Source organism: Fictibacillus nanhaiensis, assembly GCF_036213205.1.
Lineage (GTDB): Bacteria > Bacillota > Bacilli > Bacillales > Fictibacillaceae > Fictibacillus > Fictibacillus nanhaiensis_E.
Map to the genome: position 1 here is coordinate 1 of NZ_JARMFC010000006.1, position 57,536 is coordinate 57,536.

Sequence of the window (57,536 nt, forward strand, 5' to 3'; positions counted from 1 at the left end):
TTTGTGTTTTAAACGGCATCATTGGCAAGTTGATTGGAGTGTAAGGGGTGAGACTCCTGGGGGATCAGCGGGACAGGTGAGACTCTTAATAGCGCTACGCGCTAAGAGGCTCACCGCCTGCCCCGCGGAAAGCGAGCACCTGAAACGTAAATCAAACCCTTTCAATAGCAACAAAGATTTAGGGAGAAGACTTTAATTTTAACGAACAACCAAAAAACGGGAGGATGAAAGAAAATGAGTATTAACATTCCAAGGGGAACGAAAGATATACTCCCAGGAGAAGTAGAAAAATGGCAGCTGATCGAACAAAAAGCAAAAGAAGTATCGGCGCGATTTAATTATAAAGAGATTCGAACGCCGATCTTCGAGCACACTGATCTGTTTCAACGCGGTGTAGGTGACTCAACAGATATCGTTCAAAAAGAGATGTATACGTTCAATGATCGAGGCGACCGTAGCTTAACGCTTCGACCAGAAGGGACAGCGCCCGTAACTCGCTCTTATGTTGAAAACAAAATGTTTGGTTTACCTGGTCAGCCTGTAAAACTATTTTACATCCAACCTATGTTTCGATACGAAAGACCTCAAGCTGGTCGATATCGTCAGTTTGTACAGTTTGGTATTGAGGCGATGGGGTCTGCCGATCCTGCTATCGATGCAGAAGTAATCTCGCTTGCGATGACGGTATACAAAGAGCTTGGCTTAACAAAGCTCCGTCTAGTGTTGAATACGCTAGGTGATGCAGAGAGCCGTAAATCTCATAAGGAAGCATTGATCGCACACTTTGAACCTAGAATCGATGAGTTCTGTTCCGATTGCCAAAATCGTTTATTGAAGAATCCTTTAAGAATTCTAGATTGCAAAAAAGACCGAGATCATGAGCTTATGAAAAGCGCTCCATCGATTCTTGAACACTTAAACGAAGAATCAAAAATTTATTTTGAAGAAGTGAAAACGAGCTTAGATGCGATGAACATCGAGTATGTGATCGATCCTACACTTGTACGTGGACTGGATTATTACAACCACACGGCTTTTGAGATCATGAGTGAAGCTGAAGGTTTTGGTGCCATCACAACGCTTAGTGGAGGCGGTAGATACAACGGTCTTGTTGAAGATCTTGGTGGACCAGCTACACCAAGCATCGGATTTGCGATGAGCTTAGAACGCTTGTTATTAGCACTTGAAGCAGAAGGTGTCACACTTGAAACAGAAGAAGAATTAGATTGTTACGTTGTTGCACTAGGTGATGAAGCAAAACAAAAATCAGTAGCGATCTTAAGTCAGCTTCGTCAGGCTGGTATTAAGAGTGACAAAGATTATTTAGATAAAAAGATGAAAGCACAATTTAAAGCAGCAGACCGCTTAAAAGCGAAGTTTGTAGCGATCCTAGGTGAAGAAGAACTGTCAAAAGGAATCATCAACGTGAAGAATATGGATTCTGGAGAACAGTCAGAAGTAGCGATTGAAGAGTTGAGCACATTTTTGAAGCAAGGTAAATAAGGAGGACACATCTCATGGAATATCGCACACATCAATGCGGAAAGATTACGGAACAATATATCGGTGAAAAAGTAACAATAACAGGTTGGGTACAAAAAAGACGTGACTTAGGTGGTTTGATCTTTATCGACCTGCGTGACCGTTCTGGAGTTGTACAGATCGTCTTTTCACCAGAAGTATCGCCTGATGCGTTAGAAACGGCTGAAAAAGTTAGAAGTGAATATGTTCTTACAATCACAGGAAAAGTGCTTGAGCGCGATCCTAGCACGGTAAACCCAGCTATGAACACGGGTAAGATTGAAATCTCTGGAGAAGAAGTTAAAATTTTAAACAGTGCAAAAACACCACCTTTTTCTATCAGTGAAGATATGGACATTACAGAAGACATTCGATTGAAGTATCGCTATCTTGATCTTCGACGTCCGATCATGCAGGAAACGTTAAAGATGAGACATGAAGTAACTCGCTATATCCGTAACTTCCTAGAGAACGATGAATTTATGGAGATGGAAACACCGATGCTTACGAAGAGCACACCTGAAGGAGCGCGTGACTATTTAGTACCAAGCCGTGTGCACCCAGGCGAATTCTATGCTTTGCCGCAATCTCCGCAATTATTTAAGCAGTTGCTTATGGTTTCAGGTTTTGAAAAATACTATCAGATCGTTCGTTGTTTCAGAGACGAAGATCTGCGCGCAGACCGTCAGCCAGAATTTACACAAGTAGATATCGAAACTTCTTTCATGGGCCAAGAACCACTTTTAGCTATGATGGAAGAGATGATGACTGGGCTTGTGAAAAAAGTAAAAGGAGTAGAAATTCCAAAGCCTTTCCCAAGAATGACTTATAAAGAAGCGATGGATCGTTATGGTTCAGATAAACCGGATACGCGTTTCGGCCTAGAACTTAACAACGTATCAGAAATCGTAAAGAATTCTGGATTTAAAGTATTTGCAGCAGCGGTTGAGAACGGTGGTCAAGTTAAAGCGATCAACGTGAAAGGTAAAGCAGCAAATTATTCTAGAAAAGATATTGATGGTCTTACTGAATTCACTGCTCGATATGGAGCAAAAGGCCTTGCATGGATGAAAGTAGAAGCTGAAGGGTTAAAAGGTCCTATTTCCAAGTTCTTTAACGAAGAAGATGCTGCTGACTTAGCGAACGCACTACAAGCAGAAGAAGGCGATCTGTTGTTGTTTGTAGCAGATAAGCCGTCTGTGGTAGCAGACAGCTTAGGCGCTTTAAGACAAAAGCTAGCAAAAGATTTAGATCTGATCGATCAATCAAAATACAATTTCTTGTGGGTCGTTGATTTCCCGCTTGTTGAATACGATGAGGATGCAGATCGTTTTGTGGCGCTGCACCATCCATTCACGATGCCGAAGACAGAAGATCTTCATTTAATGGATTCCAATCCTGCTGAAGTAAGGGCTCAAGCGTACGATTTAGTTCTTAACGGTTATGAGCTCGGCGGAGGGTCTCAGCGTATCTACCAACGTGACATCCAAGAGAAAATGTTCAAAACATTAGGATTCACTGAGGAAGCAGCGCGTGAAGAGTTCGGATTCTTATTAGAGGCTTTTGAATATGGAACACCTCCACATGGTGGAATTGCGTTAGGGCTTGATCGTATGGTGATGTTATTAGCTGGAAGAAGTAATTTAAGAGACACCATTGCTTTCCCTAAAACAGCTTCTGCATCATGTTTACTTACGAATGCACCATCTGCTGTAAATGAAAAACAGCTCGATGAACTACACCTGTCTGTTAAAGTGAAGCAAGAAACCAAGTAAGTGAATATTTAGAAAAATACGAATCGTCTTAAAAAGAGACACATTTTGTCTTGTATTTGATTTATTCGTATGATAGTATGAATTTAAGCGATGGGTCCTATGGTGACCGTTAACAACCCGAAAGTTTTGAGCCAACATTAAGTATTAGGGAGTTTGTGTTTTCACACAGCGTCCATGCCCTGAAAGCTAGGGGACGGACAAAATGCGAAACAGGGCACCCACCTGCGAGAGCAGGTTCAAAACTAAGGGTATACGGCATTTTTGGGGCTCATTTTTTTGTGCGAAAAAACCAAGTAAGCATATTGATTTTGTTTTCAAAAGTGGATATGCTGATAAAGATGCATTTTCTTTATTTTATGTGCACGTCTGAAAGGAGATTTCGCTAAATATGCTTTATCAGTTCTCAAGAAATGAACTTGCCATTGGAAAAGATGGAATAGAGGTCTTAAAAAACTCAACAGTTGCTGTGCTTGGAATCGGGGGAGTAGGCTCTTTTTCAGCCGAAGCACTAGCTCGCTCAGGAGTTGGACGTTTGATCCTTATCGATAAAGATGACGTCGATATCACGAACGTGAATCGTCAAATACATGCACTTGTGAATACCGTTGGACAACCAAAGGTAGATCTTATGAAAGAAAGAATCGCGCTTATTAATCCAGAGTGTGAAGTTATCGCTCTTAAGATGTTCTATACAGAAGAAACATATGAACAAATCTTTGAATATGGACTTGATTTTGTAGTAGATGCATCTGATACGATCTCCTATAAAATCCACCTCATGAAAGAATGTTTGAAGCGCAAAATTCCAATCATCTCAAGCATGGGAGTTGCGAACAAACTGGATCCAACACGTCTTCAGATCGTTGATATCTCTAAGACGAGCTATGACCCGATCGCTAAGGTCATTCGCCAACGTCTAAGAAAAGAAGGAATTACAAAAGGGATACCAGTTGTATTCTCAGATGAAAAGCCAATTCAGATTCGCGAAGAAATTCGAAAAGAGATCGTACCTGAAAACGCTCCTGGCATTCGAAAAGCGAAGATGCCACCATCTTCAAATGCATTTGTACCTTCTGTTTCAGGTCTTTATATGGCAGGTTATGTAATCAACAAAATTATTGAAGATAACAATATAAAGATTGAAAGAATACGATAAATTTATGAAGAAGAGTTCTGACCGATCTAAAGTCAGGACTTTTTTTGTAATTTCATCGAATTCTTACAACTTTTAGATGTAGGGGAGGGATTATGTACTTCCGAGTGAGACGGTGCGTGTAAAATGTTTCCCTGAAATGCACACCGGAAACTTATACGAGGTAATCTTCATTAATTTCAGGGTAATTTAAAATATATCCAGGTATAACCCGAATATATCCACAGATAAAATAATTTATCCGATTTTCGACAAAAATCAGCATAAAAATGACTCACAGTAGTTAGAGCCTAACCCTATGAGTCATCTACTATTATTTTGCTAGTTTTTCTAGGTTTCCGTTCTTGTCCATGCGGAAGGTAACGTTAGGATTAGTATCTTCGTCTTGGAACAATACCATTTTTCTTGCGCGATCCATGATCTGAATCAATGCTTGATAATCTTCCTGAACCGTCTGGTGCTCTTTCTCAAGAACAGCTAGTTGTTCTTTCATCACTTTGTTCTGTTGCATCAACTCGTTCATCTGAAGACGAAGTTCCATGTTTTCTTGAACAAGCTTGCCGCTCGAAGTGCCGTTACGCTTTAACCCACTTAAGAAATCTATGACTTCATCAAGTGTAAGACTACTTTCATTACTAGCTTGTGGCTGACGATAGGCGATTGGTGATGAATGTTGTTGTGATCCTTGTAAGCTTGTAACTTCTGTTGCCTCAGATTCAGGTTGCTGAACAAAACTCTGTTGTTCTTGAACTGGAGCTGATGCAGCAGTAGGTGTTGAAGCTATTGTGTTTCTGTCATACGTAAATGGTGTTTTAAAGAACTCTTCAGGATGATAGGTTTCATCATCATGCATCTGTGGAGCATTTATAGATTGTACAGGCTTCGCTACAGGTTTCGGCTGTTGTTGCTGCTGTGACCTTGCTAGTGCACGCTGACGTTCTTTTCTTTGTTTTTTAGCGATCTTTAATGCTTGCTCGTATTTTTTCCTCACGATTGCATTCCATCTGAAACCAACTGCTGCACTCGTACGTTCTAATTTATCTCCAACCTCTTCAAAAGCATGCAACTGTGTGCTTCCTTCACGGACATGGCGTAAGACCGTTTCGGCAAGCAATAGATCGTCTTCTTCTGACCAGGCGTCCTGTCTGATTTTTGACACGGTAATCCTCTCCTTAGCTACAAAAATATTCATTTGATATTTTCATGTTTACCAATCAGAGAGAATCCTATACACACTTCTGAAGAACTTTTGCTAGTTTGCTATTTTATAAAGTCTCATAGATTTAGTTTCCTTTTTTCTTACGCTCATTAAAATAGTCAAGACGCTTCTTTATATTTTTTTCAAAGCCACGTTCAGTAGGCTCATAAAAAGTCTTACCTTGCAGATGTATCGGTAAATATTCTTGAGGTACGTATCCGTCTTCAAAATTATGTGGATATTTATAGTCTTCACCATGTTGAAGCTGTTTCGCTCCTTTATAGTGAGCATCACGAAGATGAATCGGAACGAGTCCTGTTTTTTCTTTTTTCACTGCATCAAGCGCTTTATCGATTCCTGTTATCACTTTATTGCTTTTAGGAGCAGTAGCTAAGTATAATGTTGCTTCAGCAAGCGGAATACGGGCTTCAGGCATACCAATAAAATCAGCAGCATAACTAGCAGCATGAGCAACTAGCAGAGCATTAGGGTCAGCGAGACCGACGTCTTCTGCGGCATGAACGAGCAATCGCCGAGCAATAAAGCGTGGATCTTCGCCAGCATAAATCATTTTTGCAAGCCAATACAGAGCTGCGTCAGGATCTGATCCGCGTATGCTTTTGATAAAAGCAGAGACCGTATCATAATGGTTGTCCCCTTTTTTATCATATTGAAGTACTCTTTGTTGAATAGATTCTTCAGCAATTTCTAATGTTATTGTGATGTTGCCGTCTTTATCTGGTTTCGTTGTTAACACAGCAAGCTCAACCGCATTAAGTGCTGTTCTTGCATCGCCGTTTGAAATAGATACGATATGATTTATCGCATCTTTTTCCATTGTGACCGGATGCTTGCCATATCCTCTTTCTTTATCAGAAAGAGCTTGCTCAATTACTTTAGCAATGTGTTCATCTGTTAGTGGTTCAAAACGAAATAAGCGAGATCTAGATAAGAGCGCGGGGTTGATTTCAAACATTGGACTTTCTGTTGTTGCACCAATTAAGATAACCGATCCGTCTTCCACATAGGGAAGTAGCGCGTCTTGCTGACTTTTATTAAAACGGTGGATCTCGTCAATAAAGAGCACTGTCTTTTTTTCTTCAAGTAATAGACGTTCTCTAGCAGCTCCCATGATGACCTTTAGATCAGCCACTCCAGATGTAACAGCATTTAGTTGTTCAAACCATGCAGATGTGGAATTCGCAATTATTTTAGCTAAAGTCGTTTTGCCTGTTCCGGGAGGTCCAAAAAAGATCATCGGTGTGAGCTGATCGGCTTCGATCGCTCGTCTTAATAGCTTACCTTCTCCTGCGATATGCTCCTGACCGATAAATTCCGTTATTTTTCTTGGGCGCATGCGGTTAGCGAGAGGTCTTTTTAAAGAATGAGAGCTTTCATCTCTATAAGAAAACAAGTCCATTACAATCATCCTTCCGTACACTTGTTCTAATCGTCATATGACAATACTATACAATAGTACATCATGCAAGTTGAAATGATTTCATGCTATAATAAGCTTTAGATTTATGGAATCAAACAAAATGAGACAACTTAATAGGGAAGGATTTTGCACAGTGAAAGACCAAAAGCATTCAAGATGGAACAAATTTTTGTTTCAATGGTCTGTTTTTTTTATTGGATTATTTATTATGGCCTTTGGAATCGCGCTTATGATCAAGGCAGACCTCGGAAGTGCTCCTTGGGACGTTCTTCATATCGGATTGTTTGCACAGTTCGGACTATCGATCGGAACATGGTCGATCATAATGGGATTCTTCGTCATCTTAGCTACATCCTTATTAACAAAAAAGAAACCTCAATCAGGCGCATTTTTAAATATGGTGTCTGTTGGTTTGTTTATTGACTTTTATTTATGGCTTCCTTTTTTTCATGATCCTGTAACTGATTTTGGGAAATGGATGTTCTTAATCATCGGAATCTTAATCTTAGGTTTTGGGATCGGGCTATATATTTCATCAGACTGCGGTGCAGGACCAAGGGATAGTCTGATGCTCGCTCTTACAGAAAAATCAGGAATGAAAGTTTCAAATATCCGACTTTTAATGGAATTTGTTGTTCTGTTTTTTGGATGGATGTTAAAAGGACCCGTTTCTTTTGGAACGATCCTTTTTTGTGTAACGATAGGAGCAATCGTGGGCAGGACCCTTCCGTATTGCCAAAAATTAGTGAAGTTTGTTTTAGAACGGAGTGAACAATATGAAGATATCAACAAAAGGTCGGTACGGATTAACCATCATGATGGCATTAGCAAAGAGATCAGGTGAAGGTCCGATCGCTTTGAAGTTAATCGCAAAAGAATATAGCTTATCAGAACATTATTTAGAGCAGCTTATAGCTCCGCTTAGAAATGCAGGACTAGTTAAGAGCATTCGCGGTGCATATGGTGGGTATATGCTGGCAAAAGAAGCTTCCACGATTACTGCTGGAGATATTATTCGTGTGCTTGAAGGACCTATCTCTCCCGTCGAAGTTTTGGATGATGAAGAGCCTGCGAAAAGAAATCTTTGGATCAAAATACGAGATGCTGTAAAAGATGTATTAGATTCTACAACACTTGAAGATTTGGCAAACTATGAAGATGAGGGCGCACAGGACGCTTACATGTTTTATATATAGGAAGGAAATGAGCAATGAAAAACGTTTATTTAGATCACGCTGCAACCTCTCCTGTTCATCCTGAAGTTATAGAAGAGATGATTCCGTTTTTAACTGAACACTTTGGGAATCCTTCTAGCATCCATCAATACGGAAGACAGACTCGTAAAGCTCTTGATGATGCGAGAACCATGATTGCCGCTTCTATAGGTGCTTCACGTAATGAGATCATTTTCACAAGCGGCGGTACCGAAAGTGATAACCTTGCTATTCTTGGTACAGTTTCTCTTCTTGAGAAAAAAGGAAAGCATGTTATTACAACTGAAGTGGAACATCATGCTGTACTTCATACATTTCGTGAGCTTGAAAAGAGAGGTTTTGATGTAACTTACTTGTCCGTTGATGAGGAAGGCAGGGTTTCACTAGAAGAACTAAAAAGATCTTTAAGAGAAGATACGATTCTCGTTTCGATCATGTATTGCAACAATGAAACAGGGACAACACAAGACATAAAAGAGATCGGTAGCCTTTTGGAGGACAAAGAGATCTTGTTTCATACTGATGCCGTGCAAGCCTATGGATTAATTTCGATTGATGTTAAAGAACTGAACATTGATCTGTTAAGTGCTTCTGGTCATAAGATTAACAGCCCTAAAGGAACAGGCTTTCTATATGTGAGGGAAGGGGTTCCTTTTCTTCCTCAAGGCTTCGGCGGTGAGCAAGAACGAAAGCGGCGTGCTGGAACAGAAAATGTTGCAGGAATCGCTGCATTGCAGAAAGCTGCATCTATCGCTGAGAAAGAAAGAGAAGAGCGTTTCAGCCAATACTCAACGTTTAGAGAATCGATGAAAAGAATTTGGCAAGAGGAAGAAGTAACGTTCATAGAGAATGGAAGTCTTGAGCATTTTCTGCCGCACATTCTGAATGTAAGTTTTCCTGGTGTGAAGACTGAAGTACTCTTAGTCAATCTAGATTTGGCTGGTATCGCAGCTTCTAGCGGATCGGCTTGTACGGCTGGCTCACACGAACCTTCACACGTTCTAAAAGCGATGTTTGGTGATGATGAACGCACAAAATCATCTGTTCGTTTTAGCTTCGGCCTAGGTAATACATTGGAAGATATTGAATATGCAGCTTATGAGACAGCAAAAATCGTGAAACGTTTAGCAAAATAAGTTACAATGTTTGTCATATGAAAGAAATGAGGTGGACACGATGCAAACAGAATTAAACAAAAAGGCACCTCAAGATACACGAGTAGTTATTGGAATGAGCGGCGGTGTCGATTCTTCCGTTGCCGCACTTTTACTGAAGAAGCAAGGCTATGATGTAATCGGGATCTTTATGAAGAACTGGGATGATACCGATGAGAATGGCGTATGCACAGCAACAGAAGATTACAACGATGTGATTGCGGTCTGCAACCAGATCGGCATTCCATATTACGCGGTGAATTTTGAAAAAGAATACTGGGACAAAGTATTCACGTACTTTTTGGAAGAATATAAAGCAGGACGAACACCTAATCCAGATGTGATGTGCAACAAGGAGATCAAATTCAAAGCGTTCCTTGAGCATGCCATGAACCTAGGTGCTGATTATGTAGCAACGGGCCATTATGCACGTGTTGCTGAAATAGATGGAGAAGTTAAAATGCTTCGAGGCGTTGATGAGAATAAGGACCAAACTTATTTTCTTAACCAGCTTTCTCAAGAACAATTACGTCGCGTATTGTTCCCAATTGGTGAGTTGAAAAAGCCTGAGATCCGTAAGATTGCAGAGGCAGAAGGACTTGCTACTGCAAAGAAAAAAGACTCTACGGGTATTTGCTTTATTGGAGAGAGAGACTTCAAAGAATTTTTAAGTCAGTATCTGCCTGCAAAGCCTGGTGAGATGCAAACGTTCGAAGGCGAAGTTAAGGGCAAGCATGATGGATTGATGTACCATACGATTGGGCAGCGTCATGGTCTTGGAATCGGTGGAAGCGGAGAACCTTGGTTTGTTGTCGGTAAGAACTTAAAAGACAACGTATTGTATGTCGAACAAGGCTTTCACAATGAAAAGCTTTATTCTGACAGCTTAAAAGCGGTAAAGGCAGGATTTGTTTCTGATAAACCGATGCCTGCTACATTTAAGTGTACGGCGAAGTTCAGATATCGTCAGCCTGACATGGGGGTAACCGTCCATGTGATGGAGGACGAAACGCTACATGTGGTCTTTGATGAAGCGCAACGTGCGATCACACCAGGACAAGCAGTCGTGTTTTACGACGGAGATGTATGCTTAGGTGGCGCAACAATCGACACGGTCTACAAAAACGACGAAGAGATCACTTATTTATAATAGAATGTGGAAAAACTGGCTTGCGCAGATTACAAAACTGTATGAGCCAGTTTTTTACGTTAATAAAGGTTCTCCGGGGCATTTGGTTTTATATATCCATGCTAAGTGTTAGTGGTGCTTGTGCAGCGGCATATCTATGCTCGCTGCACGAGCGATTCCAGAGATTTATGAGCGATTCCAAAAATCTTGAAATATCTATCCCGCTGTAAGCATCCAGAAAAAATTATGCGCCAGCTACCTTCATTTGTTATACTTTTGAAGGAAATTAAAAGTGGGGGTAATGAAGATGGAACCTTCAAAAGGTCTTGAATATTTACAAAAAGGTAAATTTGAAGAAGCTGCAAAAAGTCTGGAATCCATGATCGAGGCAGATCCAGAAAATCCAGTGCATTATATAAACTTCGGAAATTTGCTTTCTGCTGTTCATGAACACGAAAAAGCAATTCAATTTTTTGATAAGGCGCTATCGCTAGACGAAAATGCCGTAGCCGCATTTTATGGTGCGGGTATTGCCTGCTACCATCTCGAAGAATTCTCTAAAAGTGCAAAACTCTTCCAAGAAGCGATCAAAGGCGGTCTGCAAGATAGTGATACTCATTTTATGACAGGAATGTCGTTCGTTTCACTCGGTGAACATAAGCTTGCATTTCCATACTTAATGAGAGCAATTGAGCTCAATGAGCAAGATCATGAAGCACTATTTCAATTTGGTCTCTGTCAAGCGAGAACAGGTGATATTGAATCGTCATCAACAACATTTGAAAAAGTAGTGAAACGCTTTGAGACACATGCCGATGCTTGGTACAACTTAGGTGTGACGTATAGTTATTTTGACAAAAACAGAGAAGCTCTTAAAGCCTTTCAAAAAGCGTTGGACATTCAGCCAGATCATTATTTAGCAGGGAATGGAAAACGAAATATAGAAAGTAAAAACACAAACCATTAAAGGGGGTGCTTTATGGCACAGCAGCCTTCTTTTCATTTAGAAGATGAGACGTTAGAAATAACAAAGTATATAAAAGGTACTTTGATCTCTACTGTATATCATCAAACAGAGAGTCTCTATACAGTAGCGAGAATAAGGGTTAAAGAGACGAACGAAAATTACAATGAAAAAGAAGTTATGATCACTGGTATCCTTCCCCCGTTACGAGAAGATGAACTTTATGTGTTTTATGGGAAATTTAAAGATCATCCGAAATATGGTAAACAATACGAAGTTGAACTGTTTCAAAAAGAGATGCCTCAATCAAAAGAGGCCATGATTCAATATCTTTCAAGTGACCTGTTTAAAGGGATCGGAAAGAAAACAGCTGAGCATATCGTAGAAGTTATGGGCAATGATGCGATCACAAAGCTTTTAGAATCACCTGAATACATTAGTCAGATTCCGAAGCTGACAGAAGATCAAGCTGAAAGCCTGCAGAAATCCCTATTGCAGAATAGAGGATTAGATCAAGTGATGATGGCCGTTCAGCCATATGGAATCGGACCACAGCTCGCGATGAAGATTTTTCAAACATATCAGGATGAAGCGGTAAAAATCATTAAGGAAGAGCCGTATCGACTGATCGAGGATGTTTCCGGAATTGGATTTCACCGGGCTGATGAGATCGCAAAAGGAAATGGCATGCAAGTCAACCACCCAAAACGAATTCAAGCTGCCTGTCAGTTCGTGCTTCGTGATCAAGGTACAGACCTTGGGCACTCCTATCTACCGATGGACGAACTGTTAGAAGGCGTTAGAAAGCTTTTAGCCGATGGAAAGAATACAGTTGATGAGATGAGTATTTTTCGAGAGATTCAAGATATGGAGACAGAGCAGCGATTGATCATAAAAGAGAACGTTGTATACTTGCCGTCTCTCTATTTCGCAGAGCGTGGATTTGCTCAAAAGATGAATCATTTATTACATAGTCAAGAAAATGATTATCACATAGAGGATTCAAAATTGGAATCTGAGCTGTCAGCGCTTGAAAAAAGGCTCAGCATGAAATATGCGAACAGTCAAAAAGAGGCTATTAAAAAGGCTTTAACGTCTTCTTTAATGGTCTTAACAGGAGGACCTGGAACAGGGAAAACGACCGTAATAAAAGGTATCGTCGAACTGTATAGTGAAATTCATGGGGTGAGCTTGAATCCTGATGATTACCGTGGAAAGAAAGAGTCGTTTCCTGTTTTACTCGTTGCTCCAACAGGTCGAGCAGCAAAGCGAATGACAGAGTCAACAGGGATACCGGCTCACACGATCCATCGCTTGTTAGGATGGAAGGGTGGTGGGACATTCGAAAAAAATGAAGATGAACAGATCGATGGAAAACTTTTGATCGTCGATGAAATGTCGATGGTCGATCTATGGCTTGCACATTCTTTAGCAAAAGCACTGCCACCTCACATCCAGATCATTTTTGTGGGGGATGAAGATCAGTTGCCGTCCGTAGGTCCTGGCCAAGTATTAAAAGATCTTCTACAGACTCAGCATGTTCCACAATCTCGGTTAGTGGATATCTATAGACAAGCAGAAGGTTCTTCCATCATTCGGTTAGCTCATGAGATGAAGAATGGAAAAGTCCCGCAAGATTTGCTCGTTCCTCAGAATGACAGACGATTCTTTGCATGTTCAGGTGAACAAGTGTTTCAGGCTATCCTTCAGGTTTGTGAAAATGCCATAAAAAAAGGATACAGCTCTAGAGATATTCAAGTTTTAGCTCCAATGTACAAAGGGCCAGTTGGAATTGATCGATTAAATATGGAACTTCAGCGTCTGTTTAACCCAGAGAAACAAAAACAGCGTCAGCTACAAGTTGCCAATGTTTTTTACAGAAAAGGGGACAAGGTGCTTCAGCTCGTCAATCAACCCGAAGATCAGGTTTTCAACGGTGATATCGGTGAGATCGTTGCAGTAATCTATGCAAGAGAAAACACGGATAAGGAAGATCAGATCGTCATCAGTTTTGATGAGATAGAGGTTACGTATAAAAGAAGTGAATTTCATCATTTTACTCACGCTTTTTGCTGTTCAATCCATAAGTCCCAAGGCAGTGAGTATCCGATCGTCGTTCTACCTGTCTTAAAAAGCTACTACCGAATGCTAAAACGAAACTTATTATATACGGCAATAACGAGAAGTAAAGAATATCTAATCCTGTGTGGAGAACAAGAAGCATTTACTTGGGCTGTTGAACGATCAGATGAGACCGAACGTTACTCTGGTCTAGCATTGCGTCTTCAAGAGACCATATTGGAAAAAGATATAATGAATGATACCCTTCTAAACGAAACAAACTAGAAATGTTCGAGAGATGTAAGATGTCATCTTGTCGGACATTTCTTTTTTGCTTTTTTAGAAGTCGCGATTCTTCAAATATTGTTTTCTGTATATTTTCTACAAATTCAGGACACCCTTGTAAAAGTAAATTTAAAGGAGAGAGAGCAAGTGGAATGTCCGAACTGCAGTAGAAAAGATATTGGGAAAATCGGTGTGAACCAGTACTATTGCTGGAACTGTTTTATAGAGCTTTCCATTGTTAAAGGAAGACTGTCCCTTCATCAGGTGGAAGAAGACGGCTCTCTAACATCACTCGATGATTTATTTGAAGATCAAGATCTGACTTATAGAGAAAGCACATCATAAAAGAAAACAATTTCTGATGTCGAGGTGATCTAGCATGAGCAGGACGATGAGTTCTCTTTTCGCACTTGGTATTGGAGCGGCAACATATGCGATGAGAAATAAGAGGATGTCAAGAATGTCTAAGATGAACTATAACCTTTCAGATATAAGTGATCTTTGGACATCACGACGTGTTAAGAAAATCCGTAAAAAAGTCGCAAGAGCCATTTATTAAAGAAAGCATACCCCGTCGCATATAAAGACGGGGTTTTTTAAGAAAAGGGTGAAGAGATGACAAAAGACATTCGAATGAAGTGGGTTTATAGGCTTGCCCTTTCTTTATTATTGTTTTTATGTTTGTTTCTCTTAATGAAACTTTACCCTCTTTATGAGCCATTATGGAGTGCAATCAAAGGAATCTTTCTGCCCTTTTTTCTTGCTGCTCTCATTACATATCTACTCCATCCTGTCGTGGAATACGTCCATGAAAAAGGATTACCACGTTTCGTTGCGATCTTAAGTATATACATCCTTTTCTTTGGTGGTCTAGGATTTGCGGCAGTAAAAGGGTTTCCTTATTTCGTCGTACAGATGAAGCAGCTGTTAGTTAACGTACCTGTACTTGCTGAGGATTATAAGGAACTATTGTACAAAGTGGATCGTGGAACATCAGCACTTCCGTATTCGGTTCATTCTAAAATAGAAAATTATATCGTTAAAATGGAAAATAACGCGCAGGATGTGTTGACTAATGCCATTTTTTCATTAAGAAAAATTGTAGACTATTTCTTTGTTATCATCGTTGTACCTTTTTTAGTGTTTTATTTTTTAAACGATTTTGAAAAGCTGAAAAAAGCTCTTTGGTACATGACACCAAGAAAATATCGTTATGAAGGAAAACACTTAATAAAAGATATTGATCAATCGCTTGGAGGCTATATTCGAGGACAATTATTTGTAGGTGCTATACTAGGAGCTGCAGCAATGATTGCTTTGTGGATAGTGGGAATGCCGTATCCGATTCTTTTAGGACTGGTGATTGCGATAACAGATATCATCCCTTACTTTGGTCCGATCTTAGGAGCGATTCCCGTCATTTTGATTGCATTAACGATCTCTTGGAAGATGGTATGGATCACTGTTGGCATTATGCTTGTTTTACAATTTATTGAAGGAAACATCCTTGGTCCATTTATCGTCGGCAAGAATCTGCACATCCATCCTGTGTTTATCATTTTTTCATTATTACTTGGGGGAGAACTGGCTGGTGTACCAGGTATGATCCTGGCTGTTCCGATTTTCAGTGTGATTAAGGTAATCATCATTCATATCAGGGAACATCGACTTCAAGTATCCGATTGACAAGTAAGATTGAATAAACGTATACTTACGCTAGAAGATCAAAAATCGCTGAAAGAGAAAAGTACGTTTCAGTCCTTCCAAAAGAGAGAAACATCCATCGGCTGAAAGATGTTTTAGGAAGAAGCGAAGCAGAAAGCTACTCTGGAGTGCAGAAGGAAAATCTGCCGTTATGCCGCGTTAAGGCTTTAATCAAGGTGATATGCTTAAAGATAAGCATATAACCAGGGTGGTACCGCGTGAATTCAAACTCTCGTCCCTGTATTTTATATAGGGATGGGAGTTTTTTATTTTGCCACTCGACATAAGTTTGTAGGTTTAGAATTGATTTTGTACCTACTTAGCAATCATTTTTTTAACTAGGCTCTTTCTAAAAGATTGTTGCTTTGTATCTTTTCTCTTCTTATGCAAGTTGATTGCAGCGGAAGGTGGCTCACCGCATGCCCCATGGAAAGCGAGCGACCTGGAGCGGAAATCAACTACCTTCCATAGCAACATGAATACGAATTCAGTCTTTATATTTATCTAAAAAAGGAGAATGAAAACGATGAAAAATTTGACTTCAGCTCAAGTTAGACAGATGTTCCTTGATTTTTTCCAAGAAAAAGGCCATGGTGTAGAACCTAGTGCTCCCTTAGTTCCGCATGAAGATCCTACACTTCTATGGATCAACAGTGGTGTTGCAACATTGAAGAAATATTTTGATGGACGAGTGATTCCTGAGAACCCTCGTATCACAAATGCACAAAAATCGATTCGTACGAACGATATCGAGAATGTTGGTGTTACAGCAAGACACCATACGTTCTTTGAAATGTTAGGAAACTTTTCGATTGGTGATTATTTTAAAGTGGAAGCTATCCTTTGGGCATGGGAGTTCTTAACGAGTGAAAAATGGATCGGCTTTGATCCGGAAAAACTTTCTGTGACGATCCACCCGGAAGACGATGAAGCATTTGATATTTGGACGAAACAAGTAGGATTACCAGAAGAGCGTATCATTCGTTTAGAAGGAAACTTCTGGGATATCGGTGAAGGGCCGAGCGGACCTAACACAGAGATCTTCTATGACCGCGGTGAATCTTACGGCAACGATCTATCTGATCCTGAACTCTACCCAGGTGGGGAGAACGACAGATATCTTGAAGTATGGAACCTGGTGTTCTCACAGTTCAACCATAATCCGGACGGCACGTATACGCCACTTCCTAAGAAGAATATCGATACAGGTATGGGACTTGAGAGAATGGTTTGTGTGATCCAAGATACGAAGACGAACTTTGAAACAGATTTATTCATGCCGATCATCAAAGAAACAGAAAAGCTTTCTGACACGTCTTATGGCTTAAGCACTGAAACAGACACTGCATTTAAAGTGATCGCTGACCATGTACGTACAGTAAGTTTTGCGATTGGTGATAGTGCTCTACCATCAAATGAGGGAAGAGGATATATCCTTCGACGATTGATTAGAAGAGCGATTCGTTTTGCAAAAAAAATCAATATCAACAAACCGTTCATGTATGAACTAGTACCAACTGTTGCAGACATCATGGTAGACTTTTACCCAGAAGTAAAAGAAAAAGTTCCTTTCATCCAAAAAGTCATCAAGACGGAAGAAGAGCGTTTCCATGAAACGATCAACGAAGGTCTTGCTATCTTAGAAGATGTTATGGCAAAAGAAAAAGAAGAAGGAAGAAACGTCATCTCTGGAAAAGACGCGTTCAAGCTTTACGATACATTTGGATTCCCATTCGAGCTTACACAAGAGTATGCGGCTGAAAACGGAATGGATGTAGATTTAGAAGGCTTTGAAAACGAGATGAAAGCTCAACGTGAACGTGCACGTGCAGCAAGACAAGATGTAGACAGCATGCAAGTTCAAGGTGGAGTTCTTTCTGATATAACCGTAAAGAGTGAATTTAGAGGTTATGAAAGCTTAACTGGAGAAGCGAAAATTTTAGAAGTACTACAAAACGGTGAACGAGTGGCGATGGTCGCTTCAGGAGAAGAAGCACAAGTCATCCTAGATGTAACACCATTTTACGCTGAGAGCGGTGGTCAGATCGCTGACCAAGGAACGATAAAAGGTAAAGAGCTTTTACTTAGAGTAAAAGATGTTCAAAAAGCACCTAACGGTCAAAACCTTCATACCGTTCTTGTTGAAAAAGGGGTTCTCGAGAACAATATTGATGTTTCTGTTGAGGTTGACCCTGAGATTCGTGCGAAAGTAGTGAAGAATCATACAGCTACTCACCTTCTTCACCAAGCTTTAAAAGATGTGCTTGGAACGCACGTAAATCAAGCAGGTTCTCTTGTACAAGAAGGTCGTTTGCGTTTTGACTTCACTCATTTCGGAAGCATCTCTTCAGAAGAGCTTGAGAAGATCGAAGAGATCGTTAACGAAAAAGTATGGGGCAACATTCCTGTCGAAAAGATGGTTAAGAACATTAACGAAGCAAAAGCGATGGGAGCAATGGCACTGTTCGGTGAGAAATACGGTGAAACGGTACGCGTTGTAAAAGTAGGAGACTATAGTCTTGAGCTTTGCGGTGGGTGTCATGTAAATAACACTTCCGAGATCGGTTTGTTTAAGATCGTTTCAGAATCTGGTATCGGTGCAGGAACACGTCGTATTGAAGCTGTAACAGGTGAAAACGCGTACCGCCTGATGAACGGCCACGTCCAGCTATTAAAAGACACGGCAGCTAAGTTGAAAACAAATCTTAAGGACGTGCCACAGCGTATAGACGCACTAAACGAACAAATTCGTGAGTTGCAAAAAGAAAAAGAATCTCTTGCAGCTAAGATCGGAAACATGGAAGCAGGGAGTCTTGTTGATGAAGTTCAAACGATCAACGGAGTTTCTGTTATCGCGAAAAAAGTAAACGGGATGGATATGAACGGTTTGCGTTCGGTCGTAGATGATTTAAAGAATAAACTTCAAAGTGGAGTTGTGATTCTTGGTGCGGAAAACGGTGGAAAAGTAAATATTGTCGCTGGAGTAACAAAAGATTTAGTGACAAAAGGTTATCATGCGGGTAACCTAGTAAAAGAAGTGGCTGTCCGTTGCGGCGGAGGCGGTGGTGGCCGTCCTGATATGGCCCAAGCTGGAGGTAAAGATCCCGAAAAGCTGCAAGAAGGAATAGATTCTGCAGTTGAATTGATCAAAACCGTTTCCTAAGCTTTCATCTTTCATGTACAATAGAGACAAGAACTAATTTGTCCCATAAGGGAGATCTTCAGAAAGAGGTGTTCGCCAGTGAGTTCAATGGACAAAACGATGAAGTTTAACTTCAACGAAGAAGATGCTTATAAGACGAATGTAGAAACTGTCCTGTTTTCTGTTTATGATGCCCTACAGGATAAAGGATACAATCCTATCAATCAGATTGTAGGTTATTTGCTTTCAGGGGATCCGGCTTATATTCCTCGTCACAATGATGCGAGAAGCATGATTAGAAAATTGGAGCGAGATGAGCTTATTGAGGAGCTTGTAAAATCATATCTATCCACTCAAAAAGAAGGAAGTCGTTAATTTGACAAAAACACTCGGACTGGATGTTGGAACGAAGACAATAGGTGTTGCCGTCTCAGATGCATTGGGATGGACAGCACAAGGAGTCGAAACGATCCGACGCCGTCCTAACAAGCCAGAAGAAGACTATGCAAGGATTCAAGAGCTGATTCAGTTGCATGATATTAGTAAAATCGTAGTAGGTCTTCCAAAGAACATGAATGGTACGATCGGTCCCAGCGGAGAAGCTTGTCAAAACTTTGCAAGTGATATTGAAAGTCTGACAGGTCTTTCGGTTATCCTATGGGATGAGAGGCTGACCACCATGGCAGCTGAAAGGACGTTGATTTCAGCTGACGTGAGCCGTAAGAAGCGAAAACAGGTGATCGATAAGCTAGCAGCGTCGATTATTCTGCAAGGTTATTTGGACAGCCAACAATAATAAAAAGTAGAGGTGAGCCAATTATGGCAAAAGAAGAACGCGAACGCATTGTTATTCCAGACGAGAATGGTGACGAAAACCTATTTGAAGTTTTATTCAAATTTGATGTTGACCAAACTGGAAAATCATACATGGTAACTATTCCTGTAGCTGATTCAGAAGATGATGATACAGATGAAGTAGAAGTTTTCCCTTTCCGTTATGAAGAAAATGGAGAAGAAGACGATCTTGCTCTTTTCCCACTCGAGACAGATGAAGAATGGGACATGATTGAAGAAATGTTAAACACATTTCAAGATGACGAGTTTGAAACAGAACAATAAATAAAACGAAAAGGAAGTTGGTATTCTGACCAGCTTCTTTTTTTATTCCATTTTACGGCCAATCTCGACAATTTCTGCTAGTAAACGTATAATTAAACAGGTGGGAAGGGGGAATATCATGTTGAATCTCCAGTCATCTGGGAATTACATAAATGAAAATAAAAGTAAAAAACGTACCAAAACGATAGTTCTATCTATTTTGTTTCTAATTCTTGCTCTAATCGTTGCCGCCGCGATTGGTGGGTATTATTATTACAATAAAAATATCGGACCTATAGACTCAGCTAATAACGAAAAAATTACGGTGGAAATTCCAATTGGTTCTTCCACATCAAAAATAGGACAAGAGCTTGAGAATAAAGGGTTGATCAACAATGGTGATTTCTTCAGACTCTACACAAGAGTTAAAGGAGAAGGCAACTTTCAAGCGGGCATTTACGAATTGACTCCTTCCATGAACCTAACTGAGATAATTTCAGCACTTAAAGACGGAAAGATGTTTAAGAAGCCAGCTCTAACATTAACGATTCCTGAAGGGTATAATGTCCCACAGATCGCAAAATTAATCAGTCAGAAAACGGGTTATAGTGAAGCGGATGTTATCAAAAAAATGACTGATAAATCTTATTTGAAACAGCTTCAAGAAAAGTATCCGATCTTACCTGATGATTTGATGAAGGATGGACTTTATTACCCTCTAGAAGGATTTTTGTTTCCTGCCACTTATGAATTTGATGTGAAAAAGCCGGAGTTAACAGATGTGATTGATAAAATGGTCGAACAATCTTCTGTTGTTTTAGCTAAACACGAAAAAGATATACGGAATAGCGGTTATACCCTCTTTCAAATTATAACTTTGTCATCTCTTATAGAAGAAGAATCTCAGCGTGAAGAAGATCGGAAAAAAATTGCAGGTGTTTTTTATAATCGCTTAAGTAAAGATATGAAGCTAGACTCTGATCCAACGGTTAAATACGCTAGAAAGAATTTCGATGTGCAAGTCTTATATGAACATTTAAAGTATGATTCAAAGTACAATACGTACCTTTATAAAGGAATTCCGATTGGACCAATCACTTCACCAGGTGAAAAAGCGATCGAAGCTGCACTGCAACCAGTTAAGATGGAGGAGCTGTTCTTTTATGCCAGACCAAACGGCGAAGTCATCTACACAAAAACATTAAGCGAACATAATGCTGTATATAAAAAATACAGAGACGAATGGAAGGTTTGGCAAGAAAAAGACAATAAGTAAGTATTTTTATGAGGATACTAGAGGTATTCTCTTTTTTTATGCTGTACGATCAATTGAATAGGTAACAATCTGTGAATACATAGAAAACAGCCATAAAGAAATAGGACTCTCGCCTTCAAATAAAGATTATGTTACAATATACCGGTTAGTGTGAAGGAGGCGTGTTACTTTGGTCTCAAAAGAATTGAACCAATATATCGAAAAAATTATTCCAACGCGCTCTGAACAAGTACTAAAAATGGAGCAATACGCGAAAGAGCATAATGTGCCGATTATGGATCTAACAGGTATGGAGACACTTTTGTCCTATGTTAGATTGAAAAAACCGAATCGTATATTAGAAGTAGGAACAGCGATTGGGTATTCCGCTATCCGAATGGCTCTTGCCTGTGAGAATGCTGAAATTATTAGTATTGAAAGAGATGAAGAACGGTACAATATAGCAAAAGATAATGTTAGATCGTTTCATCTAGAGAGCAGAATTACTTTGTTATTTGGAGATGCGAATGAATTGCAGAGCCAAGTAGAAAACTATGCCCCATATGACTTTATTTTTATAGATGCAGCAAAAGGACAATATCAAAACTTTTTTGATCATTATTCTTCCATGCTGTCACCTGATGGCATCATCGTCACAGATAATGTTCTCTTTAGAGGGTATGTCGCTGATGAAAGCGGCTTAGAGAGTAGAAGACTTCGTTCTCTAGTAAAAAAAATTAGAAGTTTTAACGAATACATGATGCAGCATCCTGACTATCAGTCTTCAATCTTGCCGGTTGGAGATGGAATGATGGTGAGTATTAGAAATTCTTAATGGGACATGCAGTTTGGAGGAGTAATCAAAATGGCACAAAAACCAATAGTAATTGGGGTTGCAGGTGGATCTGGATCCGGTAAGACAACGGTAGCAAAAGAAATTTATAGGCAGTTTGCTAACCAATCCATCTTAATCATAGAGCAAGATGCGTATTACAGAGATCAGTCAGAAAAGTCTATGGAAGAACGATTGGATACAAATTATGATCATCCTCTTGCTTTCGATAATGATTTGTTAATTCAGCACATTTCTTCACTCTTACAGTACGATTCCATTGAAAAACCAGTGTACGACTATACAGCACATACAAGAAGTGATAAAATTATCCCAGTTGATGCTAAAGATGTCATTATACTGGAAGGTATCTTGATCCTTGAAGATGAACGACTACGTGATTTAATGGACATCAAGCTGTTTGTAGACACGGATGCAGATGTACGTATCATTAGAAGAATGGTTCGAGATATCCGAGACCGTGGAAGAACACTTGAATCTGTTATCGATCAGTATACTTCAGTGGTTCGGCCGATGCATAATCAATTCATAGAGCCAACGAAACGATATGCAGATATCATTATTCCAGAAGGCGGCCAGAATCTTGTTGCGATCGATTTAATGGTAACAAAGATTAAGACGATATTGGAAGACAAAGCATTATTGAAAAAATGAGGAACATCATCCTCATTTTTTCGGTATACACGGACAAATATCAGCTTTAGCCATTTGGCAATCAACTAATGACCTATTTTTTATACATACCCTAGCCGAATTATCATATAACGTAACAAGGGTACTGATTATTTAAGGAGTGAAAACAATGGCAGACGAGAAAAAACACTATATGACCTTAGAAGGTAAAGAGAAGTTAGAGAACGAACTAGAATTCTTAAAAACTGAACGAAGAAAAGAAGTTGTTGAACGAATTAAAGTAGCTCGTAGTTTTGGAGATCTTTCTGAGAACTCGGAGTATGATGCAGCAAAGGACGAGCAGGCTTTCGTAGAAGCTCGTATCGTTCAATTAGAAAAAATGATTCGTGATTCGGTAATTATTGAAGATAATAAAGACCAATCTGATAACGTTTCCATTGGGAAAACAGTTAAGTTTAAAGAGCTTCCAGATGGTGACGAAGAATCATATATCATCGTAGGTAGTGCAGAAGCAGATCCGTTCGAAGGTAAAATCTCTAACGACTCTCCAATGGCTAAAAGTCTTCTAGGTAAAAAGCCTGGAGATAAAGTTTCTGTTCAAACACCTGGTGGAGAGATCAGCGTTGTTATCCTAGAAGTAAAATAAACGATTCAACGTACTAGAAGACTTGCAGTAATCTGCAAGTCTTCTTTTTTGTAGCCGTTTAGGATCAAAACGAGTGGGTGAGAATAGGAGTAAGGTGGTGAGCACGTGTTATCGAAGAAAAGAACGATGGTAGTGGCACTTTTTTTCTTTTTCCTTATCATTTTTCTCACTTATCGGTTAGCTGATATACAGCTGATCTCTACTACTTCCTTTTCCAAGAATAAGGTGAACCTCGTACAAGAAAGTGTTGATCAGCGTACACACCGCTTTACAATCAACGATGGGAGAGGTTATTTTCTAGATCGAAATGATAAGCTGCTCTCAACTGATGTAAGAGCTCAAATCATTGTTTTTCCTAATCTTTATTCAAGTAAATGGCCGATTGATTCTATTGCTAACATACTGGAAATATCAAAAAGTGACTTTACCAAAAAAATTAGTGAACTAAAGAAACCATCTGCACTCTCTCTTTCAGAAGAACTAAGTATAGAGCAGATGAATGAGATAAATAAACTAGAGATTCCCGGGCTCTACGCTCAACTTGTTACAAAACGAAATCCAACTCCGTTCGCGAACCATATCATTGGTGCGGTTGGGCAAGATCCTGATCTGATCAAAAGAAAGTATGAAGACAAACTAAAAAAAGGCACGGTTACGATAAGCACAAAAACAGGAAAGAACGGCATGCAATATACGTTTGATCCTTTTTTAATCTCGGAAGGGGAAACAGAATATATCTATCATGTGGATCGTCAGGGACATCCGTTGTTCGGCCTCGATGTTAAATTCCGTTCGCAATCAAACCCACTATATCCTCTTCACGTAAAAACGACTCTAGATAAATTGATGCAGGAAACGGTAGAAAAAACACTTGATGCTCATGGTGTTGAAGAAGGTGGAGCTGTTTTACTTGATATCGAAACCAATGAACTGTTGGCGATGTCAAGTAGACCCTTATTTTCGAGTCAGACCATCTATAAACATGTAGATCATATGACGTCTCAACAAATTCCTGGTTCTGTATTTAAAATTGTTACAGCAGCAGCTGCTATTGAAGAAAATAAGTTGCAGAACGGTAAAATGTACGATTGTAACCTAAACATTTACGGTAAGAAAGATGAGAGGCAGTTAGGGATGTTAAATATTGAAGACAGCTTTACCCAGAGCTGCAATAAAACGTTTGGGGATCTAGCAAATGAATTACAAAAGACAGATCCAGTCTATATGAAAAAATATGCAGAAAAGTTAGGTCTACTTACGCGAAATGGGTGGCAAGGAAAAGTCTATCATTTAGAAACATTCTCTCATTTCTATAAAGAAGAAGCTGGTCAGATCTACAACTCGAAAAAGAAAGTGTCAGACTACGAAAGTAATTTGGCGGTATCACAAACTGCGATTGGTCAGCTGGATGTTAAGATTACACCGCTTGCTGTGGCAAATATGATGGCTACGATTGCTAGAGGCGGGGTCAGTTATGAAGTAAAGGCAGCTAAAAGTGTGAATTTTGCTAATGGTACCGAACTGATCAAGTTTAAAGATCACAAGAAAGAAGCAGAAAAGTTATCTCCTTATACGATCATGAGACTTCAATCTCTTCTTTTAAACGTAGTTAAAAACGAAAAAGGTACAGCTCACGCTTTACAGGCATTGCCTTTTCAAGTTGCAGGTAAATCTGGAACCGCACAAAAAGGAGATGATAAAAGGTATAACAATAAATGGTTTGCAGGTTACTTTCCAGCCGATCAACCTCGTTTTGCTCTTGTAATCGTAGATTTAAAACACGATACCGTTAATCGCACGATTCCTGTTTTTAGGGATATCGCAACTGAAATAACGGAAAAAACAAATCAATGAATGAGATAATCTTAAAAAGAGTCATAGGAAATAGTGTTCCTACACCTCCTCCTCGTGTTAAAATAAAAAAAGTATTTTACTGAGGAGGATATTATGAAACGAAACCAGCGTTATGAATCAAGACTAGAAAAACGAAAACAAAATCGTTTTTTAAACATAGCAATCGGGTTAGTTGTTTTGCTGATTGTTGTTGTTGCATTTAATCTTTTCTCAGGCGATGAAAACGAAACAGCTTCAACGAACAAAGCTAATTCTGAAGAAACAACAGAAAGTAACGAATCCAATAACAGTTCAATTGAGATGGAAACGGGTGATTCAAAGAAAAAACCTGATGATGAAAATTCTGAGTCTCAGGATAATGAAGAATCAGCTGAAGATAAAGACGTAGCAGATGAAGAAGCAACAGAAGAAGAAAAGACAGAATCAGAAACGCCTGAAGGTGGAGGTCCTGAAGGTCCATGGCAACCAATCGGAACTTCGCAAACAGAACCTCACACGAAGACGTATGACGATGGTTCACAAGACTGGAACGAGATGGTCCAAGCTCTTTCTTATGCGACCAGCATTCCCCAAGATCAGATGACCATTTTTTGGTTAGGAAATGGTGGAGGTCCCGATCTTTCAAAAGGAACTGTACAGTCTAAAGCTGACGGTAAAAAATATGATGTTATGCTTCAATGGATTCCTGAAAAAGGATGGCAGCCAACGAGTGTAACACCAGTTCAATAACGCGAGAAAAAACAACTTGTTCTTAGTAGCAGGTTGTTTTTTTTATGTTTAAAAACAATCTATACATAAATGTTTGACGAGCAGAATCTGCAAAGATAAGGTACGAAAAAGTTTAGGAACAATAATCTATATATCAAAAGAAGTAAAACGTTAACGAAGATTGAAGATAAATTAAACTTCTATTACTGACTGATCGCTCTGTTGTTAAACAACGGTACCTTTCTCTATTATTTGCCAATAGAAAAAGATATTTCATTTGAAAATTTTTAGTAATTATGATAATTTGGAACCTGTAAGATTTTAATTCATAGTATATTGATAGGAATTATATAAATTAAAAGGTGAGTGTGAAAAATGGGACGAGAATTTATTGATCTGTTTGATGAGTGGTCTTCCTCTTATGACGAAACAGTGTCAGGAAATGATCAGGAATATAAGGAAGTTTTTCATAAATATGATGAAATATTAGAAGCAGTTGTTCAGCGTTCAGGAAGTGTTGTCTTGGAGTTCGGAGTTGGAACGGGTAACTTAAGCGAGAAGCTACTTAGAAGCGGTAAACAAGTGATCGGTATTGAGCCCTCAAAAGGGATGCGCGAAAAAGCTTCTGACCGTCATCCGGATCTAACACTTTACGATGGTGACTTTTTATCTTTTCCAAAGCTCGATCATGGGATTGATACGATAGTAAGCACTTATGCGTTCCACCACCTAACAGACGAAGAAAAGGATCTTGCAATCGGACAGTATAGCCAGCTCCTTAAAAAGAATGGTAAAATTGTGTTTGCAGATACCGCTTATCTTCACGAAGATGATAAAAAAGAGCGTCATGAAAAAGTAAGAGCTCAAGGTTTTCTTAACTTGTTAAAAGATTTGCAGACTGAGTATTATACAACGCTTGGAGTACTAGAAGATCTATTTAAGAAACATGATTTTGAGGTCTCGTTCAAAAAACTTAATGAGTATGTCTGGCTGATGGAAGCGGTAAAAAAATAGACATTGGAGAATATTATGAAGCGAATTGGAATTATCGGTGCAATGGAAGAAGAAGTTGTTCTATTGAGAGAGCAATTAGAAGGCCTTGAAGAAAAAAAACTTGCAGGTTGTGAGTTTTACAAAGGTTCACTAAACGGTCAAGAAATCGTGTTATTAAAATCAGGAATCGGAAAAGTGAACGCAGCGATCGGGACGACGTTATTGATTCAACTTTATGAACCAGATGTAATCTTGAACACGGGATCTGCTGGAGGTTTTCATTCAGATCTAAACGTAGGGGATGTTGTCATCTCAACTGATGTACGTCATCATGATGTAGATGCAACGATCTTTGGTTATGAGCACGGTCAAGTACCACAGATGCCGCCAAACTATCTTCCTGACGAAAAACTCGTGAATGCAGCTGAGAGAGCTGGAGCGAGAGTGGAAAACATCCAAGTTGCAAAAGGTTTGATCGCTTCAGGAGATTCGTTTATGAGTGACCATGCTAGGGTAGAAGATATCAAAGCCAAGTTTCCAACTCTATATGCAGCTGAGATGGAAGCGGCAGCTATCGCTCAAACGTGTTATCAATTTAAAGTTCCTTTTGTGATTATCCGTTCTTTATCAGATATTGCAGGAAAAGATGCACGTGTTTCTTATGACCAATTTTTACAAACAGCATCTAAAAATTCAGCAGAATTAGTACAAAAAATCGTAGAGGAGCTGAAATCATTATGACAAAGAAAATGAATGTAGAAAGCTTTAACCTTGATCATACAAAAGTAGTCGCGCCTTATATCCGTTTAGCAGGTACAACAACAGGTGCCAACGGAGATATTATCCATAAGTATGACATCCGCTTTTGTCAGCCGAACAAAGATCATATGCCGATGGAAGGACTTCATTCTATTGAACATTTGATGGCAGAAAACATTCGTAATCACCATTCCACTGTAGTAGATATTAGTCCCATGGGTTGTCAGACTGGTTTTTATCTATCTGTGATCAACCATGATAATTATGACGAGATTTTAGATGTTCTAGAAAAGACGTTGAACGATGTATTAGAAGCGACTGAAGTACCTGCATGTAATGAAGTTCAGTGTGGTTGGGCAGCTAACCACAGTCTTGAAGGTGCGAAAGAGATCGCGCGCAAGATGCTTGCTAAAAAAGACGAGTGGCATATTGTTTTCGGAGAATAGAGGACGATTACAATGAAATACTTTAAAAACGTGCATGAGATGATTGGTAATACACCTCTTATGGAGATTACTCAGTTTCCACTGCCAGAAGGTGTTCGTTTATTTGCAAAATTAGAATTCATGAATCCTGGAGGAAGTGTGAAAGATCGCCTTGGTATGGAACTGCTAGATGCAGCCCTTTCCAAAGGTAATCTTGTGCAAGGTGGAACGATCATCGAACCTACAGCAGGGAACACAGGGATCGGTCTTGCCCTTGCTGCAATCAATAAGGGAATCAACGTAACTTTTGTTATTCCAGAAAAATTTAGTATAGAAAAGCAAGAGCTTATGAAAGCATTGGGTGCGACCATCGTTCATACCCCTACCGCAGAAGGAATGAAAGGAGCGATCAAAAGAACGAAGGAATTGCTGAATGAGATTCCGAATTCTTTTTCTCCTTCTCAATTTTCTAATCCGGATAATCCAAACACATACTATAAAACATTAGGTCCAGAAATCTGGGATGCTCTTGATGGTCATGTAGATGTTTTTGTAGCCGGAGCGGGTACAGGTGGTACGTTCATGGGTACAGCTCGCTACTTAAAAGAAAAGAACGAAAGCGTGAAGACTGTTATTGTTGAACCTGAAGGCTCTATTCTTAATGGTGGTGAATCTGGACCTCATAAAACAGAAGGTATCGGTATGGAATTTTTGCCAGGTTATATGGATTCATCCTATTTCAACAGCATCCATACGGTAACAGATGTTGATGCATTCCAAAGAGTCGCAGAACTAGCCAAAAAAGAAGGTCTTCTTGTCGGAAGTTCTTCAGGAGCAGCGTTGCACGCAGCTCTCATTGAAGCTCAAGCAGCACAACCGGGACAAAATATTGTCACGATATTTGCTGACAGCTCAGAGCGCTATTTAAGCAAGAAAATTTATGAAGGAGGCATCTGATTATGAAACGTAAAACTAAATTGATCCATGGAGGCATTCCTTCTGATAAAACAACAGGAGCTGTGTCTTTTCCTATCTATCAAGTAAGCACATACAAGCAAGAAGATGTAGGAGTGCATAGTGGATTTGAATATTCTCGTACAGGAAACCCTACACGACATGCGTTAGAAGAACTGATCAAGGACTTAGAAGGAGGCAAACGTGGATTTGCCTTTGGTTCAGGTATGGCTGCTATCACAGCCGTTATGATGCTGTTTGATTCTGGTGATCATGTTATTTTAACAGATGATGTATACGGTGGTACTTATCGTGTGATGACAAAGGTCTTGAATCGTCTTGGAATCGATTCAACGTTTGTGGATACAACGGACATCGAACAGATCGAAGCCGCATTAAAGCCGAACACAAAAGCGGTCTATGTAGAAACACCAACAAATCCGCTATTAAAGGTTACAGACATTGAAGCTGTAGCTTCTTGGGCAAAAGCGAAAAATCTTCTGTTCATGGTGGATAATACGTTTAATACTCCATACTGGCAGAATCCGATCGAATTAGGGGCAGATATTGTTCTTCACTCTGCAACGAAATATATCGGCGGCCATAGTGACGTTGTAGCGGGTCTAGTCGTGGTAAACGACGAAAAGCTAGGGGAAGATCTGCATTTTGTACAAAACTCAACAGGCGGCGTTCTAGGGCCTCAAGATTCATGGTTGCTCATTCGCGGTATCAAAACACTTGGGTTGCGTATGGAAGCTCACGAAAACAATACGAAAAAAATAGTTGAATTTCTAAAATCTCATTCAGCTGTCGAAAAAATTTATTACCCAGGACTAGAAGATCACCCTCAGCACGAGATTGCGAAAAAGCAATCTGGTGGATTTGGTGGTATGGTATCTTTTGATGTTGGATCACAAGAAAATGCAGATGCACTTTTGAAAAAGGTAAAATACTTCACGCTTGCAGAAAGCTTAGGAGCCGTTGAAAGTCTGATCTCCGTTCCAGCTCGTATGACACATGCATCTATTCCCGCAGAACGCAGAGCAGAACTAGGAATCACTGATGGTTTAGTCCGTATCTCTGTTGGTATTGAAGATGCTGACGATTTGATCGATGATCTAAAAAATGCTTTAAGTTAAATGAAGAATACCCAAAGGAAAGAACAAGTGCTTTAACAGGCACTTGTTCTTTTATTTGTGTTGATTTATTGAGCCTATTAGGTGACTATCATCTCTCGGTCAGAGTGTGACATGAAAAAGCGTCGAAGTGCATAGGTGAGGGGTATAAGATACGTGGTGATTGTCGAAATATGTAAACTCGCCAATATATGATGAAAACTCGCTGAATTAAGTCTAAAACTCGCCGGATTAACTCCAAAATTTCCAGGAATAATTCCTAAATATCCTGAATTATCACTTCAAATACCCCGTTAGGTATATACTACTAACAGTTTCAAGACACCTCATGAACCTTTTTTGCCCCTAATTAATAAAAGATAAATTCATCTTCAAATTAAGGCGTACGATCCAAATTTTTGATCACAATTTAGACAAAATTACTTCACGCTTTTGTCAAAATCTACTTGGTAGACCCTACTCTTACCTATGTTATCCTTGATATAGAGATTAGGAGTAGGAGGTAGACACCGCTATGAAAAACAATGCTGAATTCATTAAAAAGAAAATCGCTGACTACCAGCGCTTCGGATTTATTTTATTGGCTGTTAGCACGTTCTTTTATATAGGACTAGTACTTCCTGTTGAAGACAAAAACTTTGTTCAATCCATCACATTAGGTATTGCTTCTACTACATGCTTGGGATTCACTGCACTTATGTATAATGTTGTTAGAAAGTGCAAAACACAATTACAAGAATTAAGTGAATAAACCTTATAAATAATTTCACGTACCGTCCTTTATGTAGGGGCGGTTTTTTTTTATGTCCATAAATAGAATATTGAAAGAAAGCGATTCCGCAAACTACTCAGATTATTTGACTTACAAAGCTTAATTCTCCAGACTTTCATAAGTTCAATTAGATAGTTTATTACGCTAGACCAATTGGGTATGGATACAGAACGGCCGATGAAGGTCATAATAAGTTTTAACAATCTAAATTAGAGAAAGAAGTGGAGTAAGTGGGTATCATCTGGGCACTTATTACAGCAGTCTGCTGGGGAAGTATCGTCTTAGTGAGTGAAAAACTAGGTGGAGATTTTCACAGTCAAACATTTGGAATGACTCTAGGAGCTCTGTTGTTTTCAATTGTAGCATTTTTTATCGTTCAGCCTGATTTTGACATCACAGTGTTTGCGGTCGGTATCGTATCAGGAATCTTCTGGGTAGTCGGACAGCGAAACCAATTTGCTAGTGTTGATTATTTAGGGGTTTCTAAGATCGTTCCTCTCTCAACAGGCATGCAGTTGTTCGGAACAACATTGTTTGGCGTTATCGTTTTTCATGAATGGAAAACAACAACAGAAATCATTATCGGAATCATTGCAATCTGTGCAATTATAGCTGGCGCATTATTAACATCAAGAAGGAGTGAACAAGGTGACCAAAAAGACAAACAAAACTTGAAAAAAGGGCTCACCATCCTTTTAATATCAACGATTGGGTATGTTACATACGTCGTTATCATCAGATGGTTTGAAGTAAACGGTTGGCAAGCTATATTACCACAAGCAGTAGGAATGTTTATAGGAGCGCTCGTCTTATCTTTTAGACATAAGCCTTTCAATAAGTATTCCGTCCGTAATATATTAACAGGACTAATTTGGAGCACAGGTAATCTTACCTTATTGCTATCGTTGCCTCTGATCGGAATCGCGACTAGCTTCTCGCTTTCACAGACGGGTATCATCATATCAACGCTCGGAGGAATCTTTTTATTAGGTGAAAAAAGAAGTAAGAAAGAAATCATCTGGGTGATCTCAGGCTGTGTGCTTATCATAGCGGGTGGCGTCATGTTAGGATTTACAAAATCATAGAGGAGATGAACAGTATGTATCCAGATTTAAAAGGGAAAACAGTTATTATTACAGGGGCAGCCACAGGTATTGGTAAGGCTTGTGCACTAAGATTTGGAAAAGAAGAAGCTAATGTTGTCATAAATTTTCATTCAGATAAACAAGTGAATGAAACAGAAGAAATGATTAAGGAAATAAAGAATAGCGGTGGAAATGCAATTGCTGTTCAAGGTGATGTAACAAAAGAAAGTGACATCAAACATCTTATTGAAAAAGCAATCCAAGAGTTTGGCTCGCTAGATATTATAATTAACAACGCTGGTATTGAAAATGAAGTTCCATCCCATGAGCTCACGTTGGAGGATTGGAACAAAGTTATATCTACGAATTTAACGGGGCAGTTTTTAGGATGCAGAGAAGCGATCGACTACTTCCTAGAGCATGATATCAAAGGCGCTATAATTAATATGTCGAGTGTACATGAGATCATTCCATGGCCACATTTTGTGCATTACGCAGCAAGCAAAGGCGGAATTAAGTTAATGACCCAAACGCTCGCACTTGAATATGCTCCTAAGCGAATCAGAATAAACAGCATTGCGCCAGGTGCGATCAATACACCGATCAATGCTGAAAAGTTTTCTGATCCAAAACAAAAAGAGGGTGTTTTAAAGTTAATCCCTATGGGCTATATCGGAGAGCCGGAGGAAATCGCAGCGACTGCAGTTTGGCTAGCTTCAAACCAAGCAAGTTATGTCACAGGTCTAACGCTGATTGCTGATGGCGGAATGACATTATATCCAGGGTTTCAGGCTGGAAAAGGGTAAAAGAAAAAGTCCACTTTTGTAAAAAAGTGGACTTTTCACGTTTTATAAAAGGATTCCAGCTAAAGTACCTACACAAAGTAGAATACCAAAAGCCATATGAAGTAGTGCGGTTAAACCAAGTGCTTTATTTAATTCTTTGGCATCCCATGTGGATATCGCAATCTTTAACCCTTTTAATGCGATAGGAAGAGTGATCGCAGCAATAAGGCTCCAAAGCGGGAGGATGTTTAAGAATATAAGAGCTAATAAACTTACATACGCACCAAGCATTAAGACATAATATTCTAATCGTGATGCTTTTCTTCCAATCAATCCAGCAACAGTTGTTTTGCCGATCTGCTTATCTGTATCGAAGTCACGGAGGTTGTTAGCATGTAAGATAGCCATAACAAGAAGAGCGTTTGGGATAGCCGCTAAAAAGATTTCTGTGTTTAGAGTTAGTGTTTGTGTGTAGAACGAACCAACAACTGCGAGAACACCTAGCGTACTTCCAGATGCGATCTCACCTAATCCGTTGTAAGCAAGAGCATAACGAGTAGCTGTGTAAAAGTAGCCTACAAGTAATGATGGAATCCCGAAATAAAGAACAACAGGGCCGGTAAGTGCCGTTAGAATAAGTCCAACGATAATACTTAACCCAAAGAAAATAAGTCCTGTGATATATACTTGGCGAGGAGTCATCTCTTTACGGTCTATTACACCTGATGGGCTCAACGAACCAGGAATATCCGCACCTTTAACATGATCGAAATAGTCGTTCACTAAGTTTGTTCCGCACTGAAGGAAAACAGCACCAATAAGTGTTAGAAAGAAAGTAGTCCATTGAATGTTTGTCCACTGCAATGCAAGAATTGTCCCGAATATGACGGGAATGACAGAAGCTGTTAATGAAAAAGGTCGGGTCGAAGCAAATATGACCTTAGGATGTATCATTTGTGTTTCCCCCTTTACATTAATAATTATAGTAAAAGTTTGTGAAAGTGTACACATAATTGTCTTATAAAGGGATTGCCTATTTATAGAAAACCTCTACTATTTTTGTGAACTTTCCATTTTACGAGCATATACTTATCTAGGATAAAAAAAGCTTTACACAACTTGGTAAATAGTGTAAGGTTTTCTAAGTAAAGTAAATTTAAAAAAGGAGGTTGAACACAATGATGATGTACATGAATACGATCTACCAACTGAATAAGTCTTTACGTTCGACCGCCACTCAGAGCAGTATGTCTATTTAACTTATTTTAAAAGACACCGCAGGTCGAATGCCTGCGGTTTTTTTGTGTGCTTTTTTAACACCGCAGAGGTTATCTGCGGTGTTTTTTTATACAACTTAAAGGAGGAGACGAAAATGATAATGATTGGAATAACACTGCTGACTTGGCTATTAACGGAGAAAGATTCAACCTGAGGGAAAAAATACGAATGAAACGAAGGAGCTAATAAAGATATGTTTACACTACATTTATTTTTTGTAACAATAACCTTTTCTATTAAGAGGAACAGCCGATCTGATGAGCTTTATGCTCGTGATATGGAAGTTAGAAAACTTTATGATCGTGCTAAAGAAAAGGCCACTTATAATTTGTCTTCATGGATGTAGAAAAGTAGCGCGTGCCGAATCGGCATGCGCTATTCTTTTATACAAGAAGGCAAGAAATAGGATAGGTTATCGGTTATCGCGTTTCCAATACGATATCCAAAAGCGCTTGGTTTTCCGTTAATGATAAATGTTCCTGTCATTCGGTAGCCTTCTTGAACACCTTTATGAGATTGGAAAGTCATCTTAGGAAGTGACACATGCTTTTGATAAACACTTACATAGTTGTCATAACTCTTGTGCTTGTCTTGATCGATGATGCTGCCGTTACCATCAAATATACGAACCGTATCTCCTTCTCTACCAAAGACAGGCTTTTGAACATACTTATCTTTGTTTTTTAAAAACGTGTCGGGTTCAAGGTAAGTAGGTAAAAAATAACGTTCGATCCATTCGTGTTCCTCACTTGAAAAGTAAGGAGATCGTTCTTCATGTAATCCCCAGATGACGGCTAAAATGGCTTTGCTTTGTAATAAAAAGGCTGATGGAGGATTAATAATCGCCAATTTGTTTTGAACCACAAGTTCTGTTAACTGTAACCCTATATGCTCGTTCGTCATTTTATCTACATCTTGAATAAGAAGCTCGATCGGAAATGTCTGCCTATATAAAACATCTATTCTTTTTCCTTTCTGATCGAATAAACCGATTCCCTTTTTTATGACCAATTCTTCCAACGGTACAAACTGAGAGGGGAAGCCAGAAAGATCTTTTAGATATAAGACAGTTTGTTTGTCTTCGATATTTTCATCATGAGCGGTAAAGACAATATTTGGTGCATGCTTCGTCTTTAGGTGTCGATATGCACTTAAGATGGAGGAGCGTATAGCGCTTTTTAATTGCTTCTCTTTGTTTTCGTTAGGATCGTAATATCCGTGATGCTTACAGATCAATCCGTTCACCTTAAAACATTCATAAATAAATGTGGGAGTATCGCTGTTAAACTCCATTATTTTGTGTCCTTCTGGTGTCTCAATTGAGTCAATCCTGCCAATTACCGTTTTAGCTAATGGCATTTGATAGCGAAGAAACGAATTAAGAACCTCTGGGAAACCTAGAAGCTGTAAGATATCATCATCAATATTTTTAGATTGCAGAAGGGAAGCAGTCTTAAATAGTATATGACCACCTCTTTCGCCAAGAAGTTTCGCATCTTTTACAGCGTCTTCTGAAATTTCAGCTGGTTCGTATAGAGCATATTCTTGGCCATACATATCCGCCCAAAATTCAGGTAGCTGATTATAAAATTTTTGTCTATTATCTATATAGGTCATGCGTGAAATTACCTCCAAAACAAACATATAAAACTGTAAACTGGTATGATTAACATAACAAATTATAAAAAGGATGAAAATAATGGAACTAACTTATTTTATCGAAAAAGATAACGAATATGAAGCTTTCTTAACGTATAAGATTCCAGAAAACATGCATAACGATGAAAAATATGCACGGCAGCTCTGTGAATTCTTTGTAACAGGGGGAAAAGAGTATGAGCTACAATCGAATGAGATGAAAGGTAGCGAGGAAATCTTAATCGTAAAGGAAGTAGGAGAAGCTCGACGATTTAATGAGGAAGCGAGTTACAAAGGACGAGGGATATTTTTAGAATTCCGCTCTTATAATTCTTCAGGAGATATGCCAGTACTACATACACAAGCTTTAAATAGCCATTGGGATGTTATACGATATTTGTTAAAAGACGTAGTGGATATACCGGGAAAAGGACAATATTTACGCGATTCAGCTGAAATAGATGAAGACCGTGCTGTTTACGTGATGTATGTTGGAGATAAAATTTAAGCATGTGGCAGATGCCACATGCTTTTTCTTTCCTTAATATGTAAGACATTGAGCGATAACCCAACCAACAGAAACACTTAAAAACATAACAAGAAGACCAACCGCTTTATTATCTGCATCGATCGCTTTTGAGATGCTTGAACGAATTGCCAGGTGTTCTGCAACAAATAAAGCTACGATTTGTGCGATGATTCCGACTGATCCCCAAATCAGCAAATCAACAATGCTCAATGAATTTGCAATCGATGATCCAATGACAAAAGCAAGACCAAAAAGTCGTCCGCCAAGTGATAAAGCCGCAGCGCAATTTCCTTTAGAGATTAATTGAAGTTCTTTCGTTTTTGTTGTTAATTCAAATATAATGAAGCCGACAAAAAGTAATCCAAGCCCTGTTGCAGCATAAAGGGCAAAATTAAGAAATAGGTTTTCCATCTTTACAACTCCTTATAATTTATCCGCCAAATCCTTTACTTCCTCCGAAGCCAGATCCACCGCCTTTGAAACTCGAACTACTTTTGTAGGATTTATAAGCAGAACTTTTTAATAAGCTGCTCTTTCCTTTGTAGTAACTTCCACCATGGTAATAATGACCGAAATAGCGAGAGCCGGGATCATCACATTCGTACACTCCGTCCTCTTCATCCCACTCCCAATCTTGGCATTCAGTATCAGTTGGTTCTGGTGGGATATCTTGCGCTTGATCGTTACAACCTGAGAGCATAACTGCAACAGATGCAGAGGATACACCTGCAATAAGCTTTTTTGTTTTATTCATATCTTCACCTCATTCCATGCTCCATTATAGTATGGATCACTCCTTAATTGAACCATTTATTTCTAGTACGATTGAAAAAACAAAAAGGTTCCCTGGTTTTTAAAACTGTACAGACACACCCAAGCCCAGCATCGCATAATGTTAAGGGAATAGAGAATTGTCTTGGAGGTGCTGTCATGTCTTTAGTAGGTGTGTTGGCTTACTTTTTTAAGGAAGTTATGCTTTTTGTATCATACGTAAAAAATAACGCTTTTCCCCAGCCCCTGTCTGAAAATGAAGAAAAGCAGTACTTAAAAGAGATGGCGGAAGGAAATGAACATGCAAGAGCCATGTTGATCGAGCATAACTTAAGGCTTGTTGCACATATCGTGAAAAAATTTGAAAACACAGGTGAAGACACGGAAGACTTAATATCAATAGGCACGATCGGACTGATAAAAGCTATTGAGAGTTACTCGAGAGGAAAGGGTACAAAGCTTGCAACGTATGCAGCCCGGTGTATAGAGAACGAGATCTTAATGCATTTAAGAGCTCTAAAGAAAACAAAGAAAGATGTTTCCCTTCATGACCCGATTGGGACGGACAAAGAAGGAAATGAGATCACATTGATAGATGTGTTGAAAGCGGAAACAGAAGATGTTGTTGATGCCATCCAATTAAAGATGCAGAAAAAGAAAATTTACGATTACATTCATGTATTAGATGACCGGGAGAAAGAAGTGATCGTAGGACGTTTTGGACTCGATCTTCAAAAAGAAAAAACACAGCGTGAGATCGCCAAACAGCTAGGAATTTCTAGAAGTTATGTCTCAAGGATCGAGAAGCGAGCGCTCATGAAGCTATTTCATGAATTTTACCGCAGCCGCCAGCAATCAGAACGATAAATACTTATCTCTAAGAAGACTGGTAACAATTACAGTCTTTTTATTTTTTTAATCGGACAAACTAAAAAAAAAAAGGAGTTTTTTATATATGGCAAGAAGAAAACGTCAGCCTATCGTTCCAGAAGCTAGAGAAGGGCTCGATCGGTTAAAAGCAAAAGTGATGAGAGAAGCAGGTTATAACGTATCAGATCAGTCGCCAGATGATGTGAAGTATGAAGTAGCAAGAGACATGGGTGTGAACTTACAAAAAGGGTATAACGGCACGATCACTTCAAAAGACGCCGGAAAAGTAGGCGGACAGATTGGTGGAAGAATGGTAAAGGAACTTATTCAGCAAGCAAAAGCGAATTTAGGCAAGCAAGTACGATAACTTGGTGTTTAGATATACAAAATAGGGAATAGAATAGGTAAAAAACCAGGAGGGGTTCTTATGCAAGATGCTGTACTATATGGATCATTCGTAGTAATGCTGGCTTATTTTGTCTATGTTTCAATCGCTGAATAAAGTGTAATGAGTTCTCCTTGCTTAGGAGAACTTATTTTTATGTTTAAGATCCATTATTGAACTTATTTCTATTTTCGATGTAAAAAATAAATCAGAAAAATAAACTTCATAGTCGATTTTTGTTTGAATATTTTTTATAATAAGAAAAGAGTGGAAATATGTACATATGGGGGAGAAATAATGTTATTACAAGATTTAAGACAAACATGGGAACTTGATTCCGTTTTTCCTGGTGGTAGTGAATCTAAAGAATTAATAGCTGAAATAAATTGGACGGAGAACGAAGCGAAAGAATTAGCAAAAAAAGCAGATTCCTTCACGTTTTCAAACGAAAATTTCTTATCATTGATCAAAGAGCTTCAAAGTTTTTCTGAAAGATTATCGACTGCAGGAGCTTTTGTTGGCTGTTTGATCGCTCAAGATGTAAAAGACAAGAAGGCCATGTCTCTTCGAGGTAGATTAGAATCGGTATACGCAGCATTCTCTAACGTGGGTTCAGTTATCGATCAAAAGTTAATGGATATCTCTGAAGATGCATGGAAAGATCTAATGAGTCTTCCTGAGTACGAACATATTGCGTTCTCTTTAAATGAGAGAAGAATGAATGCAAAAGAAAAGCTTGGTATCTCAGAAGAATCCTTGATCAATGATCTAGCTGTAGACGGCTATCATGCTTGGTCAACGTTATACGACCTAGTGGTTGGTAGAATATCAATCAAAGTTAAGATCGATGGAAAAGAAGAAGAACTCTCTGTAGGGCAAGCGGAGAATAAATTTTCAAGTCCTGACCGTAAAGTGAGAAAAGATACGTTCGAAAAATTTGCTCAAGCTTGGGATCATGAAGGTGAGTTCTGTGCAGCGTCACTAAATCACATCGCAGGATTTAGAAACGAGATTTACAAGCACAGAGGCTGGGAAGAAACATTAAAAGAGCCGCTCGCGATCAATCGCATGAAGGAAGAGACTCTTTTTGCGATGTGGAACGCCATCACTTCTCAAAAAGAGATCTTCGTTAAATACTTAGATCGAAAAGCAAAACTCTTAGGTCTAGATAAACTAAGCTGGTATGATGTTGATGCACCATTATCCTCTGCAAATAGCAAGATGAGCTATGACGAAGCTGCTCAGTTTATCGTAGAGCATTTCCGAACGCTCGCACCTAAGATGGCTGATTTCTCTGAAAAGGCATTCGTGGACGGATGGATTGAAGCAGAAGATCGTTCTGGAAAAAGACCAGGAGGATTTTGTACGGGGTTTCCAACAAAGAAAGAGACAAGGATTTTTATGACGTTCTCTGGAACTCCAAGCAACGTTTCAACGTTAGCACATGAGCTTGGTCATGCGTTCCATACGGATGTGTTAAAAGAGATGCCTTACTATGCAACGAACTATGCGATGAACGTAGCTGAAACAGCTTCAACTTTTGCTGAGATGATCGTTGCTGATGCAGCTGTTTCCAACGCAAAAACGAAAGAAGAAAAAATTGCATTATTGGAAGATAAAGCTCAACGTTCTGTAGCATTCTTCATGAACATACACGCTCGTTTTCTGTTTGAAACGAGAATGTACGAAGAAAGAAAAGCGGGTCAATTATCAGTCGAACGTCTATGTGAACTGATGGAAGAAGCTCAAAAAGAAGCCTTTAACGGTGCACTCGATGAGTATCATCCTTATTTCTGGGCGTCTAAGCTTCATTTCTATATTACAGACGTACCATTCTATAACTTCCCGTATACATTCGGTTATCTGTTCTCTGCGGGAATCTATGCAAAAGCGAAAGAAGAAGGTCCTTCATTCGAAGAAAAATATATCGCACTTCTACAAGATACAGGAAAGATGGAAGTAGAAGAGCTCGCACAAAAACATCTTGGCATAGATGTAACAAAGCAAGACTTCTGGTTAAAAGGTATTGAGCTTGCTGCAGCTGATGTAGAAGAGTTTTTGGCATTAACAGAAGAATAAACATAAAAACGGCGGTTCCTTTAAGAGGAATTGCCGTTTTTTTTTTGAGTTTATGGAACATGGAAACTTTGGCTGTTATTGAGCATGAATTGTAAACCTATGCCCAATTGCATATGTAGCAAGGGGGGGATTGAATGGATTATTTGTATCGAAATTTGTCGACTCGCCTATACCTAATGGGATATTCGTTTATACAATGGAACGCAAAATAAAAAGCTTGGCAACATCATGCCAAGCTTTCTTAATAACCTAATATTCATCTTTTTTCAATCGTAATAGTGCTAATCATAAGTACAGATAATCCGAACGTCAAAAACATATAAAGAAATCCTGGTACTAGATCAACCGTCAGATAACCTGCAGCCATTAAACACCCGGCTAAAGTGATAGGCATACCTACAAATGAGCCGGTAAACTCTGTAATGTTAAACCGAGCTAAACGGATCGCACCGCAAACAATAAAGATAATGGTGAAAATCATGCCAGGCACACCAAACTGATGAAGTACGACTTGATAGATTAAAAATGCAGGTGCAATTCCAAATGAGATTAGGTCACAAAGAGAGTCTAATTGTTTCCCAAACTCGGATTCAATATTTAACTTTCGGGCTACCATTCCATCGAACCGATCAAACAAACCGGCTAAGAAGATTAAGATGAATCCTAATTTCAAATCTCCTGAGATCATAAATAATAAAGCTAAAGTTCCTAGTGATAAATTGATCAATGTTAAGAAGTTAGCGGTTTGTCCCTTCACTTTCTTAAACGTTGAATCAATACGCTCTCTTTCGAGCATGAACATACAATCACTCCTCAAACGGGTAACCGGCTAAAACGAAGTAAGTGTGCATCCTACAAAGAATAATTAATTATCCCCTTAAAAATAAACATATCCTTGTTCGTTGCTTAAAAGTATATACCCATTCTAATCATTATATGACAAGAAGAAGATGATTGATAGTACATATTCATTAAGGAGTGTTAGAGCTATTTTTCTTCTCAAGTTCATTGAATACCGTTTTTTCAGAAAGCGGCACCCCTGTTCTGTAAGCCGCTCTTGAAATCATATGCCCAGCTACTGGCGCAGTCATCAGAACGAAGAGAATCCCAAGTATTAATTTTCCACTAAACACATGCATCTCAGACAACACATAGATAAAAGACCCGATCAGAATTCCGGATACTCCTAATGTTGATGCTTTACTGGCAGCGTGAAGTCTTGAATAAACATCAGGAAAGCGGAGTACACCAAGTGTTCCTGAGAAAATAAAAAAGGTGCCAGCGATGAGGAAGAAGCTAATCACGATCTTGATCAATGATAACACCCTTTTCTAAAAATTTTGCAACTGCGACAGTCGCAATAAACGTCAATATTCCGATCAGCAAGATAATATCGTTCAGCTGAACGGTATCCAATATAATTGCCATGATACCAGTGATGGCGATTAAATTAATTCCGATCGTATCAAGTGCTACTACTCGATCTGGATTCGAAGGACCCGTTACCGCTCGATAGAGAAGAAGCAGAATCGAGATGGTCGTTACGAATAAACAAAGATGGACAACAACTGTAAACCAATCTGTCATCGTGTTACCTCCCTTATTGCTTTTTCAAAGGATTCCTTAATGCTAACAATTGTTTCGTTTACATCTGGAAGATCGAGCGCATGGATATAGATATAACGTTGGTCACGTGAGACATCTACAGAAAGCGTTCCAGGAGTTAAGGTGATCAAGTTAGCAAGTAAGGTAATCTCCCAATTTTTCTTAACATCAATCGGAAGTGCTAGTATCCCCGGTTGAAAATTAAGCCGTGGTTTATATACCCATTTTAAAACTTCAATATTAGCTAGTAGAAGTTCTTTTATGAATAGAAAGATTAGATAAAGAATCGCTCTCACATGTTTAAAATAGTACGAATCAGGAATGAATCGATTCAGCAAGTAGAGAAGTGCCGCCCCAATCACAAATCCAACTATAAAACTTGCGAAAGAGTAGCTCTCAGATAAAAACATCCAAATAACGCCGATCAGCAAATTTAGAATAAGTTGAAATGTCATGGAATTACTCCTTTAATACATAATCGATATAGATTTGCGGATCGATCAGACTGTCTGCAGCTGCCTGAACATATGGATAGAACCATTCTGCTCCAACACCAAGCAAGACTGAGATCGCGATCAATACAACTGATGCTGCTAATCCTGAAGTTTTTACAGCTTGTTTAGGTTCTTCTTTTAGCTCACCCCAGAAAGCTCCGATAAAGATGCGGATCACAGAAAATAGGATTAACAGACTCGATAATAATCCTACCCCAGCAGCAATATAATAACCTTCATCCATTGCACCTCTTAAAAGAAGATATTTACCGATAAAACCACTAAAAGGCGGGATTCCAGCTAATATGAGCGATGCGATAAAGAACATCCAACCCATAAGTGGTGCGGTTTTTATATAGCCGCCCATCTTTTTTAGATTTGACGTCCCTGCATGCCAAACGAGTAGGCCGGCAAGGAAAAATAAAGCTGCTTTGATCGCCATATCATGAACAAGATAGTAGATCGTCCCTGCAAGTGATTCTGCTGAGAACGTCCCTATACCTAGAAGCATAAAGCCTATCGCTGGCATGATATTATAAGCGATGATTAATTTAACATTAGATGTAGAGAGCGCACCAATCACTCCGATAATCATCGTAATAGTGGCGATCCAAATAAAAAAGGTGTGTGTTAGTTCAAGTTTGTGAGAAAAAATGAGTGTGAAGACTCTAAGCATAGAGTACACTCCAACCTTGGTTAACAACGCACCAAACAATGCAGAGACGATTGGTGACGGCACGATATACGATTTAGGAAGCCAAAAATACAATGGAAACAAGGCCCCTTTTGTCGCAAAAACGATGAATAGTAAGATTCCGATTCCTGTTAAGATCCCTTGCTGCTCTACTTGGGCAACACGTTCCCCGAGTTGCGCCATATTTACTGTACCGGTAACAGAGTAGAGGAAAGCTACCGTTGTAACGAATAGAATGGACGAAAACAAATTAAGTAAGATGTACTTTACTGATTCCCGAAATTGATGTTTGGATCCCCCGATAATGATCAATCCATATGAGGCCATTAACAAGACTTCAAAAAACACGAACAAGTTGAACAGATCTCCTGTTAAGAAAGCGCCACTCACCCCTGCGATCAGTAAGAAGAACAAAGGGTAAAAGTAATGCTGCACCATCTTCTCCGTAACTGATGATAGGGCAAAAATCGCCGCAGTTAGTGCGATCACATTAACAGCTAGTATCATGATGACGGACAGCTTGTCAGCAACAAGAATGATTCCATATGGCGCACTCCAACCACCTGTTTCTAAAATTAAAGGACCGTCAGAAAACACATGATAACTTAAAAAGATCGATACGCCGAAACTTAACAAGACCACTAGAAATGAAATGTTTATCGTTACTTTTTGTTTTTTATTAAAAAAAACAAGTAAAGCTCCGAAAAACAAAGGTATAAATATTGGCAAAAATACTAAATTACTCATCATCTGTTCCCCTTAGCTGATCCATCATATCTGTCTTATTGCTTTGATAGGTTCGATAAGCTAGTACTAGAAGAAAGCTCGTAACCCCAAAACTTATAACAATAGATGTCAGTATTAGCGCTTGAGGGAGAGGATCTGTATAGTTCTTGACCCCCTCTATTAAAATAGGAGGTTTCCCACGGTTTAATTTCCCCATCGTTAAAATAAACAAGTGAGCTCCGTGTGATAAAAGCGCCGTACCAAGTACAATTTTTAATAACTGTTTCTGTAGTATAAGATAAACACCGGCTGCAAATAACGTTCCGGCAAGTATAGACATAAGAATTTCCATTAATGATTCATGTCTCCTTTATCCCGGTATTTTATCATGGCAAAAATGCCTAAAGCAGCTAGACCAAGTACTGCTATTTCAAATAAAGTATCCAAGCCACGGAAGTCAACAAGGATGACGTTGACGATATTGTCTCCTCCGCCAAGCTTATAAGAGTTTTCTACAAAATATTTTGAGATGCTCTCAAAATATTTAGAGCTATGAGCAGAGATCGCTACTATTGTTAAGAGTGCACCGGTTGAAGCAGCAATAACAAAATCTACAAGCTTTTCAGAAGGTTTCTTGTCAGATTTCTTTAGCTTAGGAAGATGCGCAAAACATAGTAGGAAGAGAGCAACAGTTATGGTCTCAACGATAAGCTGTGTTAATGCGAGATCTGGTGCTCGGAAGAAAACGAACAACAATGAAAGACCATATCCTACAACTCCGATTACAATAATCGCAGCTATTCTCTGTGTCATCCAGATCGTTGCAATGGCAGCAACAGCCATAACAAAACCGACTAACACCTCTGGCCACGTAACAGGTGCTAAGTCATCGAACGCTATTTTAAATCCGTCTGTTACATAGATAAAAATCGATGTAGACACAACCAAGAATACAAGAATGATGGATGTATACAATCGCAATGAACCAGTCATATAAAATTTCGTGAATTTACTTGAGAAACTCAATAGACCGTTTACGATAGACTGATAAACGCGATCGGTTGAAAACTTTCCAGGTACTCTATTATAGATCGGCTGCCATCTTTTTAGAGTTAAAGCGAGAATAGTTCCCACTGCAACAACTAATAGCGACATGTGCAAAGGCGTATTATCAAAACCATGCCAAAATGCCAAGTGAGTAAGCGCATAATCTCCTGTTACTGATGCGACTGCTGGTGCAAGTAACGACTCATTGATCAAATTTGGCAATAATCCGATAAGAATGACAAATCCAATGAGTATAATCGGAGAAATTAGCATACCAATTGGCGCTTCATGAGGTTTTTTCTCAAGTTGATCTAACTTGGCTTTACCTGTAAATGTGCCGAATACTAAATACATGGAATAAACGAATGTGAAGATACTTCCGATTACGGCTAGCCACGGAATCCACTCAGCAAACATTCCAGCAAAACCGCTTGTTTGATCCAATTTCAATGAAGAATCAAAGAACATCTCTTTACTAAGAAAACCATTAAAAATCGGAAGTGGTACTCCAGCCATAGAGAAAGCGCCAAAGAATGCTAGAGTAGCTGAGATCGGCATAAATGTATAAAGTCCACCTAGTCTTCTGATATCCCTCGTACCTGTCTCATGGTCAACAATACCCGCTATCATAAACAAGCTGCCTTTGAAGGTAGCGTGGTTAAAGATATGGAAGATTGCTGCGAGTGTAGCAATACCAGTTCCAAAGCCAAGCATAGTCATGATCATACCAAGCTGACTTATCGTTGAATAAGCTAAAATACCTTTCAGATCAGTCTGACGGGAAGCAAGTATCGATCCTAAACAGAGTGTGATCAAGCCCACACCAGAAACGATAATGAAAAATACATCCGTTCCACTAAAGATGAGTGAGAATCTTGCTACAAGATAGATCCCTGCTTTAACCATCGTTGCAGAGTGAAGGTATGCACTAACTGGAGTTGGTGCTTCCATCGCATCAGGTAGCCAGCTGTGAAACGGAAACTGTGCCGATTTTGTAAAAGCTCCAATGAGTAGCAATATTAATATAGGAATAAACAAGTCGCTCTCAATGATGTCAGATCGATTAGCGATCATCTGTCGTATACTGTTCGTTTCGGCTGTGATGGATAGGAGTATGAGAGCTCCTAACATAGACAGTCCGCCAAAAACTGTTACGAGCATCGATTTTTGTGCACCATATGTGGATCGTTCTCGATAATACCAAAATCCAATTAATAAAAAGGATGAGATACTCGTGAACTCCCAAAAGGTATAAAGTACGAAAACGTTGTCAGATAGAACGACGCCAAGCATCGATCCCATAAATAATAAAAGGTAAACATAGAAAGGGACGAGCTGTTCTTTTTTCGATAAATAAAAGATCGAATAGAGTACAACAAGTGTTCCAATTCCGGTGATTAATAGCGAAAAAAGCATGCTAAGTCCATCCAAGTAAAAACTTAATTGGATGTCGAGTGATGGAATCCAATTCGCGACGCTTTGAACGATTTTCCCTTCAGCCAATGTAGGCAGTTTAGAAATAAACAGAATAAAAAGCACTGCTGGAACAGGCAGAACAAACCAACCAGTATGTATCCGGTCTACTTTCTTAGCGGCAAGTCCAATCAGCAGTGCTGCTAAAAAAGGTATGAGTATGTAGATGTGCAACATGAATACCGGTAAACCTCCTTAAAACCCAAAAATAATCGTCATAGTCCATTACATTGTAAGCAAAACCTTTCCTTTTTAGCAAATACTTTACCGAAGAGAAACTCTCTAATCAGATAGATTTTGCATCTCTTGAATATCCTTCCCAAAAAATACCTAACCTATTTGAGAGGTGATTGAAAATGAGACTACTACATACATACGGAATACTTTTGATTTTGTTTCAACTAACTGGCTGTTTTAATGATTCTATTTATAAAAGGGATGAGACGAGTCCGAAGTTTCAACCGAGAGAATACTACAGAAAGCACGTTAGCTTTTCTGAAGCAGGTGTTTCAAACGCCTCTTCTCTCGCAGAAGAGATAAAAAGAGAAATTACGAAAGATAAATATATTAAACGTGCAGTTGTTGTTAAAGAAGATGGTAAATACGTAGTTGCGATACAGATGAAGTCTTACCACTACAGCAAAGCAGAAACGTTGAGTAAAAAATATAAGCAGGCGTGGGAAAAACAGTGGAAAATTCCAATCGAAATAACTTTCAATCCAGGAGAATATCGAAAAGTAGAAAGAGATTTGGCCACAAAAAAATAGAGCGTATGAATACGCTCTACATTAATACTTGCTGTAATCTAGCATGAAGAGATCTTCTGTCAATCTCTTTCTTTATGAGTAAAATAAAGTCCTTACTAAGCTTCAGTTCTCTAGCTTTTAAATAAGATTCAATCAACAGGTCGTCCGAAAGTTTTTCCATAATATAGCCCTATAGAAGCGGCATGGTCACCTCCTGTTTTTAATAAAAGATGGTGAAACAGTATTCTAAATTCATATAAAGTGAATATGATGATAAGTTCATGTTTTATGTACTTGCTTTATGTACTTTGAAGCTTACCATGTATTGTAAAAAGGAACAACCGTTCGTTTATCCACAGTGTTTGGTGGATAAGTTGTGGGTAAAATGTTAACATCTTTAAGAAAGATAGTGGATACTTAGGTGAATAATGTGAATAAGATTATCCACACTGTTTGAGAGGGGAACAAATTGTCGAAAACTTTTTATTTTATTAAAACTCACTAATTTTAAGTTACTTTATCTAAATGATAATTAAGTAGAAAAACCTTATGGAAAGCTCTTGAAATTGATATATAATGACAGTTATTGTAGAAAAATCGTTTGTACTTCCTTTCATTACTGGTAAAATAGATACGTTGAAAAGGAAACGTGAAGAGGTGCTAGAATGTTAAAACATTTTTTACCGGATCAACATGTTCAGAACATATTGGACATCACACCGGAAATGTTAGTTGAACGAGGAGTAAAAGGTATTATCACAGATTTGGATAATACGCTTGTGGAATGGGATAGACCTGAAGCGACTCCAGAATTGATCAAGTGGTTTACTTCTATTAAAGAAAAAGGTATTTTGATCACAATTGTTTCAAATAATACACAACATAGAGTAAAGAGCTTCTCAGACCCTGTTGGTATCCCTTTTATCTATAGTGCGAGAAAACCAATGACCAAAGCTTTTAAACGCGCTTTAAAAGATATGAAGCTGAAAAATGAACAAGTAGTAGTTATTGGAGATCAGCTTCTTACTGACGTACTTGGCGGAAATCGAATAGGTTTGCATACTATACTCGTTGTACCAGTGGCTAGCAGTGACGGTTTTTGGACAAGGTTTAACAGAAAGATTGAACGCATTATATTGTCTTGGATGAAAAGAAAAGGCATGCTGCATTGGGAGGAATAGGTTTGGAACAAATTAAATGTGTGGGTTGTGGAGTCTCCATACAAACTGAAGACAAAGAAGCGCTTGGATACGCACCTCTTTCGGCACTGACGAAAGAGCTGCCAATTTGCCAGCGCTGTTTTCGTTTAAAACACTATAACGAAATCCATGACGTAAGTTTAACTGACGATGATTATCGAAAGATCGTCTCAAGTATAGGAGATGAAGATGCGTTAGTAGTTAAAATCGTTGATATTTTCGATTTTAATGGAAGCTGGCTGCCGGGACTTCATCGTTATGCAGGAAACAATCCAATCCTTCTTGTCGGAAATAAGCTTGATCTGCTTCCAAAATCGGTGAATCCGAATAAAGTGATTCATTGGATGAAGAAGGAAGCAAAAGAGCTAGGCTTAAAACCGATTGATGTAAAATTGATCTCTGCTGATAAAGGATATGGTATTGAAGAGTTGGCAGAGTCAATTGATTATTATCGCCAAGGAAAAGATGTATACGTGGTAGGCTGTACAAATACAGGAAAGTCAACGTTCATTAACCGTTTGATCAAACAATTCGGCGAAGAAGCTGCTGATTTGATCACAACTTCTCATTTTCCAGGAACGACATTAGATCTCATTGATATTCCACTCGATGGAAGAAGTCACTTGTATGATACGCCTGGAATTATAAATCACCATCAGATGGCACATTTTGTTTCTAAAAAAGAACTGAATATCATCATGCCTAAAAAAGAAATTAAGCCTATGGTGTTTCAGTTGAATGAGTTGCAGACTCTGTATTTTGGCGGACTCGGAAGAATGGATTATATTAAAGGCGGCAAACAGTCATTTGTATGCCATTTTTCAAACCACTTGAATATTCATCGAACTAAGACGGACAAAGCAGACGAACTATATGAGAAACATCTTGGTGACATGTTAGCACCACCTGAAGATACCGAGAACTTTCCAAAGCTAAAACGCTATGAATTTGTTATAAAGGAAAGCAAAACAGATATTGTGATCTCTGGATTAGGCTGGGTAACCTTCCCAGAAGCAGGTGCGAAGGTGGCTATTTATGCACCAGAGGGTGTAGCTGTAACTGTTCGGAAATCCTTAATCTAAGGAGAGATTTTCATCATGATTAAAGCACTTGTTATCGGAGATCCAATCAATCATTCCTTATCACCTGTCATGCAAGAAGCCGCATTTCAGCAAACAGGTATTTCTGGAACATACGAAAAAAGACGTGTGCCTTCTGATGAATTAGAGGCGTTCGTTAATTCTTTGAAAGATAGCAACTATGCAGGATGTAACATTACCATCCCTCATAAAGTAGCAATTCTTCCACTTTTGGATGAGATAGATGAGGAAGCAAAAGAGATAGGCGCTGTTAATACAGTAGTAAATGAAGATGGAAAATTGATTGGGTATAACACAGACGGTAAGGGATTCCTACTTGGTCTTAAAGAAAAGATCAGTAAGCCTCTATCAGATCTTAACGTTCTCTTAATCGGTGCTGGTGGAGCTGCCCGGTCTATCGCTTATGCTCTTAGTAAAGAAGGACCTAAATATTTGGCAATAGCAAATCGTTCAGAAGGACGTCTTCATTCTTTATTAAAAGATTTGAAGGGTGAGCGTATAGAAGGTATGTCTTTACAAAGAGCTGAAGAAAATCTTGCTCGTTTTGATGTGTTAATCAACACGACTAACGCGGGTATGCACCCAGATACTGAGTCGGTTCCGCTTAACCTTAACTTGCTGAAGTCAGACGCAGTTGTGAGTGATATCGTATATAATCCGCTAACAACAAAGTGGCTAAAAGAAGCTGAGGAAAAAGGTGCTACTACAGATAATGGTGTATCCATGCTCGTTATGCAAGGAGCTATGGCATTTGAAAAGTGGACAGGCACTTTTCCAGATACAAATAATATGAAACAAGTCGTTATAGAACAACTCAGGAGGTAACTATGCTTACAGGTAAACAAAAACGTTTTTTACGATCAAAGGCACACCATATCCAACCCATTTTTCAGGTTGGTAAAGGTGGAGTTAATACGAATTTAGTCAAACAGGTTGACGAAGCACTTGAAGCAAGAGAGCTAATTAAGGTTAGCGTGCTTCAAAATTGTGAAGATGATAAGGATACAGTAGCGTCACAGCTTTCTTCTGGTTCAAAAGCAGAGTTAGTTCAAGTGATCGGAAGTACAATCGTACTTTATAAAGAATCAGTCAATCAAAAACGCATCCAACTCCCTTAAGGAGTGACATATGTATGAATAGACAAATTGGACTTTTTGGAGGCACGTTTAATCCACCACATATCGGACATTTGCTTATTGCACAAGAAGCATTAATTCAATTGAATCTAGACGAAGTATGGTGGATACCTTCCTCCTCACCTCCTCATAAAGACAAAGACAATGAAGTCTCTGATGAAGAGCGTATTGAAATGGTTCGAAAAGCGATTGGTAACAATGAGCAGTTTTCCCTTTCTTTGCTTGAGTTTGAGAGAAGTGGACCTTCATATACTATTGATACGATTCGTCTTTTGAAGGAGAAATATCCACAAGAAACCTTCACTTTTATAATGGGTGGAGATATGGTTCATTCTTTAAGTAGCTGGCATAAAATTGATGAGTTAAAAGACCTTGTTGATTTTGCAGGTGTCGGACGTGCAGGATATGATGTTGACCATCATTGGGAGAGGTATCGAGTAAAACATGTAGAAGTACCTATTATCGAGATCTCGTCATCATTTATACGTAATCGATCAGGCGCTAACGAGAATATTCGTTACTATGTCTCAGGTGAGGTCTGGAATCATATTAAGGAGAACCGCCTTTATGGAACGAACTAAAGCACTGGAAATTGTGAAAAAACAGCTGACAGAGCACCGTTTTATCCATACGCTAGGAGTGGAAGAGACTAGTCTTGCTTTAGCCAATAAATATGGCGTGGACTTAAAAAAAGCAGAAACAGCGGCAATTTTTCATGATTATGCTAAATTCCGGCCAAAGGAAGAAATGAGAGAAATCGTACGAAGCGAGGGACTTTCAGAAGACTTGTTATACTATGGAAACGAAGTATTGCATGCGCCAGTCGGAGCATTCTTAGTTGAAAAAGAAGTTGGAATAACGGATAGTGACATACTACGCGCTATCTATTACCATACAACGGGCAATGGTGAGATGACTCTGCTTGAAAAAGTAATATTCTTAGCAGATTACATTGAACCCAACCGCCAGTTCAAAGGTGTGGAAAGTGTTAGAGAGATGGCTGAGAACGATCTTGATCAAGCGTGTTTGATGGCCGTTAAAAACACGATTAGTTTTTTAATGAAACAGAATCAAAAAATCTATCCACTCACGTTTGAAGCGTATAATGGATTGCTTCAAGAGATTAAACTAAAAAAAGAGAAGGAGTGCACTGGATGAACGTAAAAGAGCTTATGGAATTGGTCGTAAAGACCGCAGATGATAAAAGAGCAGAGAATATTGCCGTGCTAGATATGGAAGGAATCTCGCTTGTAGCAGATTACTTTGTTATCTGTCATGGTAATTCTGAAAAACAAGTCCAAGCGATTGCTAGGGAATTGAAAGATGTAGCTATAGAGAATGACATTCAGATTCGCCGAATGGAAGGTTATGACCATGCAAGATGGGTTTTAATTGACCTCGCAAACATCGTTGTTCATGTATTCCATCGAGATGACCGCACTTATTATAATCTTGAGAAATTATGGGGAGACGCCAATAAAATTGATGTTGATGCTATAATTGCCCCTCAACAAAATTTGTAGATGAGTTATCAGCGATTTGCCTATCTGTATGACGAACTGATGGAGGATGCTCCATACGCTGAATGGTTGAACTTTGTTAAAACATCTGCTGCTAAACATTTAGAACATGGAAAGCGGTTTTTAGATGTAGGTTGCGGTACGGGTTCGATGACGATTCTACTCGCAAAAGAAGGCTTTGATGTAACTGGTGTTGATCTTTCTACAGATATGTTGTTGGTCGCAAAGGAAAAAGCCGAAGCAGAAAGAGTTAACCTTTCCCTTTTTCAGCAAGATATGCGAGAGTTAGAAGGACTGGGGATTTATGATTGTGTCACGATATTATGTGACTCGCTTAATTACATTTTGACAGAAGAAGATGTGAAACGAACATTTTTTTCAGCGGGAAACCACCTGAATACAGGGGGCCTTCTTCTTTTTGATGTTCATTCTTTACATAAGATCAATGAAATCTTCATAGGGCAAACTTTTGGAAGTAATGAAGAAAAGCTTTCATACATATGGCAATGCTATCAAGGTGAGCTCGAAAATAGTGTAGAACACGATCTATCTTTTTTTATGCAAAATGGAGATTCATACGAACGTTATGATGAACTGCATACACAAAGAACTTTTTCCATCGAGGACTATTGTGATTGGTTAAAAGATTGTGGGTTCGAACCCTTAGAAGTCTCGGCTGACTTTAAAGGAATTGAACCCACTGATGAAAGTGAACGAATCTTATTCGTTGCAAGGAAAAAATAAATATGTTGAGAAGGCAGCCAATGTGCTGTCTTTTTTATTAGTAAGCGGTACAATTACACGTAAAGATTTATTACTTTTCTACAGAATTAGGTGAGATATATGTTGGATCAAGATCCATTGTTTAAGAACAACATTCTAGAGACGATCATCGATAGCGCTTACGAATGGATTGTTGTTGTTGATCATGAAGGAATCGTCCGATACATGAATAAAACGTACTGCGAGTTTTTAGGCGAAGATTCTAAAAAAGTAATAGGTAAGCATGTTACAAAGGTTATTGAAAATACAAGAATGCACAAAGACGTATTACAAGGAAAAGTTGAGATTGCAGATCTACAGTTCATTAGAGGAAATTACATGATAGCAAACCGTATTCCAATCCTAAATGAAGGAAAAGTAATCGGAGCTGTAGGAACGGTAATATTTAGAGATACAGAGCAATGGAAAAGGATGAACTCTCACATAAAAGCGCTTCTTCATGAACTCAATTTTTATAAAAAAGAGTGGGAAGAAATAAATGGTGCCACTTATACGCTAAATGATTTTGCGGGAACTTCAGCAGAGGTTCAAAAAGTAAAGAAGCATGTGAAGAATATTGCTAGTGGAGATCTGTCCGTATTGATCCGCGGAGAGAGCGGAACAGGAAAAGAGTTGCTTGCCCATAGCATTCATCAATTGAGTGAAAGAAGTGGAAAACCCTTTATTAAACTGAATTGTGGTGCGGTGCCAGAGCATTTGTTTGAATCTGAACTATTCGGCTATTCCGAAGGTGCATTTACAGGAGCAAAAAAAGGCGGAAAATTAGGTAAGTTTCAACTTGCAGACGGAGGCACTCTATTCTTGGACGAGATTGGGGACCTTCCTCAAAGTATGCAAATAAAATTGCTACGTGTACTTCAGGAAAAAGAAGTAGAGCCTGTAGGAGCTGTTCAATCTCAAAAAGTAAACGTGCGAGTGATCGCTGCTACAAACCGCTCATTAGAGAGATTGATCAATGAGAATAAGTTTCGCGAAGACTTGTTTTATCGGATAAATGTCTTGCAAATCCAAATACCTCCACTTCGTGAGAGAAAAGAAGATATATGGCCACTCGCGGAAAATTTTATCCGATTGAACTGTGCTGAAACAGGTAAAAGAATCATTAGTATCGATAAAGATGTAAAAGAAGCATTTTTAGAATACAGCTGGCCAGGTAATGCCAGAGAACTTAAGAATTTTGTTGAGGCAGGCATCCAATTGACCCATAGTGACAGATTATCGTTAGATGTTTTTCCGGATTTTTTAAAAGAAAAGCTTGGAATCAATAAGAAACAGATGACACTCAAAGAACATGTTCAAGAAACAGAAAAAAATGTGATCGCTTATTATTTAGAGAAGATGAACGGGGATATTATGCAAGTCGCTAAACATCTAGGCATTGGAAAGACAAACCTATATGATAAGATTAAAAAATATAAAATTCGTTAATCTAATCTACTATTCCGAAAAACCGGAACACTCTTCCGGTTTTTCGGAATAATTCATATTATTAATTAAATGAGATTTCTAAGTGCCAACTATGTTATATTCTAACTTTCTATAATCACAAAGTATAAGTATCACTATATTATTTTTTCCGGTTTTTCGGAAAAATAATATGATGATGTATACCCATTATACGTTTTAATGTTGGCATGAAACTTGCAAATAAATTACAGGGTGTAAATGATATGGAAAGGTGATGATGCTAAAAAAAATGAAAGCGCTTCAAATATGTTGAATTAATAGAATGGGGGAATTAAAAAATGGACATTATTATTATTTTATTAGCTTTATTCTTTTTAATGTTCGTAGCTTACAGAGGATTCAGCGTTATTTTATTCGCGCCGATCGCTGCGTTGTTTGCTGTATTGCTTACTGAACCTGGTCACGTATTGCCATTCTTCTCAGGAGTGTTTATGGAGAAGATGGTTGGTTTCATTAAACTCTATTTCCCGGTCTTCTTACTAGGGGCGATTTTCGGGAAAGTTATTGAAATGTCAGGCTTTGCAAAATCGATTACTCAGTTTGTCATCAAACTGATCGGACCTGCTAGAGCGATGCTTGCAATCGTACTTGTTGGGGCAATTTTAACGTATGGCGGGGTTTCACTGTTTGTTGTTGCTTTTGCACTCTACCCGTTTGCATCTGAACTTTTTAAACTTGCTGATATTCCTAAAAGACTTATTCCAGGTACGATTGCGCTAGGTGCTTTTACTTTTACAATGGATGCTTTTCCTGGGAGTCCACAGATTCAAAATATTATTCCCACATCTTTCTTCGGAACAACAACATGGGCTGCGCCATGGCTAGGGTTTATCGGAGGAATGTTTGTTTTCATATTGGGTATGATCTACCTTGAGTGGAGACGAAGACAAGCGGCGTCAAAAGGTGAAGGATACGGAACAGGTCATACTAATGAGCCTGAAAAGCTGGATTCTGAAAACCTGCCAAATGCTTTTATAGCGATTCTTCCGCTTATTTTAGTAGGAGTGTTCAATAAATGGTTCACGGTTTTAATTCCACAGTACTACGGAAAGACATTTGATTTTTCTGCTATTGGTATGAAGAACGTGCCTGAGATCCAGATACCATCACTTGCTGCTGTATGGGCAGTTGAAGGAGCGTTGATCATTGGTATCGTAACAGTTCTCTTGTTCTCTTTCAAAAGAATTAAAAGCAACTTTAATAAAGGAATCAATCTATCCATTGGCGGAGCGTTACTTGCCACATTAAATACAGCATCAGAGTATGGATTTGGTGGTGTAATCGCAGCACTTCCTGGCTTTACTGCAGTAAATTCGGCGATGTCCAATACGATTAAAGATCCGTTGATCAATGAAGCGGTTACGACTACGACGTTAGCAGGTATTACAGGATCTGCGTCTGGAGGGATGAGTATAGCACTCGCAACGATGAGTGAAACGTATATCGCACAAGCAGACAAACTAGGAATTGATACAGAAGTACTTCACCGTGTTGCTTCTATGGCGAGTGGTGGTATGGATACACTTCCACACAACGGTGCTGTTATTACGTTGTTAGCCGTTACAGGTTTAACTCACAAACAAGCGTATATCGATATTTTCGCGATGACGATCATTAAAACGATCGCCGTGTTTGTAATCATTGGTTTGTATTATGGATTTGGTATCGTTTAAACCATTATTCTAAAAAAGGAGTAATTATTCCATGAGAGCGTTTGTTGAGGGGAAAGTTGTTTTTATTACGGGAGCAGCCAGTGGAATCGGTTTGCAGTTAGCAAAGGCTTTTGCTAAACAAGGAGCAAAAGTTGTGATTAGTGATTTGAATGATGAGAAAGCCAAGGAATCAGCACAACTTTTGGCTCAAGATGGTCTTGAAGCAATCGGACTGGGCTGTAATGTGACCGAGGAAGAAGATATAATAAAAGCGTTGGACGAAACACTGAAACATTTCGGTCGCATCGATGTCCTCATCAACAATGCAGGATTGCAGTATGTATCTCCACTTGAAGAATTTCCGACCGAGAAATTCCAGCAGTTGATCAGTGTCATGCTTACAGCTCCATTTATAGCAACAAAGCATGTGTTTCCAATCATGAAGAAACAAGGATTCGGACGTATCATCAACATGGCGTCCATTAATGGGCTTGTAGGTTTTGCGGGAAAATCTGCATATAACAGCGCGAAGCATGGAGTTATTGGTTTAACGAAGGTGGCTGCCTTAGAAGGTGCACCACATGGAATAACAGTAAATGCGGTTTGTCCAGGATATGTTGACACACCTCTTGTAAGAGGGCAATTAGAAGATCTGGCGAAAACGAGGAACGTAGAGTTAGAAAAAGTTTTGGAAGAAGTAATCTACCCTCTTGTTCCACAAAAAAGATTGTTAGATGTTCAGGAAATTGCAGATTATACACTCTTTCTTTCAAGTGAGAATGCGAAAGGTGTTACAGGGCAAGCGATTGTGATCGACGGTGGATATGTCGCACAATAAACAATAGATAATTTATTGACATTCACTATATTTAGTGTCAAAGTATATAGTACAAACCTATATATGGAGAATTCAGGTGCCGGTTTATCCGGCTTAAAAGGGAATTCGGTGTAATGCCGAAGCTGTCCCCGCAACTGTAATTGTGGACGAAATGGAATAGCCACTGTACAGATCAGTTATTATTTAATGACTGCTGTATGGGAAGGCCCAAAGTAGGAAGAAGCAAAAGCCAGTAGACCTGCCTGAGGACTTCTATTTTCTTTTCCTCGGGGATTGGGAGAAAGAACACCGGCTGTTAAATGCGGACTATTGTCTGGCAAAATACACGTGATTCTTTCACCCTCTTCCTGATGGAAGAGGGTTTTTATTATGACTAAGGAGTGTATTAAACATGAAAATGACAACTGAAAACTCTTTGCTCGGGGAGTGGTTAAGGAGTTGTGTCGAAAATTTTCCGAACATACAAGCTGAAACTTTTCTAAAAAATGCGGGGAAGTTGGAAACTCATGCAGGAGAACAAAGCTCACTTTACAGACAGCTAATCATGGAAGCATTAAATGGATTAAATGCAGAAGAACCACAGTGGACATTCGTGGCATCGCAAATCTATTTAAAGCAGTTATATGAAGAAGTGATGGTCAATCGTGATGAAGCAGAAAAACAGCCATATACAAATCTTTATGGGTTGATCTCAAAGTTAGTAAGTTTGAATATCTATGATGATACCATTCTAACTTCATACTCGAAGGAAGAGTTGAAGAATGCTGAAAACATGATAGACCCTACTAGAGATAGGCTTTTTACATACA

Annotated in this window: 62 protein-coding genes, 1 other RNA gene, 1 riboswitch and 1 other annotated feature (1 of these 65 running past the window's edge); of the genes, 49 read left to right on the forward strand and 14 right to left on the reverse strand. The window is 38.9% G+C overall.

Annotated elements, in window-relative coordinates:
• Positions 1-234 precede the first annotated feature (234 nt).
• The 4 genes from hisS (at position 235) to P4V41_RS06595 (ending at position 4,452) form a co-directional block, all read left to right on the forward strand.
• On the forward strand, positions 235-1,503 hold the full coding sequence (hisS, locus tag P4V41_RS06580; protein WP_328084048.1) for a histidine--tRNA ligase: 1,269 nt from the start codon (positions 235-237) through the stop codon (positions 1,501-1,503).
• Positions 1,504-1,517: 14 nt separating this feature from the next.
• The gene (gene aspS, locus P4V41_RS06585) at positions 1,518-3,296 is read left to right on the forward strand and encodes an aspartate--tRNA ligase (protein ID WP_328084049.1); all 1,779 of its coding nucleotides are present in this window, start codon (positions 1,518-1,520) and stop codon (positions 3,294-3,296) included.
• A gap of 91 nt (positions 3,297-3,387) precedes the next feature.
• A non-coding RNA gene (gene ssrS, locus P4V41_RS06590) (6S RNA) lies at positions 3,388-3,568 on the forward strand.
• A 116-nt stretch (positions 3,569-3,684) separates the two neighbouring features.
• Positions 3,685-4,452 carry a tRNA threonylcarbamoyladenosine dehydratase gene (locus tag P4V41_RS06595; RefSeq protein ID WP_328084050.1) on the forward strand — a complete coding sequence of 256 codons (768 nt, stop codon included), beginning with the start codon at positions 3,685-3,687 and terminating at the stop codon, positions 4,450-4,452.
• A gap of 310 nt (positions 4,453-4,762) precedes the next feature.
• On the opposite strand, the gene P4V41_RS06600 is transcribed toward P4V41_RS06595, so the two are convergent.
• The gene (locus P4V41_RS06600; protein WP_328084051.1) at positions 4,763-5,608 is read right to left on the reverse strand and encodes an RsfA family transcriptional regulator; all 846 of its coding nucleotides are present in this window, start codon (positions 5,606-5,608) and stop codon (positions 4,763-4,765) included.
• A gap of 124 nt (positions 5,609-5,732) precedes the next feature.
• Positions 5,733-7,067 carry an AAA family ATPase gene (locus tag P4V41_RS06605; RefSeq protein WP_328084052.1) on the reverse strand — a complete coding sequence of 445 codons (1,335 nt, stop codon included), beginning with the start codon at positions 7,065-7,067 and terminating at the stop codon, positions 5,733-5,735.
• A 154-nt stretch (positions 7,068-7,221) separates the two neighbouring features.
• Here P4V41_RS06605 and P4V41_RS06610 point away from each other — a divergent pair, with 154 nt between their 5' ends.
• From P4V41_RS06610 to P4V41_RS06740, 27 genes are all read left to right on the forward strand, one after another.
• Positions 7,222-7,932 (forward strand): YczE/YyaS/YitT family protein, encoded by a 711-nt coding sequence (locus P4V41_RS06610; RefSeq protein ID WP_328084053.1) that lies wholly within the window; start codon positions 7,222-7,224, stop codon positions 7,930-7,932.
• Entirely contained in the window at positions 7,865-8,284 is a 420-nt protein-coding gene (cymR, locus tag P4V41_RS06615; RefSeq protein WP_144698865.1) for a cysteine metabolism transcriptional regulator CymR, read from the forward strand. The genes P4V41_RS06610 and cymR overlap by 68 nt, the downstream gene beginning before the upstream one ends.
• Before the next feature lie 14 nt (positions 8,285-8,298).
• Positions 8,299-9,438 (forward strand): cysteine desulfurase family protein, encoded by a 1,140-nt coding sequence (locus P4V41_RS06620; RefSeq protein ID WP_328084054.1) that lies wholly within the window; start codon positions 8,299-8,301, stop codon positions 9,436-9,438.
• Between the two features lie 40 nt (positions 9,439-9,478).
• Positions 9,479-10,606 (forward strand): tRNA 2-thiouridine(34) synthase MnmA, encoded by a 1,128-nt coding sequence (gene mnmA, locus P4V41_RS06625; RefSeq protein WP_328084055.1) that lies wholly within the window; start codon positions 9,479-9,481, stop codon positions 10,604-10,606.
• Between the two features lie 286 nt (positions 10,607-10,892).
• Positions 10,893-11,552 (forward strand): tetratricopeptide repeat protein, encoded by a 660-nt coding sequence (locus P4V41_RS06630; protein WP_328084057.1) that lies wholly within the window; start codon positions 10,893-10,895, stop codon positions 11,550-11,552.
• A gap of 12 nt (positions 11,553-11,564) precedes the next feature.
• Positions 11,565-13,895: an SF1B family DNA helicase RecD2 gene (gene recD2 / locus P4V41_RS06635; protein ID WP_328084058.1), complete on the forward strand. Its 2,331-nt coding sequence runs from the start codon at positions 11,565-11,567 to the stop codon at positions 13,893-13,895.
• 147 nt (positions 13,896-14,042) lie between these two features.
• Positions 14,043-14,240, forward strand: coding sequence for a hypothetical protein (locus tag P4V41_RS06640; RefSeq protein ID WP_066240196.1), 198 nt, complete (start codon positions 14,043-14,045; stop codon positions 14,238-14,240).
• A gap of 34 nt (positions 14,241-14,274) precedes the next feature.
• Positions 14,275-14,454: a DUF3918 domain-containing protein gene (locus tag P4V41_RS06645; protein WP_328084060.1), complete on the forward strand. Its 180-nt coding sequence runs from the start codon at positions 14,275-14,277 to the stop codon at positions 14,452-14,454.
• Positions 14,455-14,510: 56 nt separating this feature from the next.
• Positions 14,511-15,581 (forward strand): AI-2E family transporter, encoded by a 1,071-nt coding sequence (locus tag P4V41_RS06650; protein ID WP_328084061.1) that lies wholly within the window; start codon positions 14,511-14,513, stop codon positions 15,579-15,581.
• A gap of 39 nt (positions 15,582-15,620) precedes the next feature.
• Positions 15,621-15,842, forward strand: a binding site (T-box leader).
• 283 nt (positions 15,843-16,125) lie between these two features.
• Complete coding sequence (gene alaS / locus P4V41_RS06655) at positions 16,126-18,762, forward strand: alanine--tRNA ligase (RefSeq protein ID WP_328084062.1); 2,637 nt, start codon at positions 16,126-16,128, stop codon at positions 18,760-18,762.
• 78 nt (positions 18,763-18,840) lie between these two features.
• A complete protein-coding gene (locus tag P4V41_RS06660) occupies positions 18,841-19,116 on the forward strand; it encodes an IreB family regulatory phosphoprotein (RefSeq protein WP_144698881.1) in 276 nt (91 codons plus the stop codon).
• A 1-nt stretch (position 19,117) separates the two neighbouring features.
• On the forward strand, positions 19,118-19,537 hold the full coding sequence (gene ruvX / locus P4V41_RS06665) for a Holliday junction resolvase RuvX (protein WP_328084063.1): 420 nt from the start codon (positions 19,118-19,120) through the stop codon (positions 19,535-19,537).
• 23 nt (positions 19,538-19,560) lie between these two features.
• Entirely contained in the window at positions 19,561-19,860 is a 300-nt protein-coding gene (locus P4V41_RS06670) for a DUF1292 domain-containing protein (RefSeq protein ID WP_328084065.1), read from the forward strand.
• A 118-nt stretch (positions 19,861-19,978) separates the two neighbouring features.
• Positions 19,979-21,115, forward strand: coding sequence for an endolytic transglycosylase MltG (mltG, locus tag P4V41_RS06675; protein WP_328084067.1), 1,137 nt, complete (start codon positions 19,979-19,981; stop codon positions 21,113-21,115).
• A 169-nt stretch (positions 21,116-21,284) separates the two neighbouring features.
• Positions 21,285-21,929, forward strand: coding sequence for an O-methyltransferase (locus P4V41_RS06680; protein ID WP_328084070.1), 645 nt, complete (start codon positions 21,285-21,287; stop codon positions 21,927-21,929).
• Between the two features lie 30 nt (positions 21,930-21,959).
• Positions 21,960-22,601 carry a uridine kinase gene (gene udk / locus P4V41_RS06685; protein WP_328084071.1) on the forward strand — a complete coding sequence of 214 codons (642 nt, stop codon included), beginning with the start codon at positions 21,960-21,962 and terminating at the stop codon, positions 22,599-22,601.
• 148 nt (positions 22,602-22,749) lie between these two features.
• Positions 22,750-23,226 carry a transcription elongation factor GreA gene (gene greA, locus P4V41_RS06690; protein ID WP_328084072.1) on the forward strand — a complete coding sequence of 159 codons (477 nt, stop codon included), beginning with the start codon at positions 22,750-22,752 and terminating at the stop codon, positions 23,224-23,226.
• Positions 23,227-23,331: 105 nt separating this feature from the next.
• Complete coding sequence (locus P4V41_RS06695) at positions 23,332-25,080, forward strand: peptidoglycan D,D-transpeptidase FtsI family protein (protein WP_328084073.1); 1,749 nt, start codon at positions 23,332-23,334, stop codon at positions 25,078-25,080.
• A 93-nt stretch (positions 25,081-25,173) separates the two neighbouring features.
• Entirely contained in the window at positions 25,174-25,809 is a 636-nt protein-coding gene (locus P4V41_RS06700) for a YrrS family protein (RefSeq protein ID WP_328084075.1), read from the forward strand.
• 354 nt (positions 25,810-26,163) lie between these two features.
• A complete protein-coding gene (locus P4V41_RS06705) occupies positions 26,164-26,802 on the forward strand; it encodes a class I SAM-dependent methyltransferase (protein ID WP_328084076.1) in 639 nt (212 codons plus the stop codon).
• Positions 26,803-26,817: 15 nt separating this feature from the next.
• Complete coding sequence (mtnN, locus tag P4V41_RS06710) at positions 26,818-27,522, forward strand: 5'-methylthioadenosine/S-adenosylhomocysteine nucleosidase (protein WP_328084077.1); 705 nt, start codon at positions 26,818-26,820, stop codon at positions 27,520-27,522.
• Entirely contained in the window at positions 27,519-27,986 is a 468-nt protein-coding gene (locus tag P4V41_RS06715; protein ID WP_144698899.1) for an S-ribosylhomocysteine lyase, read from the forward strand. Before mtnN ends, P4V41_RS06715 begins: the two co-directional genes overlap by 4 nt.
• Positions 27,987-27,998: 12 nt before the next feature.
• Positions 27,999-28,922 (forward strand): cysteine synthase family protein, encoded by a 924-nt coding sequence (locus tag P4V41_RS06720; protein ID WP_328084078.1) that lies wholly within the window; start codon positions 27,999-28,001, stop codon positions 28,920-28,922.
• Between the two features lie 2 nt (positions 28,923-28,924).
• Positions 28,925-30,058, forward strand: a complete 1,134-nt coding sequence (locus P4V41_RS06725; protein WP_328084079.1) for a bifunctional cystathionine gamma-lyase/homocysteine desulfhydrase — start codon at positions 28,925-28,927, stop codon at positions 30,056-30,058.
• A gap of 511 nt (positions 30,059-30,569) precedes the next feature.
• Positions 30,570-30,806: a YrhC family protein gene (locus P4V41_RS06730; protein ID WP_328084080.1), complete on the forward strand. Its 237-nt coding sequence runs from the start codon at positions 30,570-30,572 to the stop codon at positions 30,804-30,806.
• A 251-nt stretch (positions 30,807-31,057) separates the two neighbouring features.
• Positions 31,058-31,912: a GRP family sugar transporter gene (locus P4V41_RS06735; RefSeq protein ID WP_328084081.1), complete on the forward strand. Its 855-nt coding sequence runs from the start codon at positions 31,058-31,060 to the stop codon at positions 31,910-31,912.
• A 14-nt stretch (positions 31,913-31,926) separates the two neighbouring features.
• The gene (locus P4V41_RS06740) at positions 31,927-32,718 is read left to right on the forward strand and encodes a glucose-1-dehydrogenase (protein WP_328084082.1); all 792 of its coding nucleotides are present in this window, start codon (positions 31,927-31,929) and stop codon (positions 32,716-32,718) included.
• Positions 32,719-32,760: 42 nt separating this feature from the next.
• On the opposite strand, the gene menA is transcribed toward P4V41_RS06740, so the two are convergent.
• Positions 32,761-33,651 (reverse strand): 1,4-dihydroxy-2-naphthoate octaprenyltransferase, encoded by an 891-nt coding sequence (menA, locus tag P4V41_RS06745; RefSeq protein WP_328084084.1) that lies wholly within the window; start codon positions 33,649-33,651, stop codon positions 32,761-32,763.
• Between the two features lie 517 nt (positions 33,652-34,168).
• On the opposite strand from menA, the gene P4V41_RS21655 reads away from it, so the two are divergent.
• The gene (locus P4V41_RS21655; RefSeq protein WP_419181293.1) at positions 34,169-34,321 is read left to right on the forward strand and encodes a YrzI family small protein; all 153 of its coding nucleotides are present in this window, start codon (positions 34,169-34,171) and stop codon (positions 34,319-34,321) included.
• A gap of 29 nt (positions 34,322-34,350) precedes the next feature.
• On the opposite strand, the gene P4V41_RS06750 is transcribed toward P4V41_RS21655, so the two are convergent.
• Positions 34,351-35,592, reverse strand: a complete 1,242-nt coding sequence (locus P4V41_RS06750; RefSeq protein WP_328084085.1) for a glutathionylspermidine synthase family protein — start codon at positions 35,590-35,592, stop codon at positions 34,351-34,353.
• 82 nt (positions 35,593-35,674) lie between these two features.
• Here P4V41_RS06750 and P4V41_RS06755 point away from each other — a divergent pair, with 82 nt between their 5' ends.
• Positions 35,675-36,121, forward strand: coding sequence for an RNA helicase (locus P4V41_RS06755; protein WP_328084086.1), 447 nt, complete (start codon positions 35,675-35,677; stop codon positions 36,119-36,121).
• 33 nt (positions 36,122-36,154) lie between these two features.
• Here P4V41_RS06755 and P4V41_RS06760 read toward each other — a convergent pair whose 3' ends face one another.
• Entirely contained in the window at positions 36,155-36,553 is a 399-nt protein-coding gene (locus tag P4V41_RS06760) for a DUF350 domain-containing protein (RefSeq protein WP_144698915.1), read from the reverse strand.
• A 19-nt stretch (positions 36,554-36,572) separates the two neighbouring features.
• The gene (locus tag P4V41_RS06765; RefSeq protein ID WP_328084087.1) at positions 36,573-36,896 is read right to left on the reverse strand and encodes an aminotransferase yhxA; all 324 of its coding nucleotides are present in this window, start codon (positions 36,894-36,896) and stop codon (positions 36,573-36,575) included.
• Between the two features lie 176 nt (positions 36,897-37,072).
• Between P4V41_RS06765 and sigK the strand changes: the two genes are divergently transcribed.
• From sigK to P4V41_RS06780, 3 genes are all read left to right on the forward strand, one after another.
• A complete protein-coding gene (gene sigK / locus P4V41_RS06770; protein ID WP_066237772.1) occupies positions 37,073-37,780 on the forward strand; it encodes an RNA polymerase sporulation sigma factor SigK in 708 nt (235 codons plus the stop codon).
• Positions 37,781-37,868: 88 nt separating this feature from the next.
• Positions 37,869-38,150 carry an alpha/beta-type small acid-soluble spore protein gene (locus tag P4V41_RS06775; RefSeq protein WP_197191426.1) on the forward strand — a complete coding sequence of 94 codons (282 nt, stop codon included), beginning with the start codon at positions 37,869-37,871 and terminating at the stop codon, positions 38,148-38,150.
• Positions 38,151-38,465: 315 nt separating this feature from the next.
• Complete coding sequence (locus tag P4V41_RS06780; protein ID WP_328084090.1) at positions 38,466-40,247, forward strand: M3 family oligoendopeptidase; 1,782 nt, start codon at positions 38,466-38,468, stop codon at positions 40,245-40,247.
• A gap of 256 nt (positions 40,248-40,503) precedes the next feature.
• Here P4V41_RS06780 and pssA read toward each other — a convergent pair whose 3' ends face one another.
• The 7 genes from pssA to P4V41_RS06815 form a co-directional block, all read right to left on the reverse strand.
• Complete coding sequence (gene pssA, locus P4V41_RS06785; protein WP_328084092.1) at positions 40,504-41,049, reverse strand: CDP-diacylglycerol--serine O-phosphatidyltransferase; 546 nt, start codon at positions 41,047-41,049, stop codon at positions 40,504-40,506.
• Between the two features lie 169 nt (positions 41,050-41,218).
• The gene (gene mnhG, locus P4V41_RS06790; RefSeq protein ID WP_328084094.1) at positions 41,219-41,572 is read right to left on the reverse strand and encodes a monovalent cation/H(+) antiporter subunit G; all 354 of its coding nucleotides are present in this window, start codon (positions 41,570-41,572) and stop codon (positions 41,219-41,221) included.
• The gene (locus P4V41_RS06795) at positions 41,544-41,834 is read right to left on the reverse strand and encodes a Na(+)/H(+) antiporter subunit F1 (RefSeq protein ID WP_328084095.1); all 291 of its coding nucleotides are present in this window, start codon (positions 41,832-41,834) and stop codon (positions 41,544-41,546) included. Before P4V41_RS06795 ends, mnhG begins: the two co-directional genes overlap by 29 nt.
• Positions 41,831-42,307, reverse strand: coding sequence for a Na+/H+ antiporter subunit E (locus tag P4V41_RS06800; protein WP_328084096.1), 477 nt, complete (start codon positions 42,305-42,307; stop codon positions 41,831-41,833). Before P4V41_RS06800 ends, P4V41_RS06795 begins: the two co-directional genes overlap by 4 nt.
• 4 nt (positions 42,308-42,311) lie before the next feature.
• On the reverse strand, positions 42,312-43,787 hold the full coding sequence (locus P4V41_RS06805) for a Na+/H+ antiporter subunit D (protein WP_328084097.1): 1,476 nt from the start codon (positions 43,785-43,787) through the stop codon (positions 42,312-42,314).
• The gene (locus tag P4V41_RS06810) at positions 43,780-44,118 is read right to left on the reverse strand and encodes a Na(+)/H(+) antiporter subunit C (RefSeq protein ID WP_066396371.1); all 339 of its coding nucleotides are present in this window, start codon (positions 44,116-44,118) and stop codon (positions 43,780-43,782) included. The genes P4V41_RS06805 and P4V41_RS06810 overlap by 8 nt, the downstream gene beginning before the upstream one ends.
• Positions 44,118-46,463 carry a Na+/H+ antiporter subunit A gene (locus P4V41_RS06815; RefSeq protein WP_328084099.1) on the reverse strand — a complete coding sequence of 782 codons (2,346 nt, stop codon included), beginning with the start codon at positions 46,461-46,463 and terminating at the stop codon, positions 44,118-44,120. Before P4V41_RS06815 ends, P4V41_RS06810 begins: the two co-directional genes overlap by 1 nt.
• 179 nt (positions 46,464-46,642) lie before the next feature.
• Here P4V41_RS06815 and P4V41_RS06820 point away from each other — a divergent pair, with 179 nt between their 5' ends.
• Positions 46,643-47,053: a hypothetical protein gene (locus P4V41_RS06820; RefSeq protein WP_328084101.1), complete on the forward strand. Its 411-nt coding sequence runs from the start codon at positions 46,643-46,645 to the stop codon at positions 47,051-47,053.
• A gap of 16 nt (positions 47,054-47,069) precedes the next feature.
• Here P4V41_RS06820 and P4V41_RS06825 read toward each other — a convergent pair whose 3' ends face one another.
• The gene (locus P4V41_RS06825; protein ID WP_197133330.1) at positions 47,070-47,213 is read right to left on the reverse strand and encodes a sporulation histidine kinase inhibitor Sda; all 144 of its coding nucleotides are present in this window, start codon (positions 47,211-47,213) and stop codon (positions 47,070-47,072) included.
• 484 nt (positions 47,214-47,697) lie between these two features.
• Here P4V41_RS06825 and P4V41_RS06830 point away from each other — a divergent pair, with 484 nt between their 5' ends.
• The 12 genes from P4V41_RS06830 to P4V41_RS06885 form a co-directional block, all read left to right on the forward strand.
• Positions 47,698-48,213: a YqeG family HAD IIIA-type phosphatase gene (locus tag P4V41_RS06830; protein WP_328084102.1), complete on the forward strand. Its 516-nt coding sequence runs from the start codon at positions 47,698-47,700 to the stop codon at positions 48,211-48,213.
• Entirely contained in the window at positions 48,210-49,313 is a 1,104-nt protein-coding gene (gene yqeH / locus P4V41_RS06835) for a ribosome biogenesis GTPase YqeH (protein ID WP_328084735.1), read from the forward strand. Before P4V41_RS06830 ends, yqeH begins: the two co-directional genes overlap by 4 nt.
• Positions 49,314-49,328: 15 nt before the next feature.
• Positions 49,329-50,156 carry a shikimate dehydrogenase gene (aroE, locus tag P4V41_RS06840; protein ID WP_328084103.1) on the forward strand — a complete coding sequence of 276 codons (828 nt, stop codon included), beginning with the start codon at positions 49,329-49,331 and terminating at the stop codon, positions 50,154-50,156.
• Positions 50,157-50,158: 2 nt separating this feature from the next.
• Entirely contained in the window at positions 50,159-50,449 is a 291-nt protein-coding gene (gene yhbY / locus P4V41_RS06845; protein ID WP_328084104.1) for a ribosome assembly RNA-binding protein YhbY, read from the forward strand.
• Between the two features lie 14 nt (positions 50,450-50,463).
• Positions 50,464-51,048, forward strand: a complete 585-nt coding sequence (locus tag P4V41_RS06850) for a nicotinate-nucleotide adenylyltransferase (protein ID WP_328084105.1) — start codon at positions 50,464-50,466, stop codon at positions 51,046-51,048.
• Positions 51,035-51,625 carry a bis(5'-nucleosyl)-tetraphosphatase (symmetrical) YqeK gene (yqeK, locus tag P4V41_RS06855; protein WP_328084106.1) on the forward strand — a complete coding sequence of 197 codons (591 nt, stop codon included), beginning with the start codon at positions 51,035-51,037 and terminating at the stop codon, positions 51,623-51,625. Before P4V41_RS06850 ends, yqeK begins: the two co-directional genes overlap by 14 nt.
• Entirely contained in the window at positions 51,622-51,990 is a 369-nt protein-coding gene (gene rsfS, locus P4V41_RS06860) for a ribosome silencing factor (RefSeq protein WP_328084107.1), read from the forward strand. The genes yqeK and rsfS overlap by 4 nt, the downstream gene beginning before the upstream one ends.
• Entirely contained in the window at positions 51,991-52,731 is a 741-nt protein-coding gene (locus P4V41_RS06865) for a class I SAM-dependent methyltransferase (protein WP_328084109.1), read from the forward strand.
• Between the two features lie 99 nt (positions 52,732-52,830).
• On the forward strand, positions 52,831-54,198 hold the full coding sequence (locus P4V41_RS06870; RefSeq protein ID WP_328084110.1) for a sigma-54 interaction domain-containing protein: 1,368 nt from the start codon (positions 52,831-52,833) through the stop codon (positions 54,196-54,198).
• Between the two features lie 317 nt (positions 54,199-54,515).
• Positions 54,516-55,910, forward strand: a complete 1,395-nt coding sequence (locus P4V41_RS06875; RefSeq protein WP_328084111.1) for a GntP family permease — start codon at positions 54,516-54,518, stop codon at positions 55,908-55,910.
• Between the two features lie 31 nt (positions 55,911-55,941).
• Complete coding sequence (locus tag P4V41_RS06880; RefSeq protein WP_328084112.1) at positions 55,942-56,727, forward strand: 3-hydroxybutyrate dehydrogenase; 786 nt, start codon at positions 55,942-55,944, stop codon at positions 56,725-56,727.
• Positions 56,728-56,784: 57 nt separating this feature from the next.
• Positions 56,785-56,987, forward strand: a riboswitch (cobalamin riboswitch).
• Positions 56,988-57,118: 131 nt separating this feature from the next.
• Positions 57,119-57,536, forward strand: partial view of a ribonucleoside-diphosphate reductase subunit alpha gene (locus P4V41_RS06885; RefSeq protein ID WP_328084113.1) — the 5' end (the start) only. Its footprint extends 1,808 nt past the window's final position; only the first 418 of its 2,226 coding nucleotides appear in the window; its start codon is at positions 57,119-57,121; its stop codon lies off the right edge, out of view.

What these genes read in the sequence shown, in the direction of transcription:
- mltG (WP_328084067.1), top strand. Translation starts at nt 19,979, where the DNA reads ATGTTGAATCTCCAGTCATCTGGGAATTACATAAATGAAAATAAAAGT.
- menA (WP_328084084.1), bottom strand. Translation starts at nt 33,651, where the DNA reads ATGATACATCCTAAGGTCATATTTGCTTCGACCCGACCTTTTTCATTA.
- P4V41_RS06750 (WP_328084085.1), bottom strand. Translation starts at nt 35,592, where the DNA reads ATGACCTATATAGATAATAGACAAAAATTTTATAATCAGCTACCTGAA.
- P4V41_RS06850 (WP_328084105.1), top strand. Translation starts at nt 50,464, where the DNA reads ATGAATAGACAAATTGGACTTTTTGGAGGCACGTTTAATCCACCACAT.
- P4V41_RS06830 (WP_328084102.1), top strand. Translation starts at nt 47,698, where the DNA reads ATGTTAAAACATTTTTTACCGGATCAACATGTTCAGAACATATTGGAC.
- P4V41_RS06700 (WP_328084075.1), top strand. Translation starts at nt 25,174, where the DNA reads ATGAAACGAAACCAGCGTTATGAATCAAGACTAGAAAAACGAAAACAA.
- hisS (WP_328084048.1), top strand. Translation starts at nt 235, where the DNA reads ATGAGTATTAACATTCCAAGGGGAACGAAAGATATACTCCCAGGAGAA.
- yqeK (WP_328084106.1), top strand. Translation starts at nt 51,035, where the DNA reads ATGGAACGAACTAAAGCACTGGAAATTGTGAAAAAACAGCTGACAGAG.
- aspS (WP_328084049.1), top strand. Translation starts at nt 1,518, where the DNA reads ATGGAATATCGCACACATCAATGCGGAAAGATTACGGAACAATATATC.
- mnmA (WP_328084055.1), top strand. Translation starts at nt 9,479, where the DNA reads ATGCAAACAGAATTAAACAAAAAGGCACCTCAAGATACACGAGTAGTT.
- P4V41_RS06865 (WP_328084109.1), top strand. Translation starts at nt 51,991, where the DNA reads ATGAGTTATCAGCGATTTGCCTATCTGTATGACGAACTGATGGAGGAT.
- P4V41_RS06720 (WP_328084078.1), top strand. Translation starts at nt 27,999, where the DNA reads ATGAAATACTTTAAAAACGTGCATGAGATGATTGGTAATACACCTCTT.
- P4V41_RS06825 (WP_197133330.1), bottom strand. Translation starts at nt 47,213, where the DNA reads ATGGAAAAACTTTCGGACGACCTGTTGATTGAATCTTATTTAAAAGCT.
- P4V41_RS06755 (WP_328084086.1), top strand. Translation starts at nt 35,675, where the DNA reads ATGGAACTAACTTATTTTATCGAAAAAGATAACGAATATGAAGCTTTC.
- P4V41_RS06760 (WP_144698915.1), bottom strand. Translation starts at nt 36,553, where the DNA reads ATGGAAAACCTATTTCTTAATTTTGCCCTTTATGCTGCAACAGGGCTT.
- P4V41_RS06805 (WP_328084097.1), bottom strand. Translation starts at nt 43,787, where the DNA reads ATGAGTAATTTAGTATTTTTGCCAATATTTATACCTTTGTTTTTCGGA.
- P4V41_RS06645 (WP_328084060.1), top strand. Translation starts at nt 14,275, where the DNA reads ATGAGCAGGACGATGAGTTCTCTTTTCGCACTTGGTATTGGAGCGGCA.
- P4V41_RS06620 (WP_328084054.1), top strand. Translation starts at nt 8,299, where the DNA reads ATGAAAAACGTTTATTTAGATCACGCTGCAACCTCTCCTGTTCATCCT.
- recD2 (WP_328084058.1), top strand. Translation starts at nt 11,565, where the DNA reads ATGGCACAGCAGCCTTCTTTTCATTTAGAAGATGAGACGTTAGAAATA.
- alaS (WP_328084062.1), top strand. Translation starts at nt 16,126, where the DNA reads ATGAAAAATTTGACTTCAGCTCAAGTTAGACAGATGTTCCTTGATTTT.
- P4V41_RS06725 (WP_328084079.1), top strand. Translation starts at nt 28,925, where the DNA reads ATGAAACGTAAAACTAAATTGATCCATGGAGGCATTCCTTCTGATAAA.
- P4V41_RS06780 (WP_328084090.1), top strand. Translation starts at nt 38,466, where the DNA reads ATGTTATTACAAGATTTAAGACAAACATGGGAACTTGATTCCGTTTTT.
- mtnN (WP_328084077.1), top strand. Translation starts at nt 26,818, where the DNA reads ATGAAGCGAATTGGAATTATCGGTGCAATGGAAGAAGAAGTTGTTCTA.
- yhbY (WP_328084104.1), top strand. Translation starts at nt 50,159, where the DNA reads ATGCTTACAGGTAAACAAAAACGTTTTTTACGATCAAAGGCACACCAT.
- P4V41_RS06775 (WP_197191426.1), top strand. Translation starts at nt 37,869, where the DNA reads ATGGCAAGAAGAAAACGTCAGCCTATCGTTCCAGAAGCTAGAGAAGGG.
- P4V41_RS06630 (WP_328084057.1), top strand. Translation starts at nt 10,893, where the DNA reads ATGGAACCTTCAAAAGGTCTTGAATATTTACAAAAAGGTAAATTTGAA.
- P4V41_RS06670 (WP_328084065.1), top strand. Translation starts at nt 19,561, where the DNA reads ATGGCAAAAGAAGAACGCGAACGCATTGTTATTCCAGACGAGAATGGT.
- sigK (WP_066237772.1), top strand. Translation starts at nt 37,073, where the DNA reads ATGTCTTTAGTAGGTGTGTTGGCTTACTTTTTTAAGGAAGTTATGCTT.
- P4V41_RS06880 (WP_328084112.1), top strand. Translation starts at nt 55,942, where the DNA reads ATGAGAGCGTTTGTTGAGGGGAAAGTTGTTTTTATTACGGGAGCAGCC.
- cymR (WP_144698865.1), top strand. Translation starts at nt 7,865, where the DNA reads ATGAAGATATCAACAAAAGGTCGGTACGGATTAACCATCATGATGGCA.
- P4V41_RS06800 (WP_328084096.1), bottom strand. Translation starts at nt 42,307, where the DNA reads ATGACATTTCAACTTATTCTAAATTTGCTGATCGGCGTTATTTGGATG.
- P4V41_RS06815 (WP_328084099.1), bottom strand. Translation starts at nt 46,463, where the DNA reads ATGTTGCACATCTACATACTCATACCTTTTTTAGCAGCACTGCTGATT.
- rsfS (WP_328084107.1), top strand. Translation starts at nt 51,622, where the DNA reads ATGAACGTAAAAGAGCTTATGGAATTGGTCGTAAAGACCGCAGATGAT.
- P4V41_RS06595 (WP_328084050.1), top strand. Translation starts at nt 3,685, where the DNA reads ATGCTTTATCAGTTCTCAAGAAATGAACTTGCCATTGGAAAAGATGGA.
- greA (WP_328084072.1), top strand. Translation starts at nt 22,750, where the DNA reads ATGGCAGACGAGAAAAAACACTATATGACCTTAGAAGGTAAAGAGAAG.
- P4V41_RS06605 (WP_328084052.1), bottom strand. Translation starts at nt 7,067, where the DNA reads ATGGACTTGTTTTCTTATAGAGATGAAAGCTCTCATTCTTTAAAAAGA.
- udk (WP_328084071.1), top strand. Translation starts at nt 21,960, where the DNA reads ATGGCACAAAAACCAATAGTAATTGGGGTTGCAGGTGGATCTGGATCC.
- P4V41_RS06740 (WP_328084082.1), top strand. Translation starts at nt 31,927, where the DNA reads ATGTATCCAGATTTAAAAGGGAAAACAGTTATTATTACAGGGGCAGCC.
- aroE (WP_328084103.1), top strand. Translation starts at nt 49,329, where the DNA reads ATGATTAAAGCACTTGTTATCGGAGATCCAATCAATCATTCCTTATCA.
- pssA (WP_328084092.1), bottom strand. Translation starts at nt 41,049, where the DNA reads ATGTTCATGCTCGAAAGAGAGCGTATTGATTCAACGTTTAAGAAAGTG.
- P4V41_RS06650 (WP_328084061.1), top strand. Translation starts at nt 14,511, where the DNA reads ATGACAAAAGACATTCGAATGAAGTGGGTTTATAGGCTTGCCCTTTCT.
- P4V41_RS21655 (WP_419181293.1), top strand. Translation starts at nt 34,169, where the DNA reads ATGTTTACACTACATTTATTTTTTGTAACAATAACCTTTTCTATTAAG.
- P4V41_RS06765 (WP_328084087.1), bottom strand. Translation starts at nt 36,896, where the DNA reads ATGAATAAAACAAAAAAGCTTATTGCAGGTGTATCCTCTGCATCTGTT.
- P4V41_RS06705 (WP_328084076.1), top strand. Translation starts at nt 26,164, where the DNA reads ATGGGACGAGAATTTATTGATCTGTTTGATGAGTGGTCTTCCTCTTAT.
- P4V41_RS06810 (WP_066396371.1), bottom strand. Translation starts at nt 44,118, where the DNA reads ATGGAAATTCTTATGTCTATACTTGCCGGAACGTTATTTGCAGCCGGT.
- P4V41_RS06875 (WP_328084111.1), top strand. Translation starts at nt 54,516, where the DNA reads ATGGACATTATTATTATTTTATTAGCTTTATTCTTTTTAATGTTCGTA.
- P4V41_RS06795 (WP_328084095.1), bottom strand. Translation starts at nt 41,834, where the DNA reads ATGACAGATTGGTTTACAGTTGTTGTCCATCTTTGTTTATTCGTAACG.
- P4V41_RS06870 (WP_328084110.1), top strand. Translation starts at nt 52,831, where the DNA reads ATGTTGGATCAAGATCCATTGTTTAAGAACAACATTCTAGAGACGATC.
- P4V41_RS06730 (WP_328084080.1), top strand. Translation starts at nt 30,570, where the DNA reads ATGAAAAACAATGCTGAATTCATTAAAAAGAAAATCGCTGACTACCAG.
- P4V41_RS06820 (WP_328084101.1), top strand. Translation starts at nt 46,643, where the DNA reads ATGAGACTACTACATACATACGGAATACTTTTGATTTTGTTTCAACTA.
- P4V41_RS06715 (WP_144698899.1), top strand. Translation starts at nt 27,519, where the DNA reads ATGACAAAGAAAATGAATGTAGAAAGCTTTAACCTTGATCATACAAAA.